Raw genomic sequence first — 54269 nt, 5'->3', positions numbered from 1 at the left:
GGCGCTCATCCCCCTTCAAGCGCCGGGGTGGCGGCGTGAGCCTGGAGGCAGACCATGAGCAAGACCAAGGGCCTCGGTCAGCGGATCGCTGGCAAGGCGAAACAGGCCGTCGGCGAGATCGTCGGCGATCAGGATCTCCATGAGGAAGGCAAGGAGCAAGCGGAGCGCGGCCGGGACGAACAGAGCAAGCCGAGCGAGCTCAATCCGTTGAAGAAACTCAATCAGCTGACGTGAACGCCGCCGCGCCGTCGACCATTTCCAATTCAATTCGCACCGGTGATAAAGGCGCCTCACGGCGACGCTCGCGCTGGGTCGCCGCTGCCGAACTCGGCCTGATCAGCAGCACCTTCTCGACCATCGTCAGCCAGCTCTTCGCCGCGCGCATCGGACGCGATGCCGCCGTCGACTGGATGACGGTGGCCGCCATCCCCGCACGCGATTGGGCGATCAGCGCGGAGCCGTCGTGGAGCGCGATCCTTGCCGGGATCGCCTTCCACCAATGGGCCGACTTCTCCTGGGCGCTGGTGTTCTTCGGTGTGCTCGGGCGCTGGACCGCCGACCTGCGGCCGCTCACGATCCTGCTGCTCGCGCTGCCCTGGGCCGTGTTCTCGTCAAGCATGGAATGGTTCGTGCTGGTGCCGCTGTTTCCGTTCTGGCAGCCGCTGTTCACGCTGCAGCAGCCCTACTGGATCGGCCTGCTCGTCCACAGCTCCTCGGCGGTGATGTACCCCCTGTTCGCCCGGTTGCGCTGGAGACGAGGCGCGGCACCCGCGCGCGATGTTCGCTTCACCAACGCCTGGATCACCGGCGCGCTGGCTTTGATCGCACTGCTCGGCGCGGCCGCGTTGTTCGGCAGCCATGGTTACGAGCCGCCGTGGATGGGCCGCGACAGGGACGCCGACCAGACTTACATCCGTCACATGACCGCGCATCACGCCCAGGGCATCGCGCTGGCGCGGATTGCCGCAGAGCGCGCACAGGACCCGCATCTGCGAAAGCTGGCGATGCTGATGGTCGCAAGCCAGACCGGCGAGAACCGGATTTTCGAAACGTGGTGGCTGAGCTGGTTCGACACCGAGATGCCCGATTGCAGCTCGGACGAACGTGCCGCCATGCCGGGCTTCCTGACACAGGCCGAGATGCGGCAGGTCAAGGCCGCGCCGGCGGACCGATTCGACACGCTGTTCGTCGAAACGATGAGCAAGCATCACGCAGGCGCAGTCAAGATGGCCGACCAGATGTGGCATAGCGGCGGCGATCTGCGCCTGCGTGTGATGGCCCACGCCATCCGCCACGAGCAGCAGGGCGAGATCGCGCTGATGCACGGCGCCAGCGGCATTGCCGCCGTCGCCACCGCCTTCCACAACATGCTCGGCGACAATGTCAATTGAGCGGATCGTCCCCTACTCCCGCCAGAACTCCGCCAATTCCTCGGCGGTCATCAGATCGACCTGGCCGTGAAAGCGGGTGCGGTACATCGTCATGAGCGCATCATGGCCGACGTCGGACGAGCTGCACAGCGCATCCTCGATGATGACGACCCGAAAGCCGAGATCGACGGCGCTCAGGACCGTCGAGAGCACGCAGACGTCAGTCTCTGCGCCCGTGATCACGACTGTGCCGACGTTCTTCTCGACGAGCAGGCTCGCGAGGCCGGGATTGCTGAATGCCGAATAGGCCGGCTTGTCGATGACGACAGCCGGCGGAACGAAGCCGCTCAGGGCCGGCACGAGTTCGAGACCGGATGGCGGCAGATGTTTGCGGGTCGCTTCGCGCCAGCGACGAAAATAGCGCTGCCACTGTCCGGGCCGATCTTCCGGGTCCTCGGGCGTGATGAATCGCGTGAAGATCGTTCTGGCCTGATGGCGCGAAACGATCGAGGCGATCGTCGGCAAGACCCTCGCCATCCATGGCGTCTCCCAGAGACCGCCAGGAGCGAAAATGTTCTGCATGTCGATGCACAAGTGAACGGCGTCGCTGATGTCGGTCACTTCCGACGCGCTGTCTCTCATCGTCTTTCACCATCAGGAACATGGCCGCGCGCCGGGAGCCGGCATTTCCGCAGCGAGCTCACCGACTGCAATGCGATTCCGACGGCCATCGTTCCCCGGTCATCCGCGCCGGAGGAAGTGCTTGCCGACGCGGACCAATCCAGAGAAGCCCGGCGTCGGTGGAATCGGCTTGCGCCGCTTCCCAACCAAGCGTAATTTTCAACTCTACGTAGCTCATTCGAAAGCATCTATCGGGTTCGGCCAAGCGGGAGACAGCAGTGGCGGATGTCCCATGGCACCTTTCCGGTGACTATTTCGAGAATTGCAGTTGCAGCATCGTGTGTCCCTGCCTGGTGTCGGCGGCGCCCCCGTTGACCGCGCGACCGACTGAGGGCTTCTGCAACGTACCGCTGATCTTCCACATCGAGACCGGCCGCTATGGCGATATCGCGCTCGATGAGCTGAATGTGCTCGTCATCCTCCACGCACCTGGGGTGATGGCGGACGGAGACTGGTCGGTCGCCGCCTATATCGATCAGCGCGCCAACGATGACCAGACCGAGGCCTTGGCTGCAATCTTCACCGGCGGCGCCGGTGGTCCCATGGCTGCGTTCGCGCCGCTGATCAGCAAGAACCTCGGGGTGCGCAAGGTCCCGATCACGTTCCGGATCGACGGCAAGACGCGGTCCGCGGAAATCCCCGGCATCCTGCACATGTCGGTCAATCCGCTACCGACCATGCATCCGAGCGGCGAGATGTGGACGAACATCGGCCATCCGGTCAGCCCCGACGCAATGGTGATGGCCGTTGGCGCCGCCGGCAATACCTTCAGCGATCATGGCATGCGCTGGGATAATTCCGGCAGAAACGGCCTCTATGCGCCGATCCGCTGGTCGAACCAGGTGTGATGTAACTCCCGATACCGGCCTGCATCGGCGGCCGGCGACATCGATCGCACAACATCGATCGCAAATGACGGACAGCCCCATGGAAGCCGTGCTGCGGCGCGATCGCTGGATCGTCGGCGGCGCGATCGGCGTCATTGTCGCGCTGGCATGGAGCTATGTGCTCTGGCTCGCCAACGACATGGACATGGGCGGCATGGACATGACCGAGTTCCGGATGATCCCGGCCGGGACCGGAATCATGCTGCCGGCCAACGCGCCGTGGCGAACGATCGAGTTCGCCTATGTGTTCCTGATGTGGGCGGTGATGATGATCGGAATGATGGCTCCCTCGGCCGCGCCCATGATCCTGATGTACGCCCGCGTAGGCCGACAGGGCAAAGCGCAAGGCAAGCCATTCGCCGCGACCGGCTGGTTTGCCGCCGGTTATCTTTTCGCCTGGTGCGGCTTTTCGCTGGCAGCCACCTTGCTCCAATGGGCGATCGAGCGGGCCGCCCTGCTGAATTCCCGGATGGCGATCGCGAGCAACGTGCTTGGCGCCATCGTGCTGATCGCGGCGGGCATCTATCAATGGACGCGGCTCAAAGACGTCTGTCTCGCCCAATGCCAGTCGCCGTTTCTATTCCTGATGCGCCACGGCGGCTTTCGCAGCGAGCTGCGAGGATGCGTGCTGCTGGGCTTTCGGCATGGAGGTTATTGTGTCGTCTGCTGCTGGGTTTTGATGGCGCTGTTGTTCGTGGGCGGCGTGATGAACGTACTCTGGATCGCGCTTTTATCGTTGCTTGTACTTTTGGAGAAAGTCACGCCGGTCGGACGCTGGATTGCACGCGCTGCCGGCATCGCCTGTGTGGCCGCGGGCACGTGGCTCCTGCTGACCTTGCCGCAGTGATGACGGGTCGCGAACGAGGACCGCGCCGACGGAGCGAACCCTCGGCCGGGAGATCAAAAATCGGAGACTTCTGGAGGCCCCATGCCAGGGTTCGTAGTGCGAACCTGGCGGGCACTGAAGATCGCGAAAAGATCCCTCGCGTGTCTGTTTGCTTGGTGCGCTCGGAGGGACTCGAACCCCCACGATTTTACTCACTGCCACCTCAAGGCAGCGCGTCTACCAATTCCGCCACGAGCGCTTTTGGGGATGCCGGCTTGAGGCTTGAAGGCCAACCGGATCAACGGCGCCGATCTAACAAATCCGCCAGAGGGGTACAAGCCTCCAAAGGCCCTGAATTCCACAAGCTTGGCAGGAAAGTTCCGGCTCCTTGCGCCGGGATCGGCCTTTTCCGCCTGCTCGGGCCGCTACTGCGTGCCCAGGCCGCTACCGCGTGCCCGGGATACGTGGCAGCATCTGCTTGACCTCGACCGCGATGCGGTTGCGGTCGACCAGCACGACGCCGGAGGCGACCGGCAGATTATTGGCCAAAACCTTGACCTCGTCGGCCTCGGTTGCGTCCAGCTCGATGATGGCGCCGCGGGAAAGACGTAATACCTGATGGATCGGCATGGTGGTCGTCCCGAGGACGACCATGAGATCCACGGTGACTTTGTCGAGAGTAGGCACTTCAGGACCACCGCAACTTGGGACTAGGACTAGGGACTTGGAATTTGCGCCTGCGATCATCACCTGGTTATGGTTAGCCAATGGTTAATTCACCTCGAAACCCCCTCCAAAACCAGCGTCAAGAGCTCGATTTGACGTCGTTTTCCGCCTCCTCCGGCGAGCCCGTGGAGTGGCGGATTTCGGACGCGCCCGTGCCCTATCCGGAGGCCGTGGCTGACATGGAGGCGCGCGTCACGGCGATCGCGGCCGGTGAAGCCCCGGAGCTGGTCTGGCTGCTGGAGCACCCCCCGCTCTACACCTCCGGCACCTCGGGCAAGGCCACCGACCTGCTCGATGCCCGATTCCCGACCTTTGCCACCGGGCGCGGCGGTCAGCTCACCTATCACGGGCCCGGCCAGCGCGTGGCCTATGTCATGCTCGACCTGAAGCGCCGGCGCCCGGACGTCCGGGCCTATGTCGCGAGCCTGGAGGAGCTGATTCTGCGGACACTCGCCGCCTTCAACATCCGTGGCGAGCGGCGCGAGGACCGGGTCGGTGTCTGGGTGAAGCGGCCCGACAAGGGACCCGAGCACGAGGACAAGATCGCGGCCATCGGCGTCCGGCTGAAGCGCTGGGTCTCGTTTCATGGCATCGCCATCAATGTCGAGCCGGAGCTGTCGCATTTCGCCGGCATCGTGCCCTGCGGCGTCGCCGATCCCCGCTACGGCGTCACCTCGCTGGTCGATCTCGGCCAGCTCGTGACGATGGCCGATGTCGACGTCGCGCTCCGGCAGGCCTTCGAGGAGCTGTTCGGGCCGACCCGGGCGCTTGTGCCGGAAGCGGCGGCCTAACTTCTGGTCTCTCTCATTCTCCGCAAACCCGGAATCAGCTACGCTCGATTCCGGTGTCGCCCACGCCTCCCCCCTCCGCCGGGAAAGTACATTTCATACCGGGCGAATTGATCATCGGACCGACTGTTCGAGCGCCAGGCATAAGGAGGGGTTGCGTTTCAGCTCGCAATGGGAGGTTTTAGCGATGAGACTGTCTGCACCCATCTATCATCTGAAGCGAAGAGCGAAGCGCCTGTCCCGCGGGGAAGGCATTCCGCTGCACGATGCGCTCGACCGCATCGCCGTGACGGAAGGGTTTTCCGCCTGGAGCATCCTGGCGGCGAAAGCGGCCGCAGCGACGCCCGCCAACCGGCTTTTCCTGCAATTCCAACCGGGTGACCTGGTGCTGGTCGGCGCGCGCCCTGGCCAGGGCAAGACCCTGATGAGCCTCGCGCTTGCCGTGGAGGCGATGCGGTCGGGCCACCGCGCCGCGTTCTTCTCGCTCGAATACACCGAGAAAGACGTTCTGGATCGTTTTCGGGTGATCGGCGCGGACCCAGCGCAATTCGAAAAACTCTTCGAGGTCGATTGCTCCGACGTCATCAGTGCCGACTACGTCGTCAAGCAGATGGCCGCAGCACCGCGCGGCACGGTCGTGGTGATCGACTATCTGCAACTGCTCGACCAGCGGCGGGAAAATCCCGACCTCACCGTTCAGGTGCGCGCGTTGAAAGCATTCGCGCGCGACAAGGGATTGATCGTTGTCTTCATCTCGCAGATCGACCGTTCCTATGATCCCTCGCTCAAGCCCTGCCCTGACCTGGACGATGTCAGGCTGCCGAACCCGCTCGACGTGAAGCTGTTCGACAAGACCTGTTTCCTGAACAAGGACGAAGTTCAGTTTCGCATAGCGAGCTGACGATCCCTGGCAGCCGGTTGAGGCCGCGGGTGCGGTTGTTCACCCGCGGCCTCGCTCCTCATGCCTTCTCCGGCGAGACCTCGAGCTTGCCGGCGATGTAGCGCCGCTCCTGGGTCAGGCCGCCAAAGCCATAGGCGTCGCCCTTGACCTCGTCGACATGCAGATAGGTCTCGTGATGCAGCGGGCCCAGGATCCCGGCCATGTGCTGGAACATCGCGGCGAGATAGGCGGCCTTCTCGTCCTTGGTGTTGGTGCCTTCGCTGACGTGGATGTCGATCCAGTAGCTCGCGAGCTTTTGCTCCGCGAGCGACTTGCCGCCGGCGAACCAGTCGCCCGCCTCCACCGACTTCACGATGATGGCGGTGACCTCAGGATCCTTGTGCAGGATTTTGGCGGTGAGCTCGGACACGGCGCTCGCGATGTCGGCCTTCAGGGAGGGCGACTGGCGGGAGGTGGTGTAGGACACGGTGATCAGCGGCATGGTCGTTCTCCTCGGATGTCGCGCAGGTGTTGCGCGGCGTTGGGGAGAAGCTAGACCCGCCATCGACATTTTGGTATCTTATCTCTGTTGATACCAGTGATAAGATATCATAATGACAGCAACGCTCGATATCGCCACCGTCCAGGCCTTCCTGCTGGTCGGCGACCTCCAGAGTTTTACGCGGACCGCCGAAGCGCTTGGCACGACTCAGGCGGCCGTCAGCCTCAAGCTGCAGCGGCTGGAGACACTGCTGGGAAAACGTCTCGTCGAGCGCTCGCCACGCGCGGTCCGGCTCACGGCAGACGGCGCGACGTTCCTCGATCGCGCCCGCGCGCTGATCGCGGCGCATGATCGCGCGCTATCGGGCGAGGCCTCAGTCGCGCAGTCGCTCTCGCTCGGCATCTCCGACCATGCTGCGGGGCCGGAGCTGGTACCGCTGCTTGAACGCCTGCATGCGATGTCGTCGAACCTCACGCTCGCCGTCACCATCGGCTTCTCGCGCGAGATGCAGGAGGCCTATGATGCTGGCCAACTGGATGCGGTGATCGTGCGCCAGGAAGGCAGCCGACGCGGCGGAGAGAAGCTGGCCGAGGACGAATTCGGCTGGTTCGCATCGAGACGCTTCACCGTGCCCAAGGGGCAGCCTTTGCCGCTCGCGACGCTCGCTCCGCCCTGCGGGGTCCGCGCCATCGCCGTACGCGCGCTCGACAAGGCCGGCCTCGCCTGGCGCGAGCGTTTTGTCGGCGGCGGCGTCACGGCAGTGGTCGCGGCCGCACTTGCCGGACTTGCAATCGCACCGCTGGCGCGGCGGATCGCCCCTCCCGGATTGGTCGATGTCGGCCTCGCCAACAAGCTGCCAAAACTCGGCAGCTCGAAGGTGATGCTCCATTCGAAGGTCAGCGATCCCGCCAAGCTCGCGGCATTGCGCGCGGTGGCGGCGACGTTTCGGAGCGTGGCGGCGGTCTGACCCCGTTTACAAGATCGCCTCTAACGCTGCGAGCGTCTGCTGGTTTGCGTCCTGCATACGGGCTCGCAATGTTGCCTAAAAATGTTTCAACCTCCGGGAACAATCCGCCACGTGCTGCGTTTGCCCCCGTTGAGGCAGGGTCCGGGAATGGTCGAGAAGTCTAGTCAGCAGAGGGACTTGTTCGAAAGCGAACGCAGTTTCCGCCTGTTAGTTGAAGGAGTTGCGGACTACGCGCTCTACATGCTGGATCCCACCGGGAGAATCACCAGCTGGAACATCGGTGGCGAGCGCATCAAGGGCTATTCGCCTGGGGAGATCCTCGGCCAGCACTTTTCCCGTTTCTACACCGAGACCGACCGCGCCAACGGCAAGCCCGCCCGTGCACTCGGCATCGCGCGGGAAAAGGGCCGCTATGAGGAGGAAGGCTGGCGCGTCCGCAAGGATGGCACCTTCTTCTGGGCGAGCGTCGTGATCGATCCGATCTACGAGGCCGGCGAGCTGGTCGGCTTCGCCAAGATCACGCGCGACATCACCGAGCGCCGCAACACCCAGCTCAAGCTCGAGGCGATGCAGAAGCAGCTCGCCGAATCCCAGAAATTCGATGCGCTCGGCCAGCTCACCGGCGGGGTCGCCCACGACTTCAACAACCTCCTGATGATCATCAGCGGCAGCCTGCACATGCTGAAGCGAGGGGCCAACGACGAAGCCAAGCTGCAGCGCGCGATCTCGGCGATCGAGACCGCCACCAGGCGCGGCGCGGCGCTGACCAACCAGCTCCTCACCTTCGCACGGCGGCAGAGCGTCAATCCGCAGGCGATCGACTTCGCCGACCGCATCGCGGCGATCCGCGAGGTGCTCGATGCCGGCGTCGGCAGCTCCGTGCGCCTGGCCTTCGACGTCCGCGGCGACGTCTGGCCGATCAGGACCGACGTTTCCGAGCTCGAGACCGCGCTGCTCAACCTCGTCATCAATGCCCGCGACGCGATGCCCGACGGAGGCACGGTGACGATCGCAGCGCGCAATCTCGTGCTCGACGAGGACCCCCTCGTGGGCCAATTCATCGCGATCGACGTCAGCGATACCGGCCTCGGCATTCCCTCCGACGTTCTCGACAAGATCTTCGAGCCGTTCTTCACAACCAAGCCGATCGGAAAGGGCACCGGCCTCGGTCTCTCGCAGGTGCACGGCTTCGCCCATCAGGCCGGCGGCACGGTGCGGGTCGCGAGCGCGCTCGGCAAGGGCACGACCTTCACCATTCTCCTGCCGCGCGGAGAAGACGAACCGTCGCGCGAGGCGGCGGGAGAACCGGCGTTCCAAGGCAGCGGCACGGTGCTGCTAGTCGAGGACAATCCGGACGTCGCCGCCGTCAGCATCGGTCTTCTGGAGCAGCTCGGCTATCAGGTGCGCCGGGTCGCGGACGCCGAAGCCGCTTTGAGCGAGATAGAGAAGAACGGCGTCGACTTCGTGTTCTCGGATATCGTCATGCCCGGCAAGATGGACGGACTCAGCCTCGCCCATCACCTCCGCCAGATCCGCCCCGGCCTGCCGATCCTGCTCGCCACCGGCTACAGCGAAGTCGCCGCCGGCGTGCGCGGCGATTTCCCGATCCTGCGCAAGCCCTACGAGATCCACGAATTGAGCGAAGCGATCGCCAAGCTGCCGCGGTAATTCTTCAGCTACACCGTCGGCAACACCGAAAACGCCTCCCCTGCCCGGCGCAAGTTCAGCTCATCGACGTCGGCCGTCTCGCTGGTGACATTGTCGACGCGCGAGGACGGCGGGCCGTGGCGGCACAGCGCCACCATGTCGGCGACGTGCTTTGGCGGTCCCGCGAACAGCGCTTCGACGCTGCCGTCACGGCGGTTGCGGACCCAGCCTTCGAGGCCGCACGTCGTCGCCTGATATTCGAGCCAGGCCCGATAGCCGACGCCCTGCACGCGGCCGCGGATCATGACCTGGAGGATCGCCCGGCTCATTGTTTCAGTCCGAGGACATCGGCGCTGCGCGCCTTGACCTCGGCCTCGCGCGTGACGCGGCTGGTCAAGTCCGACGACGGAAGGCCTTTGAGATTCTTCGGCGCAGTGCCGTCGCGCAGCGCCTTCTGCGTCTCGTAGACGGCCTGCGTTGCGGCCGCGATCGGCGCGTGGCCCTGAAGCGCGATGCGCACGCGCTGGCCAGCAAGGTATTCGAGCACGTTCAACTCCTCCGGCGCGCCGCCGAGCACGATCGGCAGGCGCGTGGCGGATGCGACCGCCTCGAGCTCGGTGCGCGACTTGATGCCGGTGAAGAACAGCGCATCGACGCCGGTAGCCTCATAAGCTCTGGCGCGGCGGATCGCATCCTCGATCGAGGTGATCGAGGCCGCACCGGTGCGACCCATGATGACGAGCGAGGGATCGCCGCGGCCGTCGAGTGCCGCCTTCATCTTGCCGACGCCCTCCTCCAGCGAGATCAGCTGCGTCTTCGCTTCGCCGAAGCCAGCCGGCAGCAGCGTGTCCTCGATGGTGAGGCCGGCGGCACCCGCCGCTTCCAGCTCCTGCACCGTGCGGCGCACGTTGAGCGCGTTGCCATAGCCGTGATCGGCATCGACCAGCACCGGAAGTGCCGCCGCACGCGACATCCGCCGCATCTGCTCGGCAAGCTCGGTGAGCGTGATCAGCGTGATGTCGGGGTCGCCGAGCACCGCGAGCGAAGCCACCGAGCCGCCGAACATGCCGAGCGGGAAACCGAGATCCTCGGCGATGCGGATCGAGATGGCGTCGTAGACCGAGCCGGGATGGACGCAAGTCCCGCCCGACAGGATCGAGCGCAGTTTTTCGCGGCGGGAACGAAAGGCCATGGTGCCCTCTCAACTGTTGCGACGCAGCCGCAACATACACCGTCATTGCGAGCGCAGCGAAGCAATCCAGAATCTTTCAGCGGAGGCAGTCTGGATTGCTTCGCTGCGCTCGCAATGACGAAGTCAGTGGACCCCTCGCAAGAGTCCCCCCAAACCCTACGCAAACTCCAAAATCAGCGCGTCCACCGCGAGCGTCGCGCCGGCGGTGGCGTGGATCTTCTTCACGGTACCATCCTGCTCGGCGCGCAGCACGTTCTGCATCTTCATGGCTTCGACCACCGCGAGCGTCTCGCCGGCCTTGACCTCCTGCCCTTCGGTCACCGCGATCGAGACCACGAGGCCGGGCATCGGACAAAGCAGCTTCTTGCCGGTGTCGGCAGCCGTGGTCACCGGCATCAGTCGCGCCGAGGCTGCTTCCGCTTCGGTCCAGACATAGACCGGCACCTCGACGCCCTGATGCGCGAGGCGGATGCCGTTCGCGATCGGGCGCACCTGCACCGCGACGACGTGGCCGTCGATGGTGCCCTGCCAGACCGGATCGCCTGGCTTCCACGGCGACTGCAACAGATGCGCATTGCCGGCCCTGCCGTCGGCATCGAGGAAACGCACCGCGACCGCCTCGCCCTCGCGCGCGATCTCCAGCAGGATCTCCTGGCGGTCGAGCCAGACCGCACGGCGACGCTCGCGCTGCACGATGCGGCCGCCCATCTGACCCGAGATCTGCCGCTTGCGCTCGCCGAGCACGTGATCGATGGCGGCGCCGACCGCGGCAAGCCGCCGTGCGACCTCGCCTTCCGGCACGCGCACGGCAAAGCCCTTGGGGAATTCCTCGGCGATGAAGCCGGTGGAGAGCCGGCCTTCGCGCCAGCGCGGATGATGCATCAGCGCCGACAGGAACGGGATGTTGTGACGGATACCGCCCACGTAGAACGAGTCCAGCGCGGTGGCCTGCGCCTCGATCGCGGCCGCGCGCGACGGCGCGTGAGTGACGAGCTTTGCGATCATCGGATCGTAATGGATCGAGATCTCGCCGCCCTCCTGCACGCCGGTGTCGTTGCGCACGGTGATGCCGTCCTGGCTCGCTTCCGCCGGCGGACGGTATTTCACCAGACGACCGATCGAGGGCAGGAAGTTGCGGAACGGGTCCTCGGCGTAGAGACGCGACTCCACTGCCCAGCCCGTCAGCGTGACGTCCTTCTGCGTGATCGCGAGCTTCTCGCCGGCGGCGACGCGGAGCATCTGCTCGACGAGGTCGACGCCGGTGACGAGCTCGGTAACGGGATGCTCGACCTGGAGGCGCGTGTTCATCTCGAGGAAGTAGAAGCTCTTGTCCTGCCCCGCGACGAATTCGACGGTGCCGGCGGAGTCGTAATTCACCGCCTTAGCGAGTGCGACCGCCTGCTCGCCCATCTTGCGGCGGGTGGCTTCGTCGAGCAGCGGCGACGGCGCTTCCTCGATGACCTTCTGGTTGCGGCGCTGGATCGAGCATTCGCGCTCGCCGAGATAGATCACGTTGCCGTGCTTGTCGCCGAGCAGCTGGATCTCGATATGGCGGGGATCGACAATGAACTTTTCAATGAACACCCGGTCGTCGCCGAACGAGGCCTTGGCCTCGGCCTTGGCGAGGTTGAAGCCCTCGGCGACCTCGGAGGTCGAATGCGCGATGCGCATGCCCTTGCCGCCGCCGCCGGCGGAGGCCTTGATCATCACGGGATAGCCGATCTCGTCGGCGATCTTGACCGCGTGCGTGGCGTCCTCGATGACGCCGAGATAGCCGGGCACGGTCGAGACTTTTGCCTTCGCGGCAGCCCTCTTGGATTCGATCTTGTCGCCCATCGCCGCGATCGCGCCCGGGTTGGGGCCGATGAAGACGATGCCGGCCGCCTCCAGCGCGCGCGGAAACGCCTCGCGCTCGGACAGGAAGCCGTAACCGGGATGCACGGCCTCGGCGCCGGTCTTGCGGCAGGCCTCCACGATCTTCTCGATCACCAGATAACTCTCGGCCGCAGCCGGCGGGCCGATCAGCACGGCCTCGTCGGCCATCTCGACATGCAGAGCGTCGCGGTCGGCCTCGGAATAGACGGCGACCGTTTGAACTCCCATGCGGCGAGCGGTCTTGATGACCCGGCAGGCGATTTCGCCGCGATTGGCGATCAGAATGCGTTTGAACATGCTTTTCTTGAGTCTCGACCTTGGGCGGGACCCTTCCCTGGCCGTTGGAGCCTATGGGATGGGCCGTGTGGCTCCCGTGGTACATCAAAATAGGCCGGAGGCAACGGTCAAAATCCGGCCCCTCTGGCGTACCAGCGCAAGACCGAAGCAAGACCGAAACGGGCTTTGCAAGCTCCCGGACGGCCTACGGCTTCCCGGCCTTGCCCACGTTCCGGACCAGGCCGTGAATGAAGCCGAGCTTGTCGACGACGACCGGCGAGAGGATGAACGGATAGAGGTCGCGCATGCCCATGGCGCGGTTGACGCTGTTCATGGCGAAGGTGAAGGGCAGCCATGCGTTGACGATCGCCTCGACGTCCCTCGCTTCGTAAGGGTTGAAGCGGATGCGCGTCGTCAACTCCCCGTCGCGATCCACCTTGGGCCGCACCTCCATGCCGAACTCGCTAGCCATCTCCAGGGTGTCGACGATGTGAAGATAGTGCGCCCAGGTCTCGGCGAAATCTTCCCACGGATGCGTGGTCGCGTAGGCCGAGACGTAGTTCTGCTGCCAGTCCGGCGGGGCGCCTTCGGCATAGTGGCGCTGCAACGCCTGGCCGTAATCGGCGGAATCGTCGCCGAACACGGCGCGGCATTCGTCCAGCTCGCCGCCGTTGCGCACCAGCACGTCCCAGAAATAGTGCCCGACCTCGTGGCGGAAATGCCCGAGCAGCGTCCGGTAGGGCTCGCCCATCTCCAGCCTGCGCCGCTCGCGCTCGATGTCGTCGGCCTCGGTCAGCGCGATCGTGATCAGGCCGTTGTCGTGGCCGGTCAGGACCTTCTGCCCGCTCTGCGCATCGTCGGCGAGGAAATTGAAGATCAGGCCATGTTCGGGATTGTCCTGCCGGGTCTGGAGCGGCAGCTTCCAGCGGATCAGGGAATAGAACAGCCGGTGCTTCGCCATCTCCAGCTCACGCCAGCCGGCGAGTTGCGCCTGATCCGACAGGTCCGGCACGACGCCGTTATGGCGGCAGGCGCGGCAATAGCCGGTGGTATCACCTGCATCCGTCAGCCAGTTGCACGAATCGTGCTCGGCATTGCTGCACAGCATGCGACTTTCGCCCTTGGTCGCCAGCGTCTTCCAGGCCTCTCCGTCGGGCTCGATCGCCGACATCGTCTCCTTCTCCGGCAGGAAGGCGACCCGATGGCCGCAGCGTTCGCAGGCGCGGTTCTCGAAATAGAGGACGTTGCCGCAGGCCTGGCAGACAAAAAGCTTCAAGATTTAGCCTCTTCGGAAAGGGAGCTTTTGGGAATGAAAGTTGTGGCGCCTCGCGGATACGCGCGCGGAGGGCTCATCGTTCCAAGGTTCGGAACAAATAGCCAGACTTGGCGTTCGTTGATGCCCACCATACTGCATTCGGCGACGCCTTTCTTTCCATATTCCTTTTGAGCAATGGCCATCACGCGTCGTCTGTGTGAATATCGGTCGGCCACGTGCGCTCCCGCATCACAACGGCCAACGCCTTGAACGATCCTTTGCCCGAGACCATCGCCGCCGAAAGGCTGCGCCAGCACCTGGAAGATGTCGCGCGCGAGCGTGACAACGCCTATCGCGCGCTCCAGGAACGCGAAGCCGAGCTTGCGCGCATCCAGCGCATCGGCAAGGTCGGCGGTCTCGAAGTCGACTTCCGCGAAGGCTTCAAGAACCGCCGTTCGCCGGAATATCTGATGCTCCACGGCCTGCCGCCGGAAGCTGCCGGCGAGTCGCACGAGGATTGGATCAATCGCGTTCATCCCGATGACCGCGACGCTGCGGTAAAGCACTTCATCGATGCGCTGTCCGGCACGAGCGAGGACTACACCGCCGAATACCGCATCATCCGTCCCAGCGACGGCGAGACCCGCTGGATCCGAGTCGTCGCCAAGATCGAGCGCGATCGTGACGGCCGTGCCCTCCGCCTCGTGGGCGCCCATATCGACGTCACCGACCAGATGCTGGTGCGCGAGACCCTGCGCGAGAGCGAGGAGCGCTTCCGGCTGATCGCCGACAGCGCGCCGGTGCCGATCTGGGTCACCAAGCTCGACCGCACACGGTCCTTCGCCAACCAGGCCTATGTCGATTTCGTCGGCCTGCCCTACGACCAGGCCATCTCTTTCGACTGGCGCAAGGTGCTGCATCCGGACGACCTGCCGCATGTGCTGCAGCAATCCGTCCAGGGTGAAGCATCGCTCAAACCGTTCGTGCTGGAAGCCCGCTACAAGAATTCCGCCGGCGAGTGGCGCTGGCTGCGTTCGGAATCGCAGCCGCGCTGGGACCCGACCGGCAGGCATATCGGCTTCATCGGCGTTGCCCACGACATCACGGTGGCCAAGCAAGCCGAGATCGAGCTCCGGCAGCTCAATGAGACGCTGGAAGAACGCATCGTCGAGCGCACCGCCGAGCTCGAATCCAACGAGGCGCGGCTGCGCGCGATCCTGGAAACCAGCAACCAATATCAGGGCCTCGTCAATCTCAGGGGCGAGCTGCTTTACGCCAACACGACCGTGCTCGACGCCATCAAAGCGAGCCCTGCGGACGTGATCGGAAAGCCGTTGTGGCAGACGCCCTGGTTCAGCACGACGGAGGGCATGAGCGCACTGGTGCGCGAGGCCTTCGACACCGTGCTCAAGGGCGAAGCCGTGCGGCTGGAGATGCGCCTGCGCCTTCCCATCGGCGAGCGCGATTTCGAGTTCGGCATGCGCCCGGTGCTCGACCGCCACGGCAACATCACCGGCGCGGTGCCCGAGGCTGTCGACATCACCGAGCGCCGCCGCGGTGAGGAAGCGTTGCGGCAATCGCAGAAGATGGAGGCGATCGGCCAGCTCACCGGCGGCGTCGCGCATGACTTCAACAATCTGCTCACCATCATCCGCTCGGCCACCGATTTCCTGCGCCGCCGCGAGCTGCCGGAGGAGCGCCGCCGCCGCTATGTCGATGCCATCTCCGACACCGTCGAGCGTGCCTCCAAGCTGACCGCCCAGCTGCTGGCGTTTGCGCGCCGGCAGCCGCTCAAACCGCAGATCTTCAACGTCGCCAGCCAGGTTGAAGGCGTCGCGCAACTGGTCCGGCCGCTGGTCGGTGCTCGCATCGAAATCGCGGTGGAGGTTCACGATGGCGACTGCTTCACGGTCGCCGATATCGCGCAATTCGAGACCGCGCTGATCAACCTCGCGATCAACGCGCGCGACGCCATGGACGGCGAAGGCCGCCTCACCATCGCGGTCCGGAAGGTTCAGGGCATCCCTAACCTGCGCGCGCAACCGGCGCGCGGCGGCGACTATGTCGCGATCTCGGTCGCCGACACCGGAAGCGGCATCGCGCCTGAAAACATGGAAGCCATCTTCGAACCGTTCTTCACCACCAAGGAGGTCGGCAAGGGCACCGGCCTCGGCCTGAGCCAGGCCTTCGGCTTCGCAAAGCAGTCCGAGGGCGACATCGCCGTGACGAGCAAGCATGGTGAAGGCGCGACCTTCACCATCTATCTGCCGCGGGCGCAAAGCCCCGCGACGGATCAGGAAGCCGCGGCGCTGACCTATGAGGCCGCGTCCACCGGGCGCGGCTATCGCGTGCTCGTAGTGGAAGACGACGACGAGGTCGGCCGGTTCTCCACGGAGCTGCTGGAAGACCTCGGTTATGTCGTCCGCCGCGCCGCCAACGCCAATGCGGCGCTCGCCATCCTCGGCGAGAACGAGTTCGCCGTCGATCTCGTCTTCTCCGACGTCATCATGCCCGGCATGAACGGCGTCGAGCTCGCCGGCATCATCCGCGAACGCTATCCGGGCCTGCCCGTCGTGCTCACCTCTGGTTACAGCAACGTTCTCGCCGAGAACGCCGATCGCGGTTTCGAGCTGATCCAGAAGCCGTATTCGGTCGAAGCGCTGTCGCGCATCTTGCGCAAGGCGATCACGGCAAAGCTGTCGATGGCGCGGTGAGAGTGAACATCGCGAGACGCCTCCACAGATTCCGCCATTGCGAGGAGCTCTTGCGACGAAGCAATCCGGAACTCGCTCCGCGGAGACAGTCTGGATTGCTTCGCTCCGCTCGCAACGACGGCGCTATCGCGGCGCCCTAACCCCACAGGCTTTTGAGCAACATTGTGGACTGAAGCTCGGGCCGAGACGCGGCAAATCGCAGATAGCCGTCCGCGCCCGCGGGGGAAGACATCGGCATCGGCTTCCGCTATCGCTCCCGAATGAAGCCTTCCCACTTCGAGGACTGACCGTGCCGTCTGACGCCATCCTGGCCTGGAGCATCATCGTCGCCGCGACCGCGGGCGTCATCATCCGGCCCTTTCGCCTGCCGGAGGCGATCTGGGCCGTCATCGGCGCCGGCGCGCTGGTGCTGCTCGGCCTGCTGCCGTGGCAGGATGCGCTCACCGGCATCGAGAAAGGCGTCGATGTCTATCTCTTCCTGATCGGCATGATGCTGATCGCCGAACTGGCGCGGCTCGAGGGCCTGTTCGACTATCTCGCAGCGCTCGCCGTGGAATATGCCGGCGGCTCGCCGCAGCGGCTGTTCCTGCTGATCTACATCGTCGGCACGCTCGTCACCGTCCTGCTCTCGAACGACGCCACCGCGATCGTGCTGACGCCCGCCGTCTATGCCGCGACGCGCGCAGCCGGCGCCAAGCCGCTGCCTTATCTCTTCGTCTGCGCCTTCATCGCCAACGCAGCAAGCTTCGTGCTGCCGATCTCCAACCCGGCCAATCTCGTCGTGTTCGGGGCCCACATGCCTGCGCTCACCGAATGGCTGCGCCTGTTCGCCCTGCCCTCGGCGGCCTCGATCCTGCTGACCTACGTCGTGCTGCGCCTGACCCAGCACCGCGCCCTGAAGGAAGAGACGATCGCGCGCAGCGTGCCGCATCCAAAACTCGGCCGCGGCGGCAAGCTGACGGCCATCGGCATCGCGGCGATCGGAATCGTGCTGGTCACGGCCTCCGCGCTGGACAAGCAATTGGGCCTGCCGACCTTCGTCTGCGGCGTGGTGACGGCCGCAATCGTGCTGCTGCTCAACCGGCAATCGCCGCTACCCGTGCTGCGCGGCGTCTCCTGGAGCGTGCTGCCCCTGGTCGGCGGGCTGTTCGTGATGGTGGAAGCGCTGATCAAGACCGGCGTGATCGGGCAGCTCAGCGCGCTGCTGCATGAAGCTGTCGGGCAATCCGTGACGAAGGCGGCCTGGAGCGTCGGCATCGCCACCGCAGTCGCCGACAACATCGCCAACAATCTTCCCGTTGGCCTCGTTGCCGGCTCGGTCGCCGCCAGCCATCATTTACCCGCGCCGGTCGTCAGCGCCATCCTGATCGGCGTCGATCTCGGGCCCAATCTGTCGGTGACCGGTTCGCTCGCCACCATCCTGTGGCTGGTGGCGCTGCGGCGGGAGAAGATCGAGGTCGGCGCCTGGCCGTTCCTCAAGCTCGGACTGCTGGTGACGCCACCGGCCCTGATCGCGGCCTTGGCGGCCGCGATCAGGTAGCTTGCGAGATCAATCGTTCTCGTAGCCGTAGACTTCCGGCAGGATGAAGATCGCGGCGAGCAATCCGATCAGCGGGAAGATCGCGACCATCAGCGTGGCATTCGCCTGCCCGATTGCAGCGAACACCGTCGGGAACAGGAAGATCGCGAGGAACGACGGCAACTTCACGAACATGTAGGCGAAGCCGCTGGCGGTGCCGCGGTATTTCGGCTTGGCGACCATGGTCGGGATCGTCATGCAGTTCGACGCGTCCCAATAATGGCCCCACAGCATGGCGGCAGCCGCGAACGGCAGCAGGATCTTGTTGTCGGTGTAGAGCGCGAAGGCGGCAACCAGCAGCGAGGCCAGCACGATCGAGAAGCCCGCGATCGAGATGCCGCGATGGCCGATCTTCGGCGTCAGCAGCGGACCGACCCAGCCCGACACGGCGGCGAAGGAGAACAGCGCCATCGTCACCAGATTGATGCCGAGCACGCTCGACACGCCGACCATCACAAAGAGCACCGGCAGGTAGAACGCGAAGGTCGAGAACTCGCTGGCCTGCGCGAAGCAGGCGATCCAGCCGTAGATCGTGGCGCGCCAGCGGATCGGATCCTTCTTAAGGTCGGCGAGGAACGCGCGGGTCGAGACCTTGGGCACCTCCACGTCATGGTCCGGCAGCATGGCGAGATCGTCGTTGAACATCTCGCGCGCGACCTGCTTGGCCTCGCGGTAGCGTCCCTTCTGCACCAGCCACACCGCCGTCTCAGGCACGTCGTGGCGCATCACCAGGATGATCAGCGCCGGCAGCGCCCCGAGGCCGAGCGTCACGCGCCACAGCATCTCGTGCTGCATGTCGATCAGCAGGAAGATCACGATGACGCCGATGGTGAGGACTTCACCGACCGCGAACATGAACTGCCAGCGGTTGCCCATGACCTCGCGCTCGCCCTTGGCCATGGATTCCATGATGTAGGTGTAGCCGGTCGAAATATCCGAGCCGAGCGGAACGCCGAGCAGGAAGCGGATCACGACGAGCCAGCCGACGCTGGGCACGAAGGCCTGCGCCAGCGCCAGCACGATGAACATCACCATCGTCACCAGGAACATGACGCGGCGGCCGATCTTGTCGGAGAGCCAGCCGCCGAGCAGCGCACCGATCATGGCGCCGCCTTGCGTACCGGCCGCGGCCAGGCCCAGCATCAGCGGATCGGGATTGTACTGCTCCTTGATGAAGATCAGCACGAAGGCGATCGAATAGAGATCCCAGGCCTCGACCAGGATCGAGGCCATCATCAGCCAGCCGACCTTGTTGCCCTTGGGGCTGTAGTTCGTGATGAGGTAGCGGACCGCGGCTTCGCTCGCGGTCGGTTGTGGCATCGCCATCGTCGACATCTTTGGTCCTCTCTTCAAAACTTTCTAAAGCGCGATGAGATCAGGATCGTCACCGCGCTTTGGCCTAATTGTTTGAGCACGATCTCTTCGGAAAACCGCTGCACACTTTTCCGGATCATGTGCCAAGCAGCGGCTCGATGCTGCAATCGAGCAGGCGCGGGTCGATCCCGACCTCCATGCCGGTGAACATCTCGCCCATGTAGTCGATCAGTGCATCGCTCGCCTTCACTGCGTCCTCGACGCGGCGGCTGGCGACGGCAGCGAGAATGGCGAGGTGATGATCGATCGTGCCCGACAGTTCGGCCTGTCCCGGCATGAACCGGTGGTGGATGTAGCCGATGCGTCGGTACAGCGTGTGCAGCGGCCGCAGCGTGTGCACCAGAAAGGGCTCGCCTGCCGCCTCCAGCACCAGCGCGTCGATGCGGCGGTCGATATGATTGAACTCGTCGAGGGTCAGACTGGCGCGGCGCTCGCGCAAAAGACGCTCGATGTGCAGCGCCTGATTGCGGTGCGAGAGGCTGGCGCGATCGGCCGCGAGCCGGATCACGAAGCGCTCCATGTCGCGGCGCAAGGCCAGCAGCATGCGCTCGCGTGCCAGATCGATCGGCGCAATGCGCAGACCGTGGCGCGGACGGATGATGATCAACGTATCGGCGGAGAGACGATTGACGGCGTGATGAACCGGCGTACGGCCGAAGCCGGTGATGTGCTGCAATTCCAGCATCGTCATGAACTGGCCGGGCTTGAGCTCGCAATGGACGAGCAGCTCTTCGATCCTCTGATAGGCCAGCTCGAAGAAGTTGAGACGGTTGCGCCGGGAGGGCTTGCCCTCGCCGTCGTCGTTCCTCACCACCTCGAGCGCGCGCTTGCGCGTTGCCATCTCGTCTCTCCCCTCAGCCCGCGCCGTCGTTGCAGGGCGGCGCCTTGTTGGTGATATCCCTAAAACATGTTGTGATATATTACAAGCGGGCGTAAGACTCCGCCCGTGCCCGCACCATGCTGCGGTGCAGAATGACAACAAGACGGCGCTGCGCGCCTGCGATGGGAGGAGTATTGCCGTGAAGATCACGTCGATCGAGACGCTGCGCACCGAAGAATTCTCCAACGTCATCTGGGTGCGCGTCCACACCGACACGGGCATGATCGGCCTCGGCGAAACCTTCTACGGCGCCGGCGCGGTCGAGGCCCAGATCCACGACACCTTTGCCGGCCGCCTGCTCGGCCGCAATCCGCTGCACATCGAGGCGATCCATCGCGACATGCTGAACCTGCCGATGGCGCAGTCGTCCACCGGAGTCGAATATCGCGCGGCTTCGGCAATCGACATCGCGCTATGGGACCTGTTCGGCAAGGTCTGCAATCAGCCGGTGCACCAGATGCTCGGCGGCCTCTGCCGCGACAAGCAGCGCATCTACAACACCTGCGCCGGCACCCAATATGTCCGCTCCACCAATATCAGCCCGGTCGCGAATTGGAATCTCGGTGGCTCCAAGGGCCCCTACGAAGACCTCGACGGCTTCATGAACCATGCCGATGCACTTGCCGAAAATCTTCTGGAAAGCGGCATCTCGGCGATGAAGATCTGGCCGTTCGATCCGGCGGCGCAGGAGAACAAGGGTCTCTACATCTCCGCCGCGCAGATGAAGCAGGCGATCGAGCCGTTCGAGAAGATCCGAAAAGCGGTCGGCGACAAGATGGAGATCATGGTCGAGCTTCATTCGCTCTGGAACCTGCCGACCGCAAAACAGATCGCGCGCGCGCTCGAGCCCTACAAGCCGACCTGGTACGAAGACCCCATCCGGATGAACTCGCCGCAGGCGCTGGCCGAATATGCCCGCTGCACCGACGTCTGGGTCTGCGCCAGCGAGACGCTGGGCTCGCGCTTCCCCTACAAGGATATGCTCGACCGCGACGCCATGCATGTGGTGATGGCTGATCTGTGCTGGACCGGCGGTCTCACCGAAGGCCGCAAGATCGCGGCGATGGCCGAGACCTATCACCGGCCCTTCGCACCGCACGACTGCATCGGCCCGATCGGCTTCATCGCCGCCATCCACATGTCGTTCAGCCAGCCCAACACATTGATCCAGGAATCGGTGCGCGCCTTCTACAAGGGCTGGTACAATGAGCTCGTGACCACCATGCCCACGATCAAGGACGGTTTCGTCTATCCGATGGAAGGCCCCGGCCTCGGCGTCGACCTTCTGCCCGCCGTATTCGACCGCTCCGATCTGACCGTGCGCCGTTCCGACGTCTGAGGATTCTTGAGATGAGCACCGCCCTCTTCGACCTTTCCGGCCGCACCGCGCTCGTGACCGGCTCCTCCCGCGGCCTCGGCCGCGCCATCGCCGAGGGCATGGCCAAGGCCGGCGCCAGGATCATCGTCAACGGCGTCGATCCCAAGCGCGTCGAGCAGGCCGTCGCCGAGTTTCGCGCCGCCGGCTACCTCGCGGAAGGCGCCGCGTTCAATGTCACCGACGAGCCCGCGATCGTGGCCGCCTTCAACGACTTCGACAACAAGGGCATCGCGGTCGACATCCTCGTCAACAATGCCGGCATCCAGCACCGCAAGCCGCTGGTGGAGTTCACCACCGACGAGTGGCGCAAGGTGATCGAGACCAACCTCACCAGCGCCTTCGTGATCGGCCGCGAGGCGGCCAAGCGCATGATCCCGCGCAAGCACGGCAAGATCATCAATATCGGCTCGCTCGGCAGCGAGCTCGCGCGTCCGACGATTGCGCCCTACACGGCGGCGAAGGGCGGCATCAAGAACCTGACCCGCTCGATGGCGGTGGAATGGGCCCAGCACGGCATCCAGGCTAACGCGATCGGCCCCGGCTATATGCTGACCGACATGAACGAGGCCCTGGTCAACAACACCGATTTCAACAACTGGCTGATGGGCCGCGTTCCCTCCAAGCGCTGGGGCCGACCGGACGAGCTGGTGGGCGCTGCAATCTTCCTGGCGTCGGATGCCTCGACCTATGTCAACGGCCAGATCATCTATGTCGATGGCGGCATGATCGCTGCGATGTGAGCCGCGAAACGCTGAAGGGAGCCAACCATGCGCGCCGTCGTGATCCACGCACCGAAAGATCTGCGGATCGATCTCTATCCGGATGCAGCGCCCGGTCCGGGTGAAGTCCGCGTCAAGATCGCGAACGGCGGCATCTGCGGGTCCGATCTGCACTACTATCATCACGGCGGCTTCGGCGTCGTGCGCATCCAGCAGCCGATGGCGCTCGGGCACGAGATCGCGGGCGTCGTCGCAGCCGTCGGTGACGGCGTCACGAACGTGAAGCCGGGCACCCGCGTCGCGGTCAATCCGAGCAAGCCGTGCGGCCAGTGCCTGCATTGCCAGGAAGGCATGCGCAACCAGTGCCTCGACATGCGCTTCCTCGGCAGCGCGATGCGCTTTCCCCATGTGCAGGGCGGGTTTCGCGAATTCATCACGGTCGATGCGGCGCAGGCCGTTCCGATCGCCGACAAGCTGTCGCTGGCGGAAGCCGCGGTCGCCGAGCCACTCGCGGTGTGCCTGCATGCCGGCAAGCAGGCCGGGCCCCTGCTCGGCAAGCGCGTGCTGATCACCGGCTGCGGCCCGATCGGTGCGCTGATGATTTTGGTGTCGCGCTTCGGCGGCGCGGCCGAGATCGTGGTCACCGATGTCGCGGACGCGCCGCTTGCGGTCGCCAGGAAGCTCGGCGCCACTCACGCCATCAACGTCGCGGCCGATGCCGCCGCGCTCGATCCCTGGCGCGCCGGCAAGGGCGTGTTCGACACGCTGTTCGAAGCCTCCGGCAATCAGGCCGCGCTCCGGACCGCGCTCGATGTGCTCAGGCCCGGCGCCACGCTCGTGCAGCTCGGGCTCGGCGGCGAGATGACGCTGCCGATCAACTCCATCGTCGCCAAGGAATTGCAGCTCCGCGGCACCTTCCGCTTCGATCCCGAATTCGAGCTGGCGGTGCGGCTGATGGGCGAAGGTCTGATCGACGTCAAGCCGCTGATTACGGCAACCATGCCATTCGAGAACGCGGTCGCGGCGTTCGAGCTCGCCAGCGACCGCTCGCAGTCGATGAAGGTGCAGCTGACGTTCTGAGGCCTATTGCTGCGGCTGGTTCTCGATCATGCGATCGCTGACCAACCGCACGGCACCCCGTTTCCACGAATAGTCCGCGCCCAGGCGCAGGCCGCTGTCGCCGCGTGCCAGCACCGTGCCGGTCCTGGCGTCGCGCACCCGGAAGCCGAGCGTGTACTCGGTGCGGCTGACCCGCCGCACCACGCCGATCAGCGCCTGGTCGGCGCCAAGCTTCTGCGCAATCGCCGCCTCGCAGCCGTTGCAGTCGCGCAACGCGCGCGCCTTCACCGCCTCGCCGCCGATATCGACGATGCGGTAACGGCCGGATTGACCCAGCGCCTCGCGCACGCTGCCGGTGACCTCGGCCAGATATGACGCATCTGACGTGGCTGACGCGCCCGCCGAAGCGGCGGTCGTATCCTCCAGTTCGAAATCGAACACGGCCAGTGCGATCGGCGCGGGCGTGCCAAGCGCGGCCATGATCTCGCGCGACACGAAGATCTCGGCGCGCTCCCATGATTCATCATTGTCGCCGCGGAAGGTGTAGAGCTTGTCCATCACGACCTTTTTGGCGCCGACGTCGATCACGGCGACCTTGGCCCATTGCACCAGCGTGCTCGTCTTCTGGATGCCGCCGATCACCTTGAAGGCCGCGCCGTCCTGGGCCGAGGGCACGAGCCGGTAGCGCCGGTCTCCGCCAATGTCTTGCCGGAGCGCGGCCATGAAAGCTGCCAGCCGTCGCTCGTGGGCGGCGGTCTGGTTGGCGGGTTCAGCCGACGTATCGGTATAGCTGAAGTCGTCCATGGCGATGCCGATGGCGGTTTCGGCGCCGGCCGGCGCATGAAACGCCGGAATCAGGAGAAGGAGACAGACTGAGAGGATCAACCGGCGCAGGTGCATAAATGTGCCTCGTGTGACGGTGCGGCGCGCCAATCTGGACGGCGCAATCAAGCCATGCAGCGGCGCCGGTCCCGGCGATCGCCGGGAAAATTTCACGACGGTGCACCGCACTCACGCCTGGCGGCTTTGCGCCGGATGCGTTCTGCCGTTTAATGCGGACGCGACTAACCCGTTCGCACCAGGTGCCCGCCGATGTGGAACCGCTCGAGGTTCGATCTCAAAGTCCGTCTGACGTTGCGCGTGGCCGCGATATCGGCCGCCTGCTTCGCCGCCATCTCCGCTTATTTCCTGATTACGGCCGACCGCGCGGCGCATGCGCGCCTCGACGATATCGCCGCGATCGTGGCCAAGACGCTGGAGCTGCAGCAGGGCAAGATCCAGTGGGTGGCGAGCCCCCGCTCGGACTTTCCCAACCTCGACCCCGTTTCGGCTTATGTGATGACGCCCGGCCTGTGCCTGGCGTTCCGCGGCACGAGCGGCGACATCCTCCAGCGTTTCTGCAGCGGCGCGCCCGCCCCGGCGAACCCGCCGCCGCAAGCTTTCACGGCCTTCTATCGCAGCCTGTTCGACCCCGGCCGCGAAGCCGCACGGCCTGTGATCGTGCGCGGAGCGAAGCTCGGCGACGCCGTCGTCTCGGTCGAGCCGGCCGTGCAGACCGCGGAGGCCTGGCACGAGGCCGGCCGCCTGATGCTGGCGCTGGCAATCGCGCTGCCGCTGCTCTGCGCGCTGGTCTACGCCGCATTGGCACGCGCGCTGCGCCCCACCCGCATGATCCGCACCGGCCTCGAGCGGATTGCCGCCAACGACCTCACCACGCGGTTGCCGCCGTTCGACCTTGCCGAACTCTCCGCGATCCGCGACGGCTTCAACCATCTCGCCGAAAGCCTCGAGACCGCGCTTGCCGAACGCAGCGAGCTGACGCGGAAGCTGATCGCGCTCCAGGACGAAGAGCGCCGCCATCTCGCGCGCGAGCTGCATGACGAGTTCGGCCAGTCGCTCGCGGCCATCCGCGCGCTCGCCTCCTCCGCTCGGCAGACCGCCGCGCAGGACTGCCCTTCCCTGCTTGGCGAATGCGACGGCATCGCGCGGACCGCAACCGGCATGATGGAGACGTTGCGCGGCACGCTGTTCCGGCTGCGGCCGCCCGATGTCGAGGAACTCGGGCTCGTCGCCAGCCTCGAAGGCCTCGTCGCGGGCTGGAACGGACGCAGCCGCGGCGAGACGCGCTTCTCGATCCGGTTCGACGGCGCATTCGAGACCCTGCCGGCCACGATCAGCGCCAGCCTCTACCGGATCGTGCAGGAGGCGCTCACCAATGCCGCCAAGCATGCCGTCGCCACGCGGGTCAGCCTGGAATTGACGATGGGGGCCAGCGAGATCGCGCTGGCGATCGACGATGACGGACGCGCGAGCGATCCCGTCGCGAAATCCGGAATGGGCCTGCTCGGCATGCGCGAGCGCGTCGCAGCCTTGCGCGGCCAATTGAGCTTCGAGGCCGCGCCGAACGGCGGCTCCGCACTGCGCGTGGTCATTCCGCTCGCAGCCGCCGATCGGCCGCCGCTGGAGCATGCCGCATGAGCGCGGCCGATGCCACCATTCTGCTGGTCGACGACCATTCCGTCGTCCGCGAAGGCTATCGTTCCGTGCTCCAGAAGCAGCCGGGACTTCGCGTCATCGCCGAAGCCGCCGACGGCGCGGAGGCCTATCGTCTCTACAAATCGGAGGCGCCCGACCTCGTCATCATGGATCTGAGCATGCCCGGCATCGGCGGCATCGAGGCGGTCAGGCGCATCAGGCAGTGGGACAAGAGCGCGAGAATCCTCGTCTTCACCATGCATGAAAATGCCGGCTTTGCCGTGCAGGCGATCCGCGCCGGTGCCAGGGGCTATGTCACCAAGACCAGTCCCCCGGAGACGCTGGTGCGCGCCGTGATGGACGTGCTCGCCGGCAAGATCGCGATTAGTCCCGACATCGATCATGAGCTCGCGCTGAGCCGGCTCGCCGGGGAAAGCTCTGCCGCCGACGTCCTCACGCCGCGCGAGTTCGAGGTGCTGCGGCTGCTGCTCGCCGAGAACACGACAGAGGAGATCGCCGAGACGCTCCATGTCAGCCCGAAGACGGTGGCGAACCTGCATTCCCTGATCAAGGACAAGCTCGGCGTCGGATCCGACATCGAGCTAGTCCGGCTGGCGCTGCGTCAGGGCATCTTGACGGAGGTCGATCTCGGCGAGGCCTGATCGCTCAGGCCAGATAGCGCGTGAGATAGCCTTCCATCGCGTAGAGCGCACAGAGCGCGAGGCTCGACCACACGGCGGCGGTGAAATACAGGAACATCCAGGTCAGCTCGCCCTTCCAGTGCGCGATGTCGTGGGTCACGACCCAGCGCGTCGAGACGTCATGCAGGCCTTCGAGGAAGCCGAGCAACCTGTTGCCCTCTTCGTGCCCTGCCCGCCAGCGGCTGAGATACATCGGCACGTCGACGGTGACGAGGAAGGCCAGGAAGCACGCGATGCCGATGATGCCGGCAATCAGCGCCCACCGCACCGGTCCCTGGAATTCCGGCATCAGTCGGCACAGCGCGATGCCCGCGAGGAAGAATGTCACCGCCCACAGCGAGTTCTCGATCGCGTTGAAGAGGAAGTTGGTCGTCACCACCGCATACCAGGAGAAGCACTCCGCGATGATGATGATGGGCACGATCACCCACGCGATGTTCACGACCGTCTCGGCGCCCGTCATGGTCCCGAGTTGATGCAGGATGACCGCCCATTGCGCGGCGAAGCACAGTTCGGCCACGGTCGCGACCGTGCGGCCGACGAAGACGCTGGAGAGCCAGGTGTCGAACAGACAGATCCGCTGCACGTCGGCGCGCGGCAGGAACGAGCGGAACGCACAGCCGAAGACATAGCCGGCGCAGAGCAGGAACATCAGCCCGATGTCGGAGCCGCCACTGAGGCTGCCGGCGGGCGTCGGGTAGAATTCGCGGTACAGCATGAACCAGACGAGAATGTTGGCAGCACTGACCAACGTCAGGGACCCCCACCACCATGCGAGGGGATTTGTCCGCGCCTGCCACTGCAACATGAATCGCTCCGCTGTAGTCAAATTTGACATCCAAGGTAGCAATTCTGTCATAAATCCGTCGTTCCAAGCGACAAAAACTTCGTTATCGCGCTGTCATAATTGACCTGCGCGCTGTCATATTCGTCGTTGCGGCGATATTCCGGAGGCCCTCGTCGAGCCTCCGGACGAGCGTTGGCGCTACCTCTTCATTCCGCCCACATAGGCCGCGAGCTTGTCGAGCGTCTGGTAGCCGTATTCGACGGCACCGAAGCTGATCATACCGTCGCGCTGCACCGTGCTCGACGCCAGCTGCCGCATCATCAGAACCGTCTTGCCATTGCTCTGTTCGGCGAAAGTGATGGTGAAACGGAACAGGCCGGGATCGTCGTCCTGGTCGGCGCCATGGTCCATCTCCATCAGCGACGGCCGTTCGATGCGGCGGAAGCGCATGCGGTTCGGGTAGACCGTGCCGTCCGGGCCGATCATGTTGAAGCGCCAGACGCCGCCAACCCGCACGTCGATCTCGAAGGTCTCGAGCTTGAAATCCTTCGGCCCGAACCATTGCGGCAAATGCTTGGGGTCAGACCAGGCCTCGAACACCAGATCGCGCGGCGCGTCGATCACGCGCGACATCACGATCTCGCGGTCGAGCGACCATTGCGACAGGGCGGGATTGGCAGAATTCGTCATCATCAGGAACCTTTCCGTTTGATCGTCTTGTTACTTGTCTTGGACGGCCGCTTGGCAGCCGTCCGCTCTTTCTTCAGCTTCATCACATAGGCTTCGAAGCGATCGAGCCGCGCCTCCCAGATCGCACGCTGGTGCTGGAACCAGTCTTCCGCAGTGAGGAGTGCGTCAGGACTGAGGCGGCAGGTGCGCACGCGGCCGGATTTCTCCGACAGGACGAGCCCGCTCGTCTCCAGCACGTGGATGTGTTTCATGAAGCTCGGCAGCGCCATCTCGAAGGGATCGGCAAGCTCGCCGACCGACGCCTCGCCGGCGCAGAGCCGCATCACGATCGCCCGCCGGGTGGGATCGGCAAGGGCCGCGAAAACCTGATCGAGTCGGGATAATTGGTTAGCCATGGAGCTAACTATAGGGCTGCCGCCATCCGGCGTCAATAATTGTTAGCCAATTAGCTAAGTTAAATTTTGCCGACGGGTAACCTGGGTGGAGCGAAGCGTAATCCAGGAATCTCTCCGTGAGGCGATAACCCGGATTGCGCTTCGCTCCATCCAGGCTACGAACCATTCGCGCGGAACCCACCACGCGCAATCGTGAATAGGGAGGCACGGTCCTTCCCGCTACAAGAGACCGGGGGCGCATCGAATCCTGCGCCAGAGCCGTGCCGTCTGTTGTCACCTCATCGTATCTCACCCGACGGGCCCTGGCCCGGGCTGCGCTCGTTCCGCTCGCGCTTGCCTGGCCGCGCGGCGCCGCCGCGGATTCCGACATGATCGCGCAGATGCGCGACATCGTCGCGAACGAGCTGGCGCCGACCGCAACACCGGACCAGCCGGGCGGTCTCGCCGCCGCGCTTTATGCCGGCAGCCATGTCGAGTTCTTCAACTACGGCTTTGCCGACGACGCCACGCAAAGGCCGGTCACGCCGGATACGCTGTTCAACCTCGGTTCCCTGCGTAAGCCGTTCGAGGCGACGCTGGTCGCGCTCGGCACCCTCCGCGGCGAGCTGCGGCTCGACGATCGTCTGGCGAAATATCTCCCGGAGCTCACCGGCGACTATGTCCGCCGCGTCACCGTTGGCGAGCTCGTGACGCACACCTCAGGCATGCTGCTGCCGACCGACCATCCGCCCTGGCCGAGCGACACGTTTTCCCGCGCGCAGCTCATCGACATGTTCAACAGCTGGCGACCGCAAGCCGGCGAGGTGCCGGGCAAGCAGCGCGTCTACAGCCACGCCGGCTATGTACTGCTTCAGCTCGTGCTCGAGTGCTGTTACGGCGCTCCGATCGCGACCCTGCTCGAACAACGTATCCTCAAGCCGATCGGCATGAATGCGACCTCCGTGCCCGAACGCGGCGAAGACGGCCGTGCCGTCATGGACGCGGCCTGGATGCAGCGCGCGGTCCAGGGCTACTCGGATCAGGGCATGGCGATCGGCCCCATCGGCAACCAGCAGAGTTATTTTGATTTTCCCGGCACGGGCCAGATGTTTTCCTCGCCGCGGGATCTCGCGACATTCGTTGCGGCCTGCGTCGACGGGCGGTCGATCGATCCTCACTTGCGCGAGGCATTGCGGATGACACAGCACGAGATCTTCCGCGTCGACGAGAAGTTCGGACAGGGAATGGCCTGGGAGACGGTGCGTCTTCCAGGCGCCACCGTCGTCGATAAGCCGGGTGGGCTCAACAACGCCTCCGGCTATATCGGCCTCGTGCCGGCGCAGCGGATCGGGATCGTGCTGCTCGCCAATCGGGGCGAATATCCCCACGAGATCGCGCGCTACAGGATCCTGCCGGCGTTGGCGCGCCTCGTGGCTTCGCACTGAACCCCCGGCCCGCGAAAACTGGAAAGCCCCGGCCCCAGGCCGGGGCTTTCCAGCCAGGGATGGAACGGGATGCTCAGTATCTGGCGACGACCGGTCCGCCGAATTTGTAGTTCACGCCGACGCGCACGATGTTCGACTTGAGATCGACCGAGTGGGTGAAGAGGTTGGTCGGAAATGCGCCGCCAAGCAGATTGGTGCTGGTCACGGTGCTGCGTCCAAGATCGACGTAGAGATATTCCGCCTTGAGCGACCAACCGCCGCCGACGGCGTATTCGGTGCCGACGCCCGCGGTCCAGCCGAGGCGTGTGTCGCGGAATGCGGTCGACTCCGCCGCCGCGGCGAACGTGTCGGTGAAGTTGAAATTGCCCTTCACCTCGGCGATGGCCGCGCCGCCGGTGGCATAAAGCAGCCAGGTCGGAGCCGCGAGGAAGCCGATGCGGCCGCGGATCGTGGCGAGCCAGTCGGCCGAGACCTGCGAGGACACGGTGAAGCCGGTCGGGGCGCAGCAGGGATAGAGCGCCGAACCCGTCGCGCTGCCCTTGAAGCCGAAATAGTTGATGTCGCCTTCGAGGCCGAGCACGGCGTTATTGAGTTGCCAGTTGTAGCCGGCGGTAAAACCGCCCGTGACGCTGGAGCTGTTGACGCGCTGGGCGCCGACTGCCGCAATCGCGGAAACACTGGAGCTCGCGAAATAGGCGGCGGGATCGAACGCAGTCGAGGTGGCCGGATCGGCGCTGCCCCATTGTCCGCCGACATTGCCGCCGACGTAAAAGCCGGTCCAGTTATAGGCCGTCGCCATCATCGGCGCTTTGGTATAGTGCGCCGCGAGGTCGGCAGCCTGCAAGGATGCGGAGCCCAAGACAACCCCGGCAGCCGCCAGCAAAAACTTCTTCATTCCAGTCTCCTTGCCTCACGCGATTGATCTCGCGTTTCGAATGCGCGCGGGCGGAAGTTGTTCGGCGCAGATCGGGCATAGGGCGTGGACTGCTTGCCGTCTTGGGCTGCGGCGAAGTTCATAGGGACTGTGACGTAGTGCGGGCCGTGCGGCGCGCGAACGCGCGACGGGTGTGACCGAGGGGCCACGAGTTATCCCTCATCCGCGGCGCAGGACGCACGGCCGTGTCGCATCGCGACAAGGGCGCTAAACGCGATTCGAATCCCCGCGTCTCAGACCGAACGCGTCAGTCCGCCGTCGACGCGGATATTCTGTCCGGTGATGTAGGCCGCGCCGTCGGATGCCAGGAACGAGATCGTCGCGGCGATCTCCTCGACCTTGCCGTAGCGCCGCATCGGCACGCTGTCGCGGCGCGCATCTACCTGCGGCAGGCTGTCGATCCAGCCCGGCAGCACGTTGTTCATGCGAATGTTGTCGGCGCCATGGGTGTCGGTGAAGATCTTCGTGAAGGCGGCGAGGCCGGCGCGGAATACCGCCGAGGTCGGAAACATCGCACTCGGCTCGAATGCCCAGGCGGTCGAGATGTTGATGATGGCGCCGGCCTTCTGCGTCTGCATGATCGGCATCACCAGCCGGGTCGGACGGATCACGTTGAGCAGATAGGTGTCGAGGCCGGTGTGCCATTGCTCGTCGGTAATCTCCGTGATCGCCGCCCGGGGCCCATGGCCCGCGCTGTTGACGAGCACGTCGATGCGTCCCCATTTGGCCATCGCGCCATCGACCAGCCGCTTCAGATCGTCGTTCGACTTGTTGGAGCCGGTGACCCCCAGCCCGCCGAGCTCGGTTGCCAGCGCCTCGCCCTTGCCGGAAGAAGACAGGATGGCGATGCGAAAGCCGTCGGCTGCGAGCCGGCGCGCGGCCCCTGCCCCCATGCCGCTGCCGCCGGCGGTCACGAGTGCGACCTTCTCTGCTGCCATCTCTGCTGCCATGACCGATCATCCTCTATGATATCGTGGAGGCGAGCCGCGGGCTCGGCCTATCATGAGGCCTTCTACCGCCGGACCAGCCGGAAGGTCCACCGTCGAAAGCGACCTGAAAGATGAGCGATTTGCAGATCCGCAATTTGCGGCCCGAGGAGATCGCCATCGCGGTCGACTGGGCCGCGGCGGAAGGCTGGAATCCGGGCCTCTCCGATGCCGCCTGTTTCGCGATCCCGGACGCGAGGGGCTTCTTCGTCGGCGAGATCGACGGCGAGCCGGTCGCGACCGTCTCCTGCGTCAACTACGACGATCGCTTTGCATTTCTCGGATTCTACATCGTGCGATCGGGTTTTCGCGACAGAGGCCACGGCCTGCGCATCTGGAACGCGGCGATCGCGCATGCGGGCGCTCGCGTGATCGGCCTCGACGGCGTGGTGGCGCAGCAGGACAATTACAGAAAGTCCGGCTTCCAGCTTGCCTACGCCAATGTCCGCTATGGCGGCTTCGTCGCCGCGCCACCGAGGCCGCCCGCCGATGTCGTTGCGCTCGACACGATCCCGTTTACGTTCGTTGAAGCCGACGATGCCACGGTGTTCCCGGCTCCGCGCGGCGCCTTCCTGCGTGCCTGGATCGGCACATCAGGACATGTCGGTCGCGCGCTGCTGCGCGACGGCAAGCTCGCCGCATGGGGCGTGATCCGACCGTGCCGGGCCGGCCGTAAGATCGGCCCGCTCGTCGCCGACGATCGCGCGGCGGCGGACGCAATCGTGCAGGCCCTGCTGGCGAGCACAAACGGCGGCGAGATCTTCCTCGACGTCCCCGCCGTCAATCGCGAGGCGATTGCGCTCGCGGAAAAGCTCGGGCTGAAGCCGGTGTTCGAGACGGCGCGGATGTACACAGGACCGATCGCGCGGCTGCGGATCGACCGCGTCTTCGGCGTGACCAGTTTTGAGCTGGGCTAGCTCAGTAGCAGCGCATGATGTTGACGGTGTGCTCGCCGCCGCCGCGGCCGGGCACAGTCACCTGCTCCGTCGGACAGCTCGGCACGTAAGGCCGGTCGGACGGCACCACGTTCGGCGGGAAGCGATGCGTCCAATCCCAGGGAACGTCGTACGTATAGGTGTAGCGAACGTCGCTGGAGACGGGCTGGGCGGTCTCGGCGAAAGGCTGACCGTAGCCTGCATTGTCATAGTAGAACCCGCCGCCGCCCGGCCAGTAGACCCAGGGCGTGTTGCGGCCACGGAACCTGGCGCCCGGCGCAATCGGCGGACGCACCGCCGGACCGGAAGGCGTGGCGGCATGTGCGACGGCGCCACCGGGCCTGGCAAAACTGTCGCTGGGGGCAAGGAGCAGCGCGGCTGCGCTGAGCGAGGCGAGCAACGCCCCAAATGATCTGGACATCATGATACGCACCAACTCGTTTGGCTTCGCGGATAGCGGCTCCCCGCGACACGCTAGGCCGGGCTGTCGCCCACCCGCAAACGTATAATTAATTATTGGTTAAGGCACGGGATTAACAGGGAACAGACTGCGGCAAGACGCCCGGGAATCCCGACTGATGTGGCAGGTGTTCCGGGAAAACGGACTTCATAACCAGTTGATCGGAGTTGATCGCTTCGGCCGACAACGCCCGGAACGCTCCCGCACTGCGGTCGTTGGCTCCCGACACCAGCAAGGAGCATCTCCAATGCAGAACAAATCGAAACTCCTCTGCCTGATCACGGCTTCACTCGTCGCGGGCACGGCGGCCGCCTCGGCCCAGGGCTATGATTGGAACGGACCGCGCGCGGGATGGGACCGCACCGCTCCCGCTTACCAACCGGTTCAGCCACGCGCGTACTATCCGGATGTCGCCGGACCTTACGGTGCGCTCAACGGCACCAACCATCCGGCGCCGAGCTCGACGCAGGGCGATGTCGGCCCGGAGGGCAACAACAACGGCACCGTGACCGGCGTCTATCGCAGCTGGTAGCGCTCGCTCACGACGTGGCCCATCGTCCATCACGGACGATGGGCCTTCGTGCGTCAGCGGCCCTGCTGCTTGCGCAGCCAGTCCAGCATATCCTGCGGATTTCCGGTGCCCTGCGACACGATGGCGGTGTTGCCGCCGCTGCGGCGATAGACCGTCGTGCGCCCAGGCTCCTTCTCGATCTTGACCTCGGCCTGCGCCGGATCGCCGCTCTGGGTAATGACGGACGTGCCATTCTCGTCCTGAACAATTGTGGTATGGCCGTCACCCGACTCGCCAGCTCCGGCCGGCCCGGCTGTCATCGCCGTCATGATGCTCATTCCTGCTGCAAGTACGATGAACCTCATGTTGCACCTCACCTTCGCGATCACCGGCTGAACTGAAATATCGACAGCCAGTTGAAGCGCCCGAATTGTCGCACCGTTCCCGTGTTCATATCTCCGATCTGGAGCAGGAGGGCGTTGGTGGAATTGCCGACCTGCGTGATGTCGGCAATATTGCTCACGCCCGACTGACCGATCGCCACATTGGTGGTGCCACCCACCTGGATCACATCGACATAATTGCGCGTGCCGTTCTGGATGATCGTCGCATCGACTGTTCCCGTACCACCGATCTGGATGACACGCGCAATATTGATGCGGCTGTTCTCTTCGATCGTGACCGGCTGGACATCGTTGCCGAATTGCACGATCGTTTCGATGCTTACGTTCCGGTTTGTCACGCCGCGCTGGACGGATCCGGCGGATGCCTCGGACGCGACGCTGACGGCGAACAATGCCGCCAATGCCAGGAGTAGCCTAGCGCATTTCATCGCTTGCCCCCATTCCATTTCTGACGACGAGGCCGCGCCGGCTCAATGGCTATTCTGGACAACAGTCGCCGAGTTGAACGCACCGAACTGGGACAGGAAACTGCTGGTGGACTGGCCGGCCTGGCCGACGAACGCGATATTATTCACGCCCGCCTGCCCGACCGATGCCGACGTCGTCCCGCCGAATTGCAGGATTCCGGTCGCGTTGTTCGTCCCGTTCTGAGTGACGGTCGCGCTGGTGCTGCCGCCGATCATGAACACGCCGGCCATGTTGAGCTGGCTGTTCTGGTTCAGCACGACCGGCGGGCCGCCGAGCGACACGATGGTCTTGATGTCGGCGGTCTGGGCACCGGCCGAGCCGGCGCCCACGCAACACAAGGTGAGAAATGCGCCACAGGCGGCGCCTGAAAAATGCCTCATGACATGCCTCGCTATCGAAAAAGATTTGCGATCAAGGAGTCTGCTGCAAAATCGTCGAGCCGTTCAGAATTCCGAGCTGTCCGACGGCCGCCGCGTTGTTCGCGCCGATCTGGCCGATCAGGCTCGAATTGGAGCCACCGGCCTGGCCGAGTAACGCGGTGTTGGACGCCGTCGCGGTGGTGCCGCCCTGCCCGATTACCGAGGTGTTGACGGTCAGGAGCGAACCCATCTGCAACGTGGTCGCAGTATTGGTGGCGCCGAATTGCATCGTGGTGGCGCTGTTGTTGGTGCCGCCACTCTGCGAGATGAAGGAGTTGTTGGTGGTGCCGAATTGCAGCACGCTGGCCGAGTTGCCGGCCTGGGCATCGACGGCGGTCAGCAGGCTGAACGCGACGATCGTGGCAACGAGATATTTTTGATGCATGACATTTCCTCCGCGAAAGTCGGCGGACAAGCTCTTACCGAGTCGTCCCGCCCGAGGCGGTGCTTTCAAGGATGGCACGGACGCGCCGCAGTTGACGCGTCCGGCCAAACGGGGCTGGCTTAGTGCGCCGTCTGCGAGACGGTGCTGCCGTTGATGCCGAACACGCTGAGCTGTCCGACGGCGGCGGCGTTGTTCTGGAGCGCGGCAGGCCCGAACGAGTTCTGGGTGATCGCGCTGCCGTTGTTGCCCAACGCCACCTGGCCGGTCGTCGCCGAGTTCTGCACGCCGATCTGGTTCACCGTGCTGCCGTTGTTGAGCGAGACCGCGCTGGTGCCCTGCATCGTGGTCGCACTGTTGATGATGCCGAGCTGGCTGGTCGACGAGGTGTCGTTGGTGAGGCCCTGCTGCGAGACGCTGGAACCGTTCACGGCGCCCACTTGCACGGTGGTCGAAGTGTTGGCGGCCTGCGCGGCGGAGGACAGGGCGAGCACGGCAACGGAAGCAAAAAACAATTTGCGCATGGAATATCCTTTCTGGCTAAGTTCTCTGACTGGGTTCGGATGCCGTCTTGGAGGAGGCCGACATCGCAGGACAGACTTTGAACCGATCGTGCTGCGTGCGACAGACTGCAGTTCATGCTAATCGCTACGGACTAGACGTTGCACGGCGGCTTGGTGCCAGCGGCACTAGCTGTAAGGTTGTCCCGTGCCGATTCGTGACGTCTCTTCTTCGCGTCCCATGCTGTCGACCAACCGCACCACCTCGATCGGCGAACGAAGCTCCAGCTTTCGCATCATCCTGGTGCGATGGACCTTGGCCGTCACTTCGCTCACCCCGAGTCTCGCTGCGATCTGCTTGGCGACGAGACCTTCCGCCATCAACAGCACGATCTCGCGCTCCCTCGCCGTCAGCGTCTCGACGCGCTGGCGAGCTTCGCGCACGCTATCTTCGCGTTCGAGCCGCCTGCGGTCGCGCTCGATGCCATGCCTGATCGCGTCGAGGATCTCCTGCTCGCGAAAGGGTTTTGGAAGAAACTCGACTGCGCCGCGCTTCATGGCCTCAACCGAGACGCGGACGTCGGAATGGCCGCTGATGAAGACGATCGGGATGAGCACGCCGGTCTCGGCGAGCCGGCGCTGAAGCTCGAGGCCGGTCGGCGCCGTGCCGGGAAAGCGGACGTCGAGCACGAGGCATGAAGGTCCGCCGGAAATACTCTCCCCGAGAAACTCGTCGGTCGACGCAAACAATTTCACCTGGTGCCCGGTCTCCTCGCAGAGATTTCCAATCGCAGTTCGAATCTGAATTTCGTCGTCAATAATATAAACTGTAGCTTGACCTGAACTCATGGCAACGGGCTCCCCGGCTTGGGGCTCGATGAACAAGCAACGAGCCATCCATTCTTCTTGCAAGCGAGATCAAGGTGCTTGGATGAATTCGCGGGGATCGAGCGAGTCGCTCCGATCCGCCGCTTCGACGTCTTAGGGCCAACACCCGTTCAAGACGAGTGAAGGCGTTCACATATCGGGTTTCGTGATTGGGGGGATTCGCCCTCGCGACCTGCGGCATCATGGCGAGGCGCAATATCGACAATGCGACAATCGGGAGCGCAACGACCGGGAATGCGACGATCTGGCGTCGGAACTTCGGTATCGCCGACTGCGTCATGGCGTCGCCACCCACGTGCCGACTTGAACGCCCAGCGCTGGCCGCTTCGGCCAGAACAGACGGGACGTTCAGTCAGCTTGTCGAGTTCGATACCGCGCGCGTCATATCGATACGCTCCGTATGCATTTCCGGCAAGTCACGAAAGACAGCACCCCGCGGACTTTACTTCTGGATCATCAAGCGCGCCCGACCGTCGCCCCTACAGCGGCGACACACTGACGATCGACTGCGTTTTCTGAGATTTACAACCATAGCGCGTTTACAACCATAGCGCGATATTTGTCCTTGCCGCCAACGACGCCATTTCAAGAGGCGGGTTTTTGATATGCGATTTGTGCCAGTTATTGCCTTGCTCGGAACTGCATGTGGCCTCGCCGCGGTCTACGCCGCCCGGCCAGCCGTGATCAGCGACGCGGCCGGGAGCGCCGCGGAGAAGGCGGCCCGCGCCTATGAATCGACCCAGCGGCTGCTCAAACCCGTCGGGCGGGACGCACGGAGCTTCGGATCGGACGCCCCCGTATTCCGCTATGCCTCGATCCAGCGCGGCAGCATCGAGCAGACCATCACCGTCACCGGCGCCCTGCAGCCGGTCAAGACGATCGAGGTGGGTTCCCAGTTGTCCGGGCAGCTCGCCCGGGTCTATGTCGATTTCAACGACACCGTCACCAAGGATCAACCGCTCGCCCTGATCGATCCGCGCAGCTTTGCGGCCAAGGTCGACGAAGCCAGGGCGGCGGTGGCGGTGGCGAACTCCTTTGTCGACATCGAGCGGGCCAAGCTCGACCGCGCCAGGATCGATCTGCAAAACGCCAGGGGCAGCAGAGACGTCCTCGTAGCCAAGCTCGACAGCGCGCAGGCGGTCAAGGCGTCGGCGCAGAAGACCTTGCAGCGCAAGCTGGCTCTACAGTCACAAAACGTCGTGGCGGTAACGGCGGTGGATGACGCCCAGACGGAGTTCACCGCGAGGCTTGCCCAAGAGCGCGAAGCCGAAGTCCTCATGTCCCTGAACGCCTACTCAGTCGACGGCGCGCAGGCCGATATCCGCCGGATCGAGGCGGAATTGCAGCAGGCACGCATGGCCGTGCCGGAGAAGGCGGCCGTTCTCGCTGCCGCCCAGGCCGATCTCGACCGCACCGTGATCCGCTCGCCGATCGATGGCGTCGTCGTTGGCAGGTTCGTCAACGAGGGTCAGACGCTCGCGGTCGGACTGGAATCGCGCACCACGTTCGTGGTCGCGCACCGACTGGAGGACATGGAAATTCACGCGCAGGTCGACGAAGCCGATATCGGGCGTATCGCCCCCGACCAGCGCGCCCATTTCACGGTGGATGCCTACCCGGACCGCCGCTTCGAGGCGGTGGTGCGGCAGGTGCGCAAGGCACCGCAGAACCAGCAGCACGTCGTGACCTACACCGTCGTCCTGGCGACCTCCAATCTCGACGGCGCGTTGCTGCCCGGCATGACGGCCCTGGTGAAGATCGTGATCGAGCGGCAGGATGACGTGCTGAAAGTGCCGCTTGCCGCGTTGCGCTTCCAGCCCTCCGGCACGCAGCCGGATGCCGCGGCGCGCAGTGGGGTGTGGGCGCGCACCGCAAGCGGCTCACTCCGGCGTATTCCCGTGACTGTCGGCGCGGCCGGCACCGAACAGGTCGCGCTCAGGAGCGGAGACCTCGTCGAGGGCAGCCAGGTCGCCGTGGGTCAGGCCATCCGGCCAGCCGGCATGGAGTTTCTCGGCATCAGGTTCGGATCATGACGGCCCCCCAGCCCCTCATCAGCTTGCAGTCGGTCTCCAGGACCTATCGCGCCGACGGAGTAGCGGTGGCTGCGGTGCGCAATGTCAGCTTCGACATCGAACGAGGCGAGATCGTCGCGGTGATGGGACCGTCCGGCTCGGGAAAATCGACGCTGATGAACATGATCGGGCTGCTCGACCTGCCGAGCGAGGGTGCGCTCTATCTCGAGGGAGCCGACGTCGCCGATCTCTCGGAAGACCACCGGTCGTCCCTGCGCGCCCGCAGCATCGGCTTCGTATTCCAGTCCTACAATCTGCTCGCGCGCCACAATGCGATTGAGAACGTCGCGCTGCCGCTGGTCTATTGCGGCATCAGCCGCAAGGAGCGTCTGGCCCGCGCCGAGCAGAGCCTGGAGGCTGTCGGCATGGTGCACCGGGCCCACCACTTCCCACGGCAGCTCTCGGGCGGTGAGCAGCAGCGCGTCGCGATCGCGCGCGCTCTGATCGCCTCACCGCTGATCGTGCTCGCCGACGAACCGACCGGCGCGCTCGACAGCCGTACCGGCGCCGAGATACTGGCCCTGTTCGCCGCGCTCAACCGGACCGGCCAGACCATCGTGATGATCACGCATGATCCTGGGATCGCGACCCAGTGCCGGCGCACGATCCGCCTGCATGACGGCGCGCTCGTTGCTGACGAAACGCTGGCTCCGATCCTGCCGAAACGGAGTTCTGCGCCATGACGATGCTCCAGGGCTTTCAGATCGCGTTGCACGCCTTGCGCCTCAATCCGTTGCGCAGCATCCTCACCATGCTCGGCATCGTGATCGGCGTTGCCTCCATCGTGACCGTGTTTGCGATCGGGTCCGGCGCGCAGCTTCGCCTGCAGGAGCAGATTCGCTCGATCGGCGCCAACGTGCTGATGATCAACCCCGGCGCGGTCTACCAGGGCGGCGTGCGTCTCAAGGATGGCAGCAAGCTGACCATGACCGAGAGCGACGTGCAGGCGATTCTCGAGCAGATCCCCGAGATCCAGGCCGCGGCCGGTTCGATTGCAGGAACGGCGCAGGTCATTCACGAGAGCAAGAACTGGAACACGACCATCAACGGGACGACGACCGGGCACTTCATGGTGCGCGACTGGCAGCTTGCGACCGGGCGCTATTTTTCCGGCAGCGAGGAGGCAGGCGCCGGCAAGGTCGTGATCCTCGGCAGCACGGTGGCGCATGAGCTGTTCGCGCCCGGCGAGGACCCGATCGGCGCACAGATCAGGATCATGAAGGTGCCGCTCGAAGTGGTCGGCGTCCTCGATCGCAAGGGACCGGCGCAGGACGACGTTGCCTTCGTGCCGCTCACCACCGCCAAGCTGCGCTTCCTCGGCAGCGCAAGCAACATCAACCGGGATTCGGTCGCCTACATCATCGCCAAGGTGGCTGCGGACGGACAGATGGCGGGGGCGCGAACGGAGATCGAAAACCTGCTGCGGCAGCGGCACCGTATTCCCGCCGGCCAGGAGGACGACTTCAAGGTCCAGGATCCGGCCGCCGCCATGGAAGCGCAGCAGGGAGCGATCCGCACCGTCGCGCTCCTGCTCGTCGCCATCGCCTCGGTCTCGCTGCTGGTTGGCGGCATCAGCATCATGAATGTCATGATCGTGTCGGTCACCGAGCGCACGCGCGAAATCGGAATCCGCCGCGCGCTTGGCGGGCGGATGCGGGACATCCGGCTTCAGTTTCTCTGCGAGGCGCTCGTGCTCTGTCTGCTCGGCGGGGCGATCGGCGTCGGTGCCGGCGTCACGCTCTCGATGACGGTCGCTCGCATGGCAGGATGGATCACCTCGATTGATGGCCAGGCGATCGGCCTTGCCCTCGCCTTCTCGATCGCGACCGGCCTGATCTTCGGTTTTTATCCCGCCCACAAGGCATCCAAGCTCAGTCCGATCGAGGCACTCAAGACGGAGTGAGAACATGCTGGGGTGTTCGCGTCGACCAGAGGCCACGGAGGAGCAGTCATGAGTCCGGATTCGAAACATCCGATCACACCAACGCCACGCGAGCGGGACCTGATGATGCTGATCGCACGCGGAATGCAGAACAAGAACATTGCGTACGAGCTCAAAATCTCGGAGAACACGGTGCGGGCGCATATCGGCAACATCATGCGCAAATACCGCCTCCAGAACCGGACCCAGATCGCGATCATCTTTGCCCTGCAGGCGGCGCCGCCATCGCTTCGCCGCAACCTGGCCAATGGCGGCCGCAATTCCACGGCGGCAGCGCCGGCTAAGGCGGTCGCGCAGAATACGCCGGTGCCGACCGCGCCGGATTGACCGCTCCGGCCACAATCTCTTGCGTCGTCTCAGACGAAACACCCAAATCCGGGGTCAACGGACCGGCGACAAAATATTTCTCTTTATTAGAATTCGGATTTTTGTTAGGAATTTTCTCACTCCGACCCAAGGAAGAGGGGCGTATCGCGATCGTCACGAACGCGGGCCGGACGGCGGTGGACGTGGGCCACATCGGCGCGAACGGCTTCGCAGGGCGGGCAACCGTGAGTGAAGGCTTCGCGCACACGACCGGTGTGATCGGCGTACGGCGAAATCGTGTGGTCCTGGCGCCCGGGGTCTGTGCGCCAAGCGTTGCGGTGATGTGGGGTGCCCAACCGGGCACACGGATCAGCCATCCGCAAGGCGACGGGGGCAATAGTGCATCGCTCCCCGGGGAGAGCGCGACATAAGCCGTAAAACCACTGCGCAGGGAAGGCCGGATGTTTTGGCTTCACCTGTATGCCGCTGTGCATTGTTCTTACGACAATCTCGCACAGTGGACCGCGGGTGCCAGCCGGCACCCGGTCTTCCCTGCGCCCTCTTTCAATCGAGGGTGAGGCGACGAAGCAAAGCTCGGGCGAATGCGCCGCGAGGATGCGAAGGTGCGTCTGCGATCGAAAATGTGAATGGAAGCGTGACGCTGCCACCCAAAGACTCCGTCATTGCGAGCGCAGCGAAGCAATCCAGACTGCCGCCGCGGAAAGATTCTGGATTGCTTCGCTACGCTCGCAATGACGATGCTGAAGCAGTTGCCTGCCGACACCGCGATCTCGTGCCCCGGACGCCGCGCAGAGCGGGGCCCCTCCCCTTCTTTGCATGCCGCTCCGCTCTTGTAACAAAACCGTCATGCAGCGAAACTAAACGAAGCCGGGGGCCGCGGTTGGCGGCCAAGCCGCCTCGCAGGGAGAGATTTTGATGCGCCGTTCACTGGTGTTGCTGTCAGCCGGACTGACAGTGTTGTCCGCCGGACTCTCGACCGGATCTGCCTCCGCCGAGAACAACACGCCCCGTAACCTGATCCTGTTCATTCCCGACGGTCTGCGGGCGCTGAAGGTCACACCCGAGACCGCCCCCGCAATGGCCGAAATCCGCGACAAGGGCGTCAATTTCAAGAATTCGCACTCGCTGTTCCCGACCTTCACCATGGCCAACGGCTCGGCGATGTCGACCGGCCATTATCTCGGCGACACCGGCGTGTTCTCCAACACGATCTGGACCAACTACACCTCGGTGCCCGCCGGCGACACCGTCGTCCCCTTCATCGAGAATGACGCCGTGCTCGGCGACATCGACGAGCATTTCAAGGGCGATTATCTCAACGAGGACACGATCCTGAAATTGGCTCGGGACAAAGGCTACAGCACGGCCGCGCTCGGCAAGCACGGCCCGACCTATCAGTTCGACCACACCGACAAGCCCGAAAAGACCGGCCTGCATTCGGTCGTGTTCGACGATGCCACCGGCGGCAAAAATGGCGTGGCGCTGTCAGACGAGGTCAAGGCCGCTCTCACCAAGGCCGGCCTGCCCCTCGCAACGCCGCCGCGCGGCGACAACTCCAAGGCGGGCGATGCCAAGACGCCCGGCACCACGGTGGCCAACGTCGCGCAGCAGGCCTATTTCGCCGACGTCGCGGCCAAGGTCGTGCTGCCGATGTTCAAGGCCCGCAACAAGCCGTTCGTGCTGGTGTTCTGGTCGCGCGACCCCGACGGCAGTCAGCACAACACCGGCGACAGCCTCAACCAGATCATGCCCGGCATCAACGGGCCGACCTCGATGGCCGGCATCAAGAATGCCGACAACAACCTCGCCCAGCTCCGCAAGGCGCTGGACGAGCTCGGCCTTGCAGCAAACACCAACATCATGGTCCAGGCTGACCATGGCTTCTCGACCATCTCCAAGGAAAGCAAGACCAGCCCCTCGGCCAAGCTCAGCTATGACGACACGCCAAAGGACTTTTTGCCGATGGGCTTTCTGGCGCTCGACCTCGCCAAGGCGCTCGAACTGCCGCTGTTCGATCCCAACGACAAGAACGCCAAAGTCGAGGGCAACAAGCATCCCAAGGCCGGCAACGGCGTGCTCGGCAAGGATCCGGAAAAGCCCGATCTCGTCGTCGCCACCAATGGCGGCTCCGACCTGATCTATTTGCCGAACAAGGACAAGAAGCTGGCGGCCAGGACCATCAAGACGCTGCTTGAGCAGGATTACGTCTCCGGCCTGTTTGTCGACGACTCGCTCGGCCGCTTCCCCGGCACCCTGCCGCTGTCGAGCATCAACCTGCGCGGCAAGGCGGCGACGCCGACGCCGGCGATCGTCGTCAACTTCCGCTCCTATGCCAGCGATTGCGGCGAGGCGCCGACCAACTGCTCGGTGCAGGTCGCCGACACCGTGCTGCGCCAGGGCCAGGGCATGCATGGCAGCTTCAGCCGCGGCGACACCATGAACTTCATGGCCGCCATTGGCCCGGACTTCAAAGCCGGCTATGTCAGCGAGATCCCGGTGAGCAATGCCGACGTCGGCATGACGGCCGCCCAGCTCCTCGGCCTGCGCAGTTCGCAGAACGGCGGCCTCGTCGGCCGCGTGATGTCGGAGGCCCTGCCCAACGGCATCATGCCGAAGGCGTACAAAGGGGGCGAGAAGTCGAAGAAGTCCGAGAACGGCCTGCAGACCGTGCTGAACTTCCAGCGCGTCGGCAGCCAGCGCTATTTCGACACTGCCGGCTTCCCGGGCCGCACGCTCGGGCTGGAGCCGGATACCGGCAAACAAAAAACGGCGGGGAAATAACCCCGCCGCTCAAATGCGTCCTCGTGAGAGGCGCAGAATTTACATGCCGATGTCGAACACGTTCGGCAATTGGCCCGCCAGAGGCAGCGCGGTGGCGCCCAGGAAGGTCGCCACCATCGCCATCAGGCGACGGTTGTTGTGGCGCTTGCCGCGCATCTGGCCGGCGATCCACTCCAGCATTTCGCTGTTGACCTTGGAGGCATAGGACGGCGCCCAGCCCTCGATATCGGACTCGGCCGACAGCGCGACGCTGCGCGGCGGTACCTTCAGGCCGGAGGCGCTGGCGGCATAATGGGCCACCGCCTTGGCCAGCAGGTCGTCGAACCGGCCGCCATCGGTACGCTCGGTCGCAGCTTCGTTGATCTCGAACAGCACTTCGGCCTCAGTGCGGCTGATCGGCTGGTCGTTGACGGCCGTGGCGGTCAGGATGCGGGCGCACCAGGCGGTGTCATCGGCATCGAGCGAGCGGGAGAAATGCACCCTTCCCTTGGTGGTCGGACCTTCGCCCGTGATCACGCCGTCGCGCACGATGGTCAGTGCATGGGCCGAGGTATCGCGGCAGGACGGTTCGAGGGACGGCGACTCAATAGACTTATGCGCAGCGGCAGACATAGTTCACTTCCAGATTTCTTCTGATCGGCCAGCATTTTCATGCCGGCGTAAAGGGGTGGTTAATGATTCGGTACGGGGGTCGCGACTTTTTGAGATGGTTGCCAATTGGTCGCTGTCAGGACCATTTCGGTTCTGGGAAGCGACGGGCGAGCGTGATGGAAGTCATAAAAGGCTTTCTCGGGGCAATCGCGCCCGTATAGCCCCGGTGGAGATGTTTCGCCGCAGGCGCGGCTGTAACAAAAAGGTGCTAGGAAATCAGGCCTTCAAAGAAGGAATTCACATTTTACTTGAAGCAGTTCAGTTAGCGTTCACTTGGGATCGTGGAGCCCCTATAATGGCCACCACGGTCCAAGATGAATTCGCAAGTAAATTCAATAACATGAGGTAGAACCATGACACTTCCGATCGGCGCCACCGCCCCCGACTTCGAAGCCGAGACCACCGAAGGGAAGATCAAGTTCCACGACTGGATCGGCAATAGCTGGGCGCTGCTGTTCTCGCACCCCAAGGACTTCACGCCGGTTTGCACGACCGAGCTCGGCGCGCTCGCCAAGCTGAAGCCGGAATTCGACAAGCGCGGCGTCAAGCTGATGGGCCTCTCGGTTGATCCGGTCGACCGCCACGCCAAATGGTCGGAGGACATCAAGGAGACGCAAGGCGCGGCCCCGAACTATCCGATGATCGGCGACACCGATTACAACGTCTCCAAGCTGTACGGCATGCTCCCGGCCGCGATCTCGGGCGATCCCCTCACCCGCACCGCCGCAGACAACCAGACCGTCCGCAACGTCTTCATCATCGGGCCGGACAAGAAGATCAAGCTGGTGCTGGTCTATCCGATGACGACGGGCCGGAACTTCCAGGAGATCCTCCGCGTCATCGACTCGCTCCAGCTCACCGCCAAGCACCGCGTCGCGACCCCGGCCGACTGGTCGCAGGGTGACGACGTCATCATCGCGGGCTCGGTCTCCAATGACGAGGCCAAGACGATCTACCCGCAGGGCTGGAAGGAGCCGAAGCCCTACATCCGGATCGTGCCGCAGCCGAAATAACGGAACTGTCATTCCGGGCGATGCGTCAGCGCCGCCCGGGATGACGATGTTAGCTCTTACGCCGCGCGTACGCGTTCGAGGAAGCCCTCGACCTCGGCCTTCAGATGCAGGCTCTCGCCCGACAACGCCTGGGCGGAGGCAAACATCCGGCTGGACGTCTCACCCGTCTCGTTCGCACCCTCGGCGGCCTGACGGACGTTGACGGCGACATCGGCCGTGCCCGATACCGCCGCGCGAACGCTGGCGACGATGTTTTGGGTCGCGCTCTTCTGCTGCTCGACCGCAGCCGAGATCGACCCCGCGATGCCGCTGATGCGCTCGATGGTCTGGCTGATCGCCTTGATGGCGACAACCGATTCCTCCGTCGCAAGCTGCATGCTGGCGATCTGGTTCGAGATCTCGTCGGTCGCCTTGGCGGTCTGGCCGGCCAGCGTCTTGACCTCCTGGGCCACCACCGCAAAACCGCGGCCGGCATCGCCCGCGCGCGCGGCCTCGATGGTCGCGTTCAGCGCCAGGAGATTGGTCTGCTCGGCGATCGAGGTGATCAGCTTGACGACATCGCCGATGCGCGCGCCCGCCTCGGAGAGCTGCGCGATGCGCTGATCGGTCGCCTCGGCCTGCCGCACCGCCTCAGCGGAAATGACATTCGATTCCTGCACCCGCCGGGTGATTTCGGAGATCGATTGAGACAGCTCGTCCGAGGCCGACGCCGCCGAACGCACGTGCTCGGAGGCGTTTTCGGAAGCTCCGGCCGACCGCGCGGACAGATCGGCGGTGGAGCGCGCGGTGTCGGTGAGCTGCCGCGCCGCGCGCTCGAATTCGCCTGACGATGTCAGCACCTTGTCGAGAATGCCGCCGACACCGCCACGGAACTCCTCGACGAAATTGCGCAGGTCGGATTTGCGCTGATCGGCGGCTGCAGCCGAAGCCGCCGCCTGCTCGCTGCGCATCCGCGCCCGCTCCTGCGAATTGCTCCTGAACACCGCGACCGTGCGGGCGATCTCGCCGATCTCGTCGGCGCGATCCTCGCAATCGATCTCGACGTCGCTTTTCCCTTCGGCGAGCGCGGTCAGCGAGCGCGTCACCGAGGTGAGCGGCTTGGTGACACGGCGGACGACCAGCAAGGTCAGGACCAGCACCAGCAGCGCGGCGAGCCCGGCGGCGGCCGCCATGCTTTCGATCGTCTGGGCCAGCATGCTCTCGAATTGGGCCATCGGGATGCCGACATAGAGGATGCCGGCGACCTTGCCGCTGGCGTCGGCGATCGGCAAATAGGCGGTCATGAAGGTCTTGCCGAACAGGGTGGCCGGGCCCTTGTAGGCCTCGCCACGACGCAGCAGCGCCTGCGCCGGGTGATCGGCGGCAAGCTGGGTCCCGACGGCGCGGTCGCCATTTTCCTTCTTCACGTTGGTCGAGCGCCGCACGAACTGCCCGCTCGCCTCGTCGAACACGAACAGGGTCGCGTTGCCGCCGACATAGGACACCGCGCGATCGACGATGGCGTGATCCCTGAAGTCCGGCATCTTGGGAATCTCGGCGCGCGCGACCGCGCCATCCTTCATCGTGATCTTGGCGTCGGGAACGATTTCGGCAAAGGCCAGCGCCAGCGTGCGCAAACTCACCTCGATATCGCGCAGCGCACGATCATTGAAAGCGGAGCTGAGCGACCAATAGCCGGCGCCGACCACGAGCGCCGTATTCATGGCGATCAGCAGCACCGCGCACAGGAGCGCCTTGGTGCCAAGTTTGAATTGCGGCAGAAACTTCGCCGTTGCTCGTCCGTACATGAATGGAATGACTCCTGTAATTCCTGCATATTCGTGCAATCGGCTTACGGTCGCATTAACGCGGTTCCCACCGCGACATGCTTTCCAAATCGTTAACGAAGACACCCTGACCACGCCCAGAACTACGCTAAGGACTACGCCAAGCGCTCCCCCCCATCGTCGTCTGGTTTCGCGACGACCTCCGCCTGTCCGATCACCCCGCCCTCCACGCTGCCGCCAAGGCCGCTGCGACGACCGGCGCGCCGGTGATCTGCCTCTATGTGCTCGATGACGCGGCCGGGCGAGCGCCGGGCGCCGCGGCGCGCTGGTGGCTGGAGCAGTCGCTGCAACCGCCCGGACCGGGAGGGGACCTCACATCTGTTACCGCATTTGAGGTTCGGCGAGCTCAGCCCGCGCCAGGTCTGGCACGCCGCGCGGTTTGCCGCGGCGGAAAACTCCGCGATCGGTCCCGGCGTCGACAAGTTCCTGAGCGAGCTTGGCTGGCGTGAGTTCTGCCGGCACCTGCTGCACGATCCTTGCCACCGAAAACCTGCAAGCGAATTTCGACGGCTTCCCATGGAAACCCGACGCCAAGGCGCTCGCAGCCTGGCAGCGCGGCCGCACCGGCTATCCCATCGTCGACGCCGGCCTGCGCGAGCTCTGGCACACTGGCGTGATGCACAACCAGGTGCGAGGTGGTCACCTGGTCAAGCACCTCCTGATCGACGTCCCGACCAAGCTGATCCACCAGCCCTGGCAGGCGATGCCGATCGAGCTTGCGAGCGCCGGCGTCACGCTCGGCAAGAGCTATCCGCAGCCGATCGTCGATCATGCCAAGGGACGTGAGCGCGCGCTCGCCGCCTACGCAAAGATCCGCAAAGGTTGAGCGTTGCTTTGACACAATTATGAAACGCGCTATCGTCATCGCTCCATGCAAACCGTGGGGGACGATATGGACGACGACAAGCCAATGACTGAACAGGCGATGGATACGATCACCACCGCCGTGGAAGCGACCAAGGACGCCGCTGTCACTGCGGTGAAGAAGGTCAGGAAAGCCGCCAAGAAGGCTGCAAAGAAAGTAGCGCCGAAGAAGGCTTCCAAGAAGAAAGCCAAGAAGGCTGCGAAGAAAACTTCGAAAAAGGCCGCCAAGAAGACTTCGAAGAAAGCTGCAAAGAAGTCGTCGAAGAAGGCGGCCAAGAAAGCAGCAAAGAAAACGGCAAAGAAGGCCACCAAGAAAGCTGCCAAGTCGAAAAAGAAGGCCAAGAAGGCCAAGCGCTGATCGCAAAGGCCGAGGTCTCCGGGTGTGGACGCGCCCGGAGACGGCTCCAGCGATACCCTACCCTCGCCGCTTGGCTGCACGCCGGCCCGGGTGATGGACGCCTTGCGGATCTCGGAATTCGCTGCGATGACCTCGCCGGTCCTCGGCGTTGAAGCGCCGCCGCTTCTCGGGCGAGCCGAACGCCTTGATCACCTTCCTGCCGTTGACCTTCTTGATGACGTAGCCGCCCTTGGTCATCGAGAACGGCTCTTTCAACGTTCCCTTGTGGTCGAACTTGGTGCCCGGGCGGTGCTTGAACGGTTCGAACCAGGAGGGATAGACGAAGTTCGACATCTCAAAGCCGGCCACGAAGAAGGTGTCCTCTTCCACGGCGTCACAGACCTCATAGGCATATTGGGTGTTCGGGTTTTTGTCGGCCCACAGATTGGCCATGGGATCGAGCACCATCTCGAACAGCTCGTGCGAGGCCGCCACGCTGACCGGCTCATCGCCCAGCGCCTTGACGAAGATCTTTGAGATCGGCTGGCGGCGATGCGTCAGCTCATGGCGGCCGAGCATGTTCTTGTGGGACGCCTTGTCAAAATAGACCAGCTGCCAGTCGCCCGGCTTCGGCTTTTCGGTGACATAGAGGTCGACCGGATAGCCCCACACCGGCAGGAAGTGCTTGTCGTAGCATTTCTGGAGCGCCGCTGTGAGCCTGGCCATCTTGCGGCCGCTGATCATCGGCTCCGCGTAGTTGAGGCAGGCAATCCGGACTGGCTTCAGGGATCTGCCGAGCAGTGCACGACGCGCTTTCTTCATGGAAATCACCGTGTGAAAGGGAGGCTGAAATGCCCCAAGCCTAGCACGACGCACGCCGCACGTCAGGGATGTATTCCGGCGGCCCGGCCCGCCGGTCCTAGAAGCGTCGATTGACCACGAACACCGCGGCCGCGCACATCACCATGCCCGCGATCGCCAGCGCATCGAGCTTTTCTCCGAACAGCAGATAAGCCATCAGCGCCGTCACGGCTGGCACCAGATAGAACAGGCTTGCAACAGACGTGGCGGCGGCGTGGCGGATCAGCCAGTACAGCAGCCCGATCGACCCGATCGAGAGCGCCACGGCGAGCCAGGCCAGCGCGAGCATGAACTCGCGCGTCCAGTGCACCACGCGGTCCTCGAACAGGAAGGCGCCGATCGCGAAGAAGATCGTGACGGACACGTACTGCACGAGATTGCCGGCCCGCCAGTCGATATGGTTGCAGTAGCGGCGCTGATAGAGCGTGCCGAGCGTGATGCTGATCAGCGAAACCACGGAGGCGAGCCAGCCGAGCCCGGCTTCGCCGGTCATGGGACGGCCGTGCAGGATCAGCACCACGCCGCCGAGGCCAAGCACGAGCCCCGCCCATTGCACCGGCGTCACCTTCTCCCCGAGCCAGCGGTTGGCGATGGTCGAGGTCAGGATCGGCTGAAGGCCCGGAATGAGCGCGGAGAGCCCGGCCGGAATCGAGTGCGCGATCGCGATTGCGGTGCCGCCGAGATAGAAGCCATGGACGAGAATGCCCGCGACCGCGCTGTGCGCGATGCCGATACGGTCCGGCCATTTCGGTCGGGCAACGGCGACGATGATTGCCATCAGACCGACCACGAACGCCATGCGGATGGCGAGGTAGGTCAAGGGATCGGCATTGTTGACGACGTATTTGGTGCCGATGAAGCCCGTGCTCCAAAGCAGGACGAACAGGATCGGCGCGGCGCGGGCGGTCAGGGCTTCTTGATTGTGGTTCATTGCCGCACTCATTGCCCCACCGGGGGCCAATGCGGCAATGCGAATTTCGGCCAATTCCGTTCAGACGATGCTGCGCTGCGACGGACGGGACGGTTCAGCCGCTCACCATTCGTCCGGACAGGGATCGATGATCTTCCAGAGCTCGACACCGTTCTTGATCTTTTTCATATCGGTGGTGAGCCCGCCATTGCGGCGGATCCAGTCCTTCACCGTGTCGGGGTAGTAGGCCATCAGGTCGGACGTCCCCTCCGCGCTGGTGACCTTGATGCCGAAGGTGAAGGCCTTGTCGTAGTAGGCTTGGTGGAAGCCGAGGCTGGCGCGCGGCGTCACGCAGATTTTGTTCATCGGCACGATGCCGAGCACCAGGGTGCAGGCCGAGTTGCAGATGCCGTCGATGATGACGCGCTCGCCCTTCTCGCGGACGCGCTTGTACTTGGCCTTGTACTCCTCGACATAGCCGCCGTGGTCGCGGGTGATGTGCAGTTCGGCGCGCGCCGGCGTGGCGGCGACGACCGAGAGCAACAGCAGGCTCAGAAGCGTGATGCGCATGGCGAGGTGACGGCGAAAGCCTTCAGGAATGGACCGGCCTATGGACCCCAAAAAGCCGGCAACAGGAGTCTTGAGCTAATTCTCTTTGGTCACACTTGTGTGGGGAATTCGTTAAGCATCTCGAAAAGGCCAAAAATGGGCAGGTCTGGACCATAGAACCGGCAATTCTGTCACACCCACCCGGGAATCTGCGGGATTGGCCCCGGTTTTCGGGCGGCAGACGGGTGCTCCGGCCGCCCGAACTGGTTATAAACGGCTGACCTATTCGTGCGGGTTCCGGAGATTCGAGATGAGCAAGTTGAAGCTTGTAGCCGCGATTGCAGCCCTGTCGGCCGCAATCCTTGCCCCCGGCCTCGCAGAGGCGCGGGGACATCACCGGTACCACCGCCACTACGCGAACCCATTGCCCTACCCGATCAGCTATCTGCACAATTACGGGCCCGGCATCACGCCAGGGACGTTCGCCTTGTACGACGGCCCGTCGACCAACCATTGCTACCAGAGCGCAGCCGCCTATGTCGGCCAGGACCGCCGCCGGCACCCCTGCTTCTGAGGAGCGCAGGCGCGTCCTCTGCGGGGGCAGCTATTTGGCGGCGCCCGACAGCAGCAATTGCTTCTCGATCTCGTAGACCGGCAGTTTGACGAGGTCCTTGCCGACCTCGCCCTGGAGAGCCTTGCGCACCACGTCCGAATAATCGGCGCGGATCATCCCAAGCGCACGCGGCGAGGCCACCAGGGTCAAGGCCGAGGTCTCGCCTGAGCTAACGGCGGCATCGAGCCGTCCGGCCAGGCCGCGCAGGAAGGCGCGCTCGGCCTCGTCGTGCCAATCAGTCTGCTCTACCGAGCTGCGCGTGCTGCCGGCCGCGCCATGGAGCCTGCCCGGCGCGTCGGTCCCTTGCGCACCGGTCGAGGGATTGGGCTGTTCGTGCACCTCCCTGGTGTGGAGGTTCGGAAACATCTCGTCGCCGAGGTTTTCCAGAATGAGCGCCTTGCGCCCGTCGCACACGACCAGCCAGTCACCCTTGTCGATTCTCATTTTGTCCATTGCACAGCTCCAAAGCGACCTCGCGAGCCGGCTCTTCGAAATGCTCGAAAGGCTGGCCACGACGCCAAGCTTAGGGGCGAAGCTGCACAGTTGGTTGCGCGGGATCAAGGATGGCGGCGATTTCCCGCGGAGCGCAACGCAAGCGCAGCATTGGTCAAGAGCACGAACCTGGGATAGTCTGGCGGAGCTAAAGGTCAGGCCTGCGGCGGGCTGGCTGAAGACCTGTTCATCAGCATTACATTTCGCTCCCGCCACAATTTGATCAGAACAAACTTCGATATCCCTGTATTGCGTAAGCGGAGAAAGACATCATGAAGCTTAGAATTGGCCTCGTCGCCGCGTCCCTGTTGGGTGCGTTGGCCGCATCGCCGGCGGCGTCTGCCATGCCCATCGCGCCAGCTCCTGCGACGCCGCAGGTCTCGGACGTCGAGCAGGTCCGCATGGTCTGTGACGCCTGGGGACGTTGTTTCTGGCGCCCGAACTACTATGGATACTACGGTGCCCCGGCCCCCTATTACGGTCCCCGATATGCGCCGCGCTATTATGGTGGCCCGCGCTACTACGGACCACGTTATCGCCGCTGGTGATTCTAAAGGGGCCCTCCGGGGCCCCTTCGCTTTTGCGAGATCAAGGATGTTGGTCTGGAGTCATTCCAAAACTGATCTAGATCAAAGACGAAATCCGCCACGCCATCATTCTCCGACGATGGTCGATTTGATCGTTTTTCGATGTCCCCAGACGGGCATGAATGTGCAGACACATCTTGAGAAGCAACAGAGACAGGAGGCACAGAGCTTTGCCTCCTTTGCCTGTCCCGCCTGCACGCGGCTGCATTTCATCGACCTCGCCACCGGCCAGCCGATGACGCGAGACCGTTGACGACGACATCGATCCGCCGGGCTGCATGCCATGATGTCCGCAATACTACGGCCCGGAATCCGGTTTACTGAAACGCGATGTTTCGCCATTGATGGCGATGTTCTGACGTTCATTTGATTGTCATATGCGGCAGCCGGCCACACGCATGTTGTTCGACGCCCTCGCCCCATCATCCGCGCTTCGATTGATCGGCTTTGCCGACGTCGATGCGTTTCGGCCGATCGAGTCGATGGAGGATGCGAGAAGCATTCCGCTCGACGTCCGGAATTTCGCGGCGGCTCGCGCTGTCGTCTCCCTGCCCGGCTGCCGCATCGTCATGATGCGCTCGTTCGCGCGCATCCTCGACGGCGCCTATCGGATGCCCGGGGGGATGGTGATCCTGCCTATGACGGACGACCTTCAGGTCAATTCCAAGGGCATGGATCTGGACGCGCGTTTCTTCATCGCGCTCCGCGGCAGCGATGAATGCCATTTCGTCGAGCGTCGGACCAATCATCATGCGATGATCATCTTCTCACCCGGCCTGAGTGACCGGGGCTGGTTCGATCAGGCGGACGATTTGCGGGCCCACGGCGCGAACCGCCCCGCTTTGCTCCACGCACGGCAGCTCCTTCTCGACATTCTGCGAACCGCGTCGGTGCAGCCGGCCTTGTTCGAAACGACTGAGGTCGCCGCCCATCTCCAGGAAGGCTTGCTGCTCGCGCTCGACGATCTGTTTCGCATCGATCCACTCTCAGACCGGAGTGCCTCCGTCCAGGGCGAGCGGTCGATCAAACTCGTGCAGCGGATCGACGATTACGTCGCTGCACATCAGACTGCTCCGATCTATACCGCCGATCTCGCCGGCGAGTTTGGCGTCTCGATCCGGACGCTCGGCGGCGCCGTCAGCAAGGTGTGTGGCATGAGCCTGCACCAGTACATTCGCCTGAAAAAATTGTGGGCGACGCGGTCTCGCCTTCTCAAGGGCGGCGGCGCCACCGTCGCCACATGCGCGCGCGCCCAGGGCTTTCACCATTTGGGCGAGTTTTCCGCAGCTTACCGCGCGATCTTCCACGAAACCCCGTCCGACACGCTGGCACGAGGCCGGCAAGCGGGTCCGACGGCAGGCTGACGGGCCAGGCCGCTGCGACGGTCGTTGTTGTCAACGCCTCTTCGGAACATGTTGAGCGACCCGAGACATAGGTGACAGTTCGTACCGGACACATGGGTTACACTTTCCGCTTTTGTTCTGCGGGAGGTGTAGATGCCGTGGAAAGC

At 64.3% G+C, this 54269-nt stretch carries 57 protein-coding genes, 1 tRNA gene and 2 pseudogenes; 30 read left to right on the top strand and 30 right to left on the bottom strand.

The window, feature by feature from the left end; all coding sequences use genetic code 11:
- Positions 1-54 precede the first annotated feature (54 nt).
- Together ABIB80_RS23735 and ABIB80_RS23730 are read left to right on the top strand one after the other, a co-directional pair.
- Positions 55-234 carry a CsbD family protein gene (locus tag ABIB80_RS23735; RefSeq protein WP_007603181.1) on the top strand — a complete coding sequence of 60 codons (180 nt, stop codon included), beginning with the start codon at positions 55-57 and terminating at the stop codon, positions 232-234.
- Positions 231-1391 (top strand): DUF305 domain-containing protein, encoded by a 1161-nt coding sequence (locus tag ABIB80_RS23730; RefSeq protein ID WP_219683992.1) that lies wholly within the window; start codon positions 231-233, stop codon positions 1389-1391. Before ABIB80_RS23735 ends, ABIB80_RS23730 begins: the two co-directional genes overlap by 4 nt.
- Before the next feature lie 12 nt (positions 1392-1403).
- Here the strand turns inward: ABIB80_RS23730 and ABIB80_RS23725 are convergent, their stop codons facing one another.
- Positions 1404-2012 carry a cysteine hydrolase family protein gene (locus ABIB80_RS23725; RefSeq protein ID WP_219683993.1) on the bottom strand — a complete coding sequence of 203 codons (609 nt, stop codon included), beginning with the start codon at positions 2010-2012 and terminating at the stop codon, positions 1404-1406.
- Positions 2013-2269: 257 nt separating this feature from the next.
- Here ABIB80_RS23725 and ABIB80_RS23720 point away from each other — a divergent pair, with 257 nt between their 5' ends.
- The gene (locus tag ABIB80_RS23720) at positions 2270-2899 is read left to right on the top strand and encodes a DUF1326 domain-containing protein (RefSeq protein ID WP_007603175.1); all 630 of its coding nucleotides are present in this window, start codon (positions 2270-2272) and stop codon (positions 2897-2899) included.
- Positions 2900-2963: 64 nt separating this feature from the next.
- The gene (locus ABIB80_RS23715) at positions 2964-3785 is read left to right on the top strand and encodes a DUF2182 domain-containing protein (RefSeq protein ID WP_219684117.1); all 822 of its coding nucleotides are present in this window, start codon (positions 2964-2966) and stop codon (positions 3783-3785) included.
- Between the two features lie 153 nt (positions 3786-3938).
- Here the strand turns inward: ABIB80_RS23715 and ABIB80_RS23710 are convergent.
- Both ABIB80_RS23710 and ABIB80_RS23705 read right to left on the bottom strand, forming a co-directional pair.
- Positions 3939-4023 (bottom strand) — tRNA-Leu (locus tag ABIB80_RS23710).
- A gap of 185 nt (positions 4024-4208) precedes the next feature.
- Positions 4209-4451: a FliM/FliN family flagellar motor switch protein gene (locus ABIB80_RS23705; RefSeq protein ID WP_007603171.1), complete on the bottom strand. Its 243-nt coding sequence runs from the start codon at positions 4449-4451 to the stop codon at positions 4209-4211.
- A gap of 80 nt (positions 4452-4531) precedes the next feature.
- Here ABIB80_RS23705 and lipB point away from each other — a divergent pair, with 80 nt between their 5' ends.
- Positions 4532-5281 (top strand): lipoyl(octanoyl) transferase LipB, encoded by a 750-nt coding sequence (gene lipB / locus ABIB80_RS23700; RefSeq protein ID WP_219683994.1) that lies wholly within the window; start codon positions 4532-4534, stop codon positions 5279-5281.
- 184 nt (positions 5282-5465) lie between these two features.
- Positions 5466-6179, top strand: a complete 714-nt coding sequence (locus ABIB80_RS23695; RefSeq protein ID WP_219684119.1) for a DNA helicase — start codon at positions 5466-5468, stop codon at positions 6177-6179.
- Positions 6180-6237: 58 nt separating this feature from the next.
- Here the strand turns inward: ABIB80_RS23695 and ABIB80_RS23690 are convergent, their stop codons facing one another.
- Positions 6238-6660, bottom strand: a complete 423-nt coding sequence (locus ABIB80_RS23690; RefSeq protein WP_219683995.1) for a tautomerase family protein — start codon at positions 6658-6660, stop codon at positions 6238-6240.
- Between the two features lie 112 nt (positions 6661-6772).
- Between ABIB80_RS23690 and ABIB80_RS23685 the strand changes: the two genes are divergently transcribed.
- Both ABIB80_RS23685 and ABIB80_RS23680 read left to right on the top strand, forming a co-directional pair.
- Positions 6773-7627: a LysR family transcriptional regulator gene (locus ABIB80_RS23685; protein WP_219683996.1), complete on the top strand. Its 855-nt coding sequence runs from the start codon at positions 6773-6775 to the stop codon at positions 7625-7627.
- 147 nt (positions 7628-7774) lie between these two features.
- On the top strand, positions 7775-9295 hold the full coding sequence (locus tag ABIB80_RS23680; protein WP_219683997.1) for a PAS domain-containing hybrid sensor histidine kinase/response regulator family protein: 1521 nt from the start codon (positions 7775-7777) through the stop codon (positions 9293-9295).
- 8 nt (positions 9296-9303) lie between these two features.
- Here the strand turns inward: ABIB80_RS23680 and ABIB80_RS23675 are convergent, their stop codons facing one another.
- The 5 genes from ABIB80_RS23675 to ABIB80_RS23655 form a co-directional block, all read right to left on the bottom strand.
- Complete coding sequence (locus ABIB80_RS23675; RefSeq protein ID WP_219683998.1) at positions 9304-9603, bottom strand: acylphosphatase; 300 nt, start codon at positions 9601-9603, stop codon at positions 9304-9306.
- Entirely contained in the window at positions 9600-10466 is an 867-nt protein-coding gene (locus ABIB80_RS23670) for an isocitrate lyase/PEP mutase family protein (protein WP_219683999.1), read from the bottom strand. Before ABIB80_RS23670 ends, ABIB80_RS23675 begins: the two co-directional genes overlap by 4 nt.
- Before the next feature lie 156 nt (positions 10467-10622).
- A complete protein-coding gene (locus tag ABIB80_RS23665) occupies positions 10623-12638 on the bottom strand; it encodes an acetyl-CoA carboxylase biotin carboxylase subunit (RefSeq protein WP_354128531.1) in 2016 nt (671 codons plus the stop codon).
- A 184-nt stretch (positions 12639-12822) separates the two neighbouring features.
- The gene (locus tag ABIB80_RS23660; protein WP_219684001.1) at positions 12823-13893 is read right to left on the bottom strand and encodes a zinc-binding metallopeptidase family protein; all 1071 of its coding nucleotides are present in this window, start codon (positions 13891-13893) and stop codon (positions 12823-12825) included.
- On the bottom strand, positions 13890-14108 hold the full coding sequence (locus ABIB80_RS23655) for a hypothetical protein (RefSeq protein ID WP_219684002.1): 219 nt from the start codon (positions 14106-14108) through the stop codon (positions 13890-13892). The genes ABIB80_RS23660 and ABIB80_RS23655 overlap by 4 nt, the downstream gene beginning before the upstream one ends.
- Between ABIB80_RS23655 and ABIB80_RS23650 the strand changes: the two genes are divergently transcribed.
- Together ABIB80_RS23650 and ABIB80_RS23645 are read left to right on the top strand one after the other, a co-directional pair.
- On the top strand, positions 14109-16586 hold the full coding sequence (locus tag ABIB80_RS23650) for a PAS domain-containing hybrid sensor histidine kinase/response regulator (protein WP_219684003.1): 2478 nt from the start codon (positions 14109-14111) through the stop codon (positions 16584-16586).
- Between the two features lie 289 nt (positions 16587-16875).
- The gene (locus ABIB80_RS23645) at positions 16876-18126 is read left to right on the top strand and encodes an arsenic transporter (protein WP_219684004.1); all 1251 of its coding nucleotides are present in this window, start codon (positions 16876-16878) and stop codon (positions 18124-18126) included.
- 9 nt (positions 18127-18135) lie between these two features.
- Here ABIB80_RS23645 and ABIB80_RS23640 read toward each other — a convergent pair whose 3' ends face one another.
- Both ABIB80_RS23640 and ABIB80_RS23635 read right to left on the bottom strand, forming a co-directional pair.
- The gene (locus ABIB80_RS23640) at positions 18136-19500 is read right to left on the bottom strand and encodes an MFS transporter (protein WP_007603148.1); all 1365 of its coding nucleotides are present in this window, start codon (positions 19498-19500) and stop codon (positions 18136-18138) included.
- Between the two features lie 115 nt (positions 19501-19615).
- The gene (locus ABIB80_RS23635; protein ID WP_219684005.1) at positions 19616-20380 is read right to left on the bottom strand and encodes a GntR family transcriptional regulator; all 765 of its coding nucleotides are present in this window, start codon (positions 20378-20380) and stop codon (positions 19616-19618) included.
- A 178-nt stretch (positions 20381-20558) separates the two neighbouring features.
- Here ABIB80_RS23635 and ABIB80_RS23630 point away from each other — a divergent pair, with 178 nt between their 5' ends.
- From ABIB80_RS23630 to ABIB80_RS23620, 3 genes are read left to right on the top strand one after another with little or no spacing between them, the layout of a single operon-like run.
- On the top strand, positions 20559-21758 hold the full coding sequence (locus tag ABIB80_RS23630; RefSeq protein ID WP_219684006.1) for a mandelate racemase/muconate lactonizing enzyme family protein: 1200 nt from the start codon (positions 20559-20561) through the stop codon (positions 21756-21758).
- 11 nt (positions 21759-21769) lie between these two features.
- A complete protein-coding gene (locus ABIB80_RS23625; protein WP_219684007.1) occupies positions 21770-22537 on the top strand; it encodes an SDR family oxidoreductase in 768 nt (255 codons plus the stop codon).
- A gap of 27 nt (positions 22538-22564) precedes the next feature.
- Positions 22565-23596, top strand: coding sequence for an L-idonate 5-dehydrogenase (locus ABIB80_RS23620; RefSeq protein WP_219684008.1), 1032 nt, complete (start codon positions 22565-22567; stop codon positions 23594-23596).
- A 3-nt stretch (positions 23597-23599) separates the two neighbouring features.
- Here ABIB80_RS23620 and ABIB80_RS23615 read toward each other — a convergent pair whose 3' ends face one another.
- Positions 23600-24475: a DUF3280 domain-containing protein gene (locus ABIB80_RS23615; protein ID WP_219684009.1), complete on the bottom strand. Its 876-nt coding sequence runs from the start codon at positions 24473-24475 to the stop codon at positions 23600-23602.
- 192 nt (positions 24476-24667) lie between these two features.
- On the opposite strand from ABIB80_RS23615, the gene ABIB80_RS23610 reads away from it, so the two are divergent.
- Both ABIB80_RS23610 and ABIB80_RS23605 read left to right on the top strand, forming a co-directional pair.
- A complete protein-coding gene (locus tag ABIB80_RS23610) occupies positions 24668-26053 on the top strand; it encodes a HAMP domain-containing sensor histidine kinase (RefSeq protein WP_354128530.1) in 1386 nt (461 codons plus the stop codon).
- Entirely contained in the window at positions 26050-26712 is a 663-nt protein-coding gene (locus ABIB80_RS23605; protein WP_007603140.1) for a response regulator, read from the top strand. Before ABIB80_RS23610 ends, ABIB80_RS23605 begins: the two co-directional genes overlap by 4 nt.
- A gap of 4 nt (positions 26713-26716) precedes the next feature.
- Here ABIB80_RS23605 and ABIB80_RS23600 read toward each other — a convergent pair whose 3' ends face one another.
- The 3 genes from ABIB80_RS23600 to ABIB80_RS23590 form a co-directional block, all read right to left on the bottom strand.
- Positions 26717-27559 (bottom strand): hypothetical protein, encoded by an 843-nt coding sequence (locus ABIB80_RS23600; protein WP_007603139.1) that lies wholly within the window; start codon positions 27557-27559, stop codon positions 26717-26719.
- A 177-nt stretch (positions 27560-27736) separates the two neighbouring features.
- Positions 27737-28228, bottom strand: coding sequence for an SRPBCC family protein (locus tag ABIB80_RS23595; protein ID WP_035995752.1), 492 nt, complete (start codon positions 28226-28228; stop codon positions 27737-27739).
- Between the two features lie 2 nt (positions 28229-28230).
- A complete protein-coding gene (locus ABIB80_RS23590) occupies positions 28231-28623 on the bottom strand; it encodes an ArsR/SmtB family transcription factor (protein WP_007603136.1) in 393 nt (130 codons plus the stop codon).
- A gap of 260 nt (positions 28624-28883) precedes the next feature.
- Here ABIB80_RS23590 and ABIB80_RS23585 point away from each other — a divergent pair, with 260 nt between their 5' ends.
- Positions 28884-30047 (top strand): serine hydrolase, encoded by a 1164-nt coding sequence (locus tag ABIB80_RS23585; protein WP_007603134.1) that lies wholly within the window; start codon positions 28884-28886, stop codon positions 30045-30047.
- 73 nt (positions 30048-30120) lie between these two features.
- On the opposite strand, the gene ABIB80_RS23580 is transcribed toward ABIB80_RS23585, so the two are convergent.
- Both ABIB80_RS23580 and ABIB80_RS23575 read right to left on the bottom strand, forming a co-directional pair.
- Positions 30121-30942, bottom strand: coding sequence for an outer membrane protein (locus ABIB80_RS23580; RefSeq protein ID WP_007603132.1), 822 nt, complete (start codon positions 30940-30942; stop codon positions 30121-30123).
- Positions 30943-31214: 272 nt separating this feature from the next.
- Complete coding sequence (locus tag ABIB80_RS23575) at positions 31215-31919, bottom strand: SDR family oxidoreductase (protein ID WP_035994733.1); 705 nt, start codon at positions 31917-31919, stop codon at positions 31215-31217.
- 122 nt (positions 31920-32041) lie between these two features.
- Here ABIB80_RS23575 and ABIB80_RS23570 point away from each other — a divergent pair, with 122 nt between their 5' ends.
- Entirely contained in the window at positions 32042-32884 is an 843-nt protein-coding gene (locus ABIB80_RS23570; protein ID WP_007603129.1) for a GNAT family N-acetyltransferase, read from the top strand.
- A 1-nt stretch (position 32885) separates the two neighbouring features.
- On the opposite strand, the gene ABIB80_RS23565 is transcribed toward ABIB80_RS23570, so the two are convergent.
- Positions 32886-33326, bottom strand: coding sequence for a hypothetical protein (locus tag ABIB80_RS23565; protein ID WP_007603127.1), 441 nt, complete (start codon positions 33324-33326; stop codon positions 32886-32888).
- 283 nt (positions 33327-33609) lie between these two features.
- On the opposite strand from ABIB80_RS23565, the gene ABIB80_RS23560 reads away from it, so the two are divergent.
- Positions 33610-33894, top strand: coding sequence for a hypothetical protein (locus tag ABIB80_RS23560; RefSeq protein WP_007603125.1), 285 nt, complete (start codon positions 33610-33612; stop codon positions 33892-33894).
- 53 nt (positions 33895-33947) lie between these two features.
- On the opposite strand, the gene ABIB80_RS23555 is transcribed toward ABIB80_RS23560, so the two are convergent.
- The 6 genes from ABIB80_RS23555 to ABIB80_RS23530 form a co-directional block, all read right to left on the bottom strand.
- Positions 33948-34238 (bottom strand): hypothetical protein, encoded by a 291-nt coding sequence (locus ABIB80_RS23555; protein WP_007603124.1) that lies wholly within the window; start codon positions 34236-34238, stop codon positions 33948-33950.
- A gap of 20 nt (positions 34239-34258) precedes the next feature.
- The gene (locus ABIB80_RS23550; protein WP_283843468.1) at positions 34259-34678 is read right to left on the bottom strand and encodes a curlin; all 420 of its coding nucleotides are present in this window, start codon (positions 34676-34678) and stop codon (positions 34259-34261) included.
- Positions 34679-34747: 69 nt separating this feature from the next.
- Complete coding sequence (locus tag ABIB80_RS23545) at positions 34748-35125, bottom strand: curlin (protein WP_035994730.1); 378 nt, start codon at positions 35123-35125, stop codon at positions 34748-34750.
- A gap of 31 nt (positions 35126-35156) precedes the next feature.
- Complete coding sequence (locus ABIB80_RS23540; protein WP_035994727.1) at positions 35157-35549, bottom strand: curlin; 393 nt, start codon at positions 35547-35549, stop codon at positions 35157-35159.
- A 119-nt stretch (positions 35550-35668) separates the two neighbouring features.
- Entirely contained in the window at positions 35669-36070 is a 402-nt protein-coding gene (locus tag ABIB80_RS23535) for a hypothetical protein (RefSeq protein ID WP_007603123.1), read from the bottom strand.
- Positions 36071-36235: 165 nt separating this feature from the next.
- Positions 36236-36895, bottom strand: a complete 660-nt coding sequence (locus ABIB80_RS23530; RefSeq protein ID WP_354128529.1) for a response regulator transcription factor — start codon at positions 36893-36895, stop codon at positions 36236-36238.
- A gap of 644 nt (positions 36896-37539) precedes the next feature.
- Here ABIB80_RS23530 and ABIB80_RS23525 point away from each other — a divergent pair.
- The 5 genes from ABIB80_RS23525 to ABIB80_RS23505 all read left to right on the top strand — a co-directional run bounded on the left by ABIB80_RS23525 (position 37540) and on the right by ABIB80_RS23505 (position 44056).
- On the top strand, positions 37540-38967 hold the full coding sequence (locus ABIB80_RS23525; protein ID WP_007603121.1) for an efflux RND transporter periplasmic adaptor subunit: 1428 nt from the start codon (positions 37540-37542) through the stop codon (positions 38965-38967).
- The gene (locus ABIB80_RS23520; protein ID WP_354128528.1) at positions 38964-39689 is read left to right on the top strand and encodes an ABC transporter ATP-binding protein; all 726 of its coding nucleotides are present in this window, start codon (positions 38964-38966) and stop codon (positions 39687-39689) included. The genes ABIB80_RS23525 and ABIB80_RS23520 overlap by 4 nt, the downstream gene beginning before the upstream one ends.
- On the top strand, positions 39686-40909 hold the full coding sequence (locus ABIB80_RS23515; RefSeq protein ID WP_106944263.1) for an ABC transporter permease: 1224 nt from the start codon (positions 39686-39688) through the stop codon (positions 40907-40909). The genes ABIB80_RS23520 and ABIB80_RS23515 overlap by 4 nt, the downstream gene beginning before the upstream one ends.
- A 48-nt stretch (positions 40910-40957) precedes the next feature.
- Positions 40958-41275 carry a response regulator transcription factor gene (locus tag ABIB80_RS23510; protein WP_035994724.1) on the top strand — a complete coding sequence of 106 codons (318 nt, stop codon included), beginning with the start codon at positions 40958-40960 and terminating at the stop codon, positions 41273-41275.
- A gap of 915 nt (positions 41276-42190) precedes the next feature.
- Positions 42191-44056 (top strand): alkaline phosphatase family protein, encoded by a 1866-nt coding sequence (locus tag ABIB80_RS23505; RefSeq protein WP_007603117.1) that lies wholly within the window; start codon positions 42191-42193, stop codon positions 44054-44056.
- 39 nt (positions 44057-44095) lie between these two features.
- Here the strand turns inward: ABIB80_RS23505 and ABIB80_RS23500 are convergent, their stop codons facing one another.
- Positions 44096-44668: a hypothetical protein gene (locus ABIB80_RS23500; RefSeq protein ID WP_007603116.1), complete on the bottom strand. Its 573-nt coding sequence runs from the start codon at positions 44666-44668 to the stop codon at positions 44096-44098.
- 392 nt (positions 44669-45060) lie between these two features.
- Here ABIB80_RS23500 and ABIB80_RS23495 point away from each other — a divergent pair, with 392 nt between their 5' ends.
- Positions 45061-45720 carry a peroxiredoxin gene (locus tag ABIB80_RS23495; protein ID WP_007603114.1) on the top strand — a complete coding sequence of 220 codons (660 nt, stop codon included), beginning with the start codon at positions 45061-45063 and terminating at the stop codon, positions 45718-45720.
- Between the two features lie 56 nt (positions 45721-45776).
- Here ABIB80_RS23495 and ABIB80_RS23490 read toward each other — a convergent pair whose 3' ends face one another.
- Positions 45777-47507: a methyl-accepting chemotaxis protein gene (locus ABIB80_RS23490; protein WP_354128527.1), complete on the bottom strand. Its 1731-nt coding sequence runs from the start codon at positions 47505-47507 to the stop codon at positions 45777-45779.
- A gap of 155 nt (positions 47508-47662) precedes the next feature.
- Here ABIB80_RS23490 and ABIB80_RS23485 point away from each other — a divergent pair.
- From ABIB80_RS23485 to ABIB80_RS23475, 3 genes and pseudogenes are all read left to right on the top strand, one after another.
- Positions 47663-47776, top strand: a pseudogene (locus ABIB80_RS23485) (deoxyribodipyrimidine photo-lyase); the annotation flags it as partial.
- Positions 47777-47783: 7 nt separating this feature from the next.
- A pseudogene (locus ABIB80_RS23480) lies at positions 47784-48372 on the top strand (FAD-binding domain-containing protein); the annotation flags it as partial.
- A 66-nt stretch (positions 48373-48438) separates the two neighbouring features.
- Complete coding sequence (locus tag ABIB80_RS23475) at positions 48439-48768, top strand: histone (RefSeq protein ID WP_354128526.1); 330 nt, start codon at positions 48439-48441, stop codon at positions 48766-48768.
- Between the two features lie 57 nt (positions 48769-48825).
- Here the strand turns inward: ABIB80_RS23475 and ABIB80_RS23470 are convergent, their stop codons facing one another.
- The 3 genes from ABIB80_RS23470 to ABIB80_RS23460 form a co-directional block, all read right to left on the bottom strand.
- Positions 48826-49569, bottom strand: a complete 744-nt coding sequence (locus ABIB80_RS23470) for a hypothetical protein (RefSeq protein ID WP_219684021.1) — start codon at positions 49567-49569, stop codon at positions 48826-48828.
- Positions 49570-49666: 97 nt separating this feature from the next.
- On the bottom strand, positions 49667-50539 hold the full coding sequence (locus ABIB80_RS23465) for a DMT family transporter (RefSeq protein WP_219684022.1): 873 nt from the start codon (positions 50537-50539) through the stop codon (positions 49667-49669).
- A gap of 102 nt (positions 50540-50641) precedes the next feature.
- Entirely contained in the window at positions 50642-51088 is a 447-nt protein-coding gene (locus tag ABIB80_RS23460; RefSeq protein WP_007603109.1) for a hypothetical protein, read from the bottom strand.
- A gap of 289 nt (positions 51089-51377) precedes the next feature.
- Here ABIB80_RS23460 and ABIB80_RS23455 point away from each other — a divergent pair, with 289 nt between their 5' ends.
- Positions 51378-51641, top strand: a complete 264-nt coding sequence (locus tag ABIB80_RS23455; protein WP_007603106.1) for a hypothetical protein — start codon at positions 51378-51380, stop codon at positions 51639-51641.
- A 30-nt stretch (positions 51642-51671) separates the two neighbouring features.
- On the opposite strand, the gene ABIB80_RS23450 is transcribed toward ABIB80_RS23455, so the two are convergent.
- Positions 51672-52133, bottom strand: a complete 462-nt coding sequence (locus tag ABIB80_RS23450) for a host attachment protein (RefSeq protein WP_219684024.1) — start codon at positions 52131-52133, stop codon at positions 51672-51674.
- Between the two features lie 311 nt (positions 52134-52444).
- On the opposite strand from ABIB80_RS23450, the gene ABIB80_RS23445 reads away from it, so the two are divergent.
- Positions 52445-52720, top strand: a complete 276-nt coding sequence (locus tag ABIB80_RS23445; protein WP_354128525.1) for a hypothetical protein — start codon at positions 52445-52447, stop codon at positions 52718-52720.
- A gap of 437 nt (positions 52721-53157) precedes the next feature.
- A complete protein-coding gene (locus ABIB80_RS23440) occupies positions 53158-54123 on the top strand; it encodes an AraC family transcriptional regulator (RefSeq protein WP_354128524.1) in 966 nt (321 codons plus the stop codon).
- The last annotated feature ends 146 nt before the right edge of the window (positions 54124-54269 follow it).

The sequence above is a fragment of the Bradyrhizobium sp. i1.15.2 genome, assembly GCF_040548425.1.
In the GTDB taxonomy this organism is placed as follows: domain Bacteria; phylum Pseudomonadota; class Alphaproteobacteria; order Rhizobiales; family Xanthobacteraceae; genus Bradyrhizobium; species Bradyrhizobium canariense.
The sequence above is the reverse complement of the archived record's forward strand: the minus strand, read 5'-3'. Positions and strand labels throughout refer to the sequence as shown.

What these genes read in the sequence shown, in the direction of transcription:
- ABIB80_RS23735 (WP_007603181.1), top strand. Translation starts at nt 55, where the DNA reads ATGAGCAAGACCAAGGGCCTCGGTCAGCGGATCGCTGGCAAGGCGAAA.
- ABIB80_RS23725 (WP_219683993.1), bottom strand. Translation starts at nt 2,012, where the DNA reads ATGAGAGACAGCGCGTCGGAAGTGACCGACATCAGCGACGCCGTTCAC.
- ABIB80_RS23715 (WP_219684117.1), top strand. Translation starts at nt 2,964, where the DNA reads ATGACGGACAGCCCCATGGAAGCCGTGCTGCGGCGCGATCGCTGGATC.
- lipB (WP_219683994.1), top strand. Translation starts at nt 4,532, where the DNA reads ATGGTTAATTCACCTCGAAACCCCCTCCAAAACCAGCGTCAAGAGCTC.
- ABIB80_RS23695 (WP_219684119.1), top strand. Translation starts at nt 5,466, where the DNA reads ATGAGACTGTCTGCACCCATCTATCATCTGAAGCGAAGAGCGAAGCGC.
- ABIB80_RS23690 (WP_219683995.1), bottom strand. Translation starts at nt 6,660, where the DNA reads ATGCCGCTGATCACCGTGTCCTACACCACCTCCCGCCAGTCGCCCTCC.
- ABIB80_RS23685 (WP_219683996.1), top strand. Translation starts at nt 6,773, where the DNA reads ATGACAGCAACGCTCGATATCGCCACCGTCCAGGCCTTCCTGCTGGTC.
- ABIB80_RS23680 (WP_219683997.1), top strand. Translation starts at nt 7,775, where the DNA reads ATGGTCGAGAAGTCTAGTCAGCAGAGGGACTTGTTCGAAAGCGAACGC.
- ABIB80_RS23675 (WP_219683998.1), bottom strand. Translation starts at nt 9,603, where the DNA reads ATGAGCCGGGCGATCCTCCAGGTCATGATCCGCGGCCGCGTGCAGGGC.
- ABIB80_RS23670 (WP_219683999.1), bottom strand. Translation starts at nt 10,466, where the DNA reads ATGGCCTTTCGTTCCCGCCGCGAAAAACTGCGCTCGATCCTGTCGGGC.
- ABIB80_RS23665 (WP_354128531.1), bottom strand. Translation starts at nt 12,638, where the DNA reads ATGTTCAAACGCATTCTGATCGCCAATCGCGGCGAAATCGCCTGCCGG.
- ABIB80_RS23640 (WP_007603148.1), bottom strand. Translation starts at nt 19,500, where the DNA reads ATGTCGACGATGGCGATGCCACAACCGACCGCGAGCGAAGCCGCGGTC.
- ABIB80_RS23635 (WP_219684005.1), bottom strand. Translation starts at nt 20,380, where the DNA reads ATGGCAACGCGCAAGCGCGCGCTCGAGGTGGTGAGGAACGACGACGGC.
- ABIB80_RS23625 (WP_219684007.1), top strand. Translation starts at nt 21,770, where the DNA reads ATGAGCACCGCCCTCTTCGACCTTTCCGGCCGCACCGCGCTCGTGACC.
- ABIB80_RS23620 (WP_219684008.1), top strand. Translation starts at nt 22,565, where the DNA reads ATGCGCGCCGTCGTGATCCACGCACCGAAAGATCTGCGGATCGATCTC.
- ABIB80_RS23615 (WP_219684009.1), bottom strand. Translation starts at nt 24,475, where the DNA reads ATGCACCTGCGCCGGTTGATCCTCTCAGTCTGTCTCCTTCTCCTGATT.
- ABIB80_RS23610 (WP_354128530.1), top strand. Translation starts at nt 24,668, where the DNA reads ATGTGGAACCGCTCGAGGTTCGATCTCAAAGTCCGTCTGACGTTGCGC.
- ABIB80_RS23605 (WP_007603140.1), top strand. Translation starts at nt 26,050, where the DNA reads ATGAGCGCGGCCGATGCCACCATTCTGCTGGTCGACGACCATTCCGTC.
- ABIB80_RS23600 (WP_007603139.1), bottom strand. Translation starts at nt 27,559, where the DNA reads ATGTTGCAGTGGCAGGCGCGGACAAATCCCCTCGCATGGTGGTGGGGG.
- ABIB80_RS23595 (WP_035995752.1), bottom strand. Translation starts at nt 28,228, where the DNA reads ATGACGAATTCTGCCAATCCCGCCCTGTCGCAATGGTCGCTCGACCGC.
- ABIB80_RS23590 (WP_007603136.1), bottom strand. Translation starts at nt 28,623, where the DNA reads ATGGCTAACCAATTATCCCGACTCGATCAGGTTTTCGCGGCCCTTGCC.
- ABIB80_RS23580 (WP_007603132.1), bottom strand. Translation starts at nt 30,942, where the DNA reads ATGAAGAAGTTTTTGCTGGCGGCTGCCGGGGTTGTCTTGGGCTCCGCA.
- ABIB80_RS23575 (WP_035994733.1), bottom strand. Translation starts at nt 31,919, where the DNA reads ATGGCAGCAGAGAAGGTCGCACTCGTGACCGCCGGCGGCAGCGGCATG.
- ABIB80_RS23570 (WP_007603129.1), top strand. Translation starts at nt 32,042, where the DNA reads ATGAGCGATTTGCAGATCCGCAATTTGCGGCCCGAGGAGATCGCCATC.
- ABIB80_RS23565 (WP_007603127.1), bottom strand. Translation starts at nt 33,326, where the DNA reads ATGATGTCCAGATCATTTGGGGCGTTGCTCGCCTCGCTCAGCGCAGCC.
- ABIB80_RS23560 (WP_007603125.1), top strand. Translation starts at nt 33,610, where the DNA reads ATGCAGAACAAATCGAAACTCCTCTGCCTGATCACGGCTTCACTCGTC.
- ABIB80_RS23555 (WP_007603124.1), bottom strand. Translation starts at nt 34,238, where the DNA reads ATGAGGTTCATCGTACTTGCAGCAGGAATGAGCATCATGACGGCGATG.
- ABIB80_RS23545 (WP_035994730.1), bottom strand. Translation starts at nt 35,125, where the DNA reads ATGAGGCATTTTTCAGGCGCCGCCTGTGGCGCATTTCTCACCTTGTGT.
- ABIB80_RS23540 (WP_035994727.1), bottom strand. Translation starts at nt 35,549, where the DNA reads ATGCATCAAAAATATCTCGTTGCCACGATCGTCGCGTTCAGCCTGCTG.
- ABIB80_RS23535 (WP_007603123.1), bottom strand. Translation starts at nt 36,070, where the DNA reads ATGCGCAAATTGTTTTTTGCTTCCGTTGCCGTGCTCGCCCTGTCCTCC.
- ABIB80_RS23530 (WP_354128529.1), bottom strand. Translation starts at nt 36,895, where the DNA reads ATGAGTTCAGGTCAAGCTACAGTTTATATTATTGACGACGAAATTCAG.
- ABIB80_RS23525 (WP_007603121.1), top strand. Translation starts at nt 37,540, where the DNA reads ATGCGATTTGTGCCAGTTATTGCCTTGCTCGGAACTGCATGTGGCCTC.
- ABIB80_RS23520 (WP_354128528.1), top strand. Translation starts at nt 38,964, where the DNA reads ATGACGGCCCCCCAGCCCCTCATCAGCTTGCAGTCGGTCTCCAGGACC.
- ABIB80_RS23515 (WP_106944263.1), top strand. Translation starts at nt 39,686, where the DNA reads ATGACGATGCTCCAGGGCTTTCAGATCGCGTTGCACGCCTTGCGCCTC.
- ABIB80_RS23510 (WP_035994724.1), top strand. Translation starts at nt 40,958, where the DNA reads ATGAGTCCGGATTCGAAACATCCGATCACACCAACGCCACGCGAGCGG.
- ABIB80_RS23505 (WP_007603117.1), top strand. Translation starts at nt 42,191, where the DNA reads ATGCGCCGTTCACTGGTGTTGCTGTCAGCCGGACTGACAGTGTTGTCC.
- ABIB80_RS23500 (WP_007603116.1), bottom strand. Translation starts at nt 44,668, where the DNA reads ATGTCTGCCGCTGCGCATAAGTCTATTGAGTCGCCGTCCCTCGAACCG.
- ABIB80_RS23495 (WP_007603114.1), top strand. Translation starts at nt 45,061, where the DNA reads ATGACACTTCCGATCGGCGCCACCGCCCCCGACTTCGAAGCCGAGACC.
- ABIB80_RS23490 (WP_354128527.1), bottom strand. Translation starts at nt 47,507, where the DNA reads ATGTACGGACGAGCAACGGCGAAGTTTCTGCCGCAATTCAAACTTGGC.
- ABIB80_RS23475 (WP_354128526.1), top strand. Translation starts at nt 48,439, where the DNA reads ATGGACGACGACAAGCCAATGACTGAACAGGCGATGGATACGATCACC.
- ABIB80_RS23470 (WP_219684021.1), bottom strand. Translation starts at nt 49,569, where the DNA reads ATGAAGAAAGCGCGTCGTGCACTGCTCGGCAGATCCCTGAAGCCAGTC.
- ABIB80_RS23465 (WP_219684022.1), bottom strand. Translation starts at nt 50,539, where the DNA reads ATGAACCACAATCAAGAAGCCCTGACCGCCCGCGCCGCGCCGATCCTG.
- ABIB80_RS23460 (WP_007603109.1), bottom strand. Translation starts at nt 51,088, where the DNA reads ATGCGCATCACGCTTCTGAGCCTGCTGTTGCTCTCGGTCGTCGCCGCC.
- ABIB80_RS23455 (WP_007603106.1), top strand. Translation starts at nt 51,378, where the DNA reads ATGAGCAAGTTGAAGCTTGTAGCCGCGATTGCAGCCCTGTCGGCCGCA.
- ABIB80_RS23450 (WP_219684024.1), bottom strand. Translation starts at nt 52,133, where the DNA reads ATGGACAAAATGAGAATCGACAAGGGTGACTGGCTGGTCGTGTGCGAC.
- ABIB80_RS23445 (WP_354128525.1), top strand. Translation starts at nt 52,445, where the DNA reads ATGAAGCTTAGAATTGGCCTCGTCGCCGCGTCCCTGTTGGGTGCGTTG.
- ABIB80_RS23440 (WP_354128524.1), top strand. Translation starts at nt 53,158, where the DNA reads ATGTTGTTCGACGCCCTCGCCCCATCATCCGCGCTTCGATTGATCGGC.